The sequence below is a fragment of the Gottfriedia sp. NPDC057991 genome (assembly GCF_042886615.1).
Classification (GTDB): Bacteria; Bacillota; Bacilli; order Bacillales; family Bacillaceae_G; genus Gottfriedia.
In genome coordinates this window covers 461,372-519,042 of sequence record NZ_JBHVQN010000002.1, presented here as the reverse complement: position 1 = coordinate 519,042, position 57,671 = coordinate 461,372, and the positions used below count along the sequence as shown (strand labels likewise).

At 32.1% G+C, this 57,671-nt stretch carries 53 protein-coding genes and 1 pseudogene (1 of these 54 cut by a window edge); 21 read left to right on the top strand and 33 right to left on the bottom strand.

The features are described 5' to 3' along the window. Positions 1 to 247: 247 nt before the first annotated feature. The gene (gene mtnB, locus ACFVR2_RS09915; protein ID WP_387361247.1) at positions 248 to 883 is read right to left on the bottom strand and encodes a methylthioribulose 1-phosphate dehydratase; all 636 of its coding nucleotides are present in this window, start codon (positions 881 to 883) and stop codon (positions 248 to 250) included. A 553-nt stretch (positions 884 to 1,436) separates the two neighbouring features. Between mtnB and ACFVR2_RS09910 the strand changes: the two genes are divergently transcribed. Continuing rightward, on the top strand, positions 1,437 to 3,179 hold the full coding sequence (locus tag ACFVR2_RS09910) for a B12-binding domain-containing radical SAM protein (RefSeq protein ID WP_387361245.1): 1,743 nt from the start codon (positions 1,437 to 1,439) through the stop codon (positions 3,177 to 3,179). A 93-nt stretch (positions 3,180 to 3,272) separates the two neighbouring features. Then, positions 3,273 to 3,620, top strand: coding sequence for a DUF3905 domain-containing protein (locus ACFVR2_RS09905; protein ID WP_387361243.1), 348 nt, complete (start codon positions 3,273 to 3,275; stop codon positions 3,618 to 3,620). Positions 3,621 to 3,682: 62 nt separating this feature from the next. Here ACFVR2_RS09905 and ACFVR2_RS09900 read toward each other — a convergent pair whose 3' ends face one another. Beyond that, entirely contained in the window at positions 3,683 to 4,084 is a 402-nt protein-coding gene (locus ACFVR2_RS09900) for a DinB family protein (RefSeq protein WP_387361241.1), read from the bottom strand. A 239-nt stretch (positions 4,085 to 4,323) separates the two neighbouring features. Here ACFVR2_RS09900 and ACFVR2_RS09895 point away from each other — a divergent pair, with 239 nt between their 5' ends. After that, positions 4,324 to 4,803, top strand: coding sequence for a spore coat protein (locus ACFVR2_RS09895; protein WP_387361239.1), 480 nt, complete (start codon positions 4,324 to 4,326; stop codon positions 4,801 to 4,803). Positions 4,804 to 4,831: 28 nt separating this feature from the next. Here ACFVR2_RS09895 and ACFVR2_RS09890 read toward each other — a convergent pair whose 3' ends face one another. From ACFVR2_RS09890 to ACFVR2_RS09865, 6 genes are all read right to left on the bottom strand, one after another. After that, positions 4,832 to 5,338, bottom strand: coding sequence for a DUF3189 family protein (locus ACFVR2_RS09890; RefSeq protein ID WP_387361237.1), 507 nt, complete (start codon positions 5,336 to 5,338; stop codon positions 4,832 to 4,834). Positions 5,339 to 5,361: 23 nt separating this feature from the next. Next, positions 5,362 to 6,030: a DUF421 domain-containing protein gene (locus ACFVR2_RS09885; RefSeq protein WP_387361235.1), complete on the bottom strand. Its 669-nt coding sequence runs from the start codon at positions 6,028 to 6,030 to the stop codon at positions 5,362 to 5,364. A 98-nt stretch (positions 6,031 to 6,128) separates the two neighbouring features. Continuing rightward, the gene (locus tag ACFVR2_RS09880; RefSeq protein WP_387361233.1) at positions 6,129 to 7,349 is read right to left on the bottom strand and encodes an NAD(P)/FAD-dependent oxidoreductase; all 1,221 of its coding nucleotides are present in this window, start codon (positions 7,347 to 7,349) and stop codon (positions 6,129 to 6,131) included. A 140-nt stretch (positions 7,350 to 7,489) separates the two neighbouring features. Continuing rightward, positions 7,490 to 8,554: a class III poly(R)-hydroxyalkanoic acid synthase subunit PhaC gene (phaC, locus tag ACFVR2_RS09875; RefSeq protein ID WP_098429934.1), complete on the bottom strand. Its 1,065-nt coding sequence runs from the start codon at positions 8,552 to 8,554 to the stop codon at positions 7,490 to 7,492. Positions 8,555 to 8,617: 63 nt separating this feature from the next. Then, positions 8,618 to 9,361, bottom strand: a complete 744-nt coding sequence (locus ACFVR2_RS09870; protein WP_387361747.1) for a 3-oxoacyl-ACP reductase — start codon at positions 9,359 to 9,361, stop codon at positions 8,618 to 8,620. Positions 9,362 to 9,382: 21 nt separating this feature from the next. Further along, the gene (locus ACFVR2_RS09865) at positions 9,383 to 9,895 is read right to left on the bottom strand and encodes a polyhydroxyalkanoic acid synthase subunit PhaR (protein WP_387361231.1); all 513 of its coding nucleotides are present in this window, start codon (positions 9,893 to 9,895) and stop codon (positions 9,383 to 9,385) included. Positions 9,896 to 10,103: 208 nt separating this feature from the next. On the opposite strand from ACFVR2_RS09865, the gene phaQ reads away from it, so the two are divergent. The 7 genes from phaQ (at position 10,104) to ACFVR2_RS09830 (ending at position 16,973) form a co-directional block, all read left to right on the top strand. Continuing rightward, the gene (gene phaQ / locus ACFVR2_RS09860; RefSeq protein ID WP_387361229.1) at positions 10,104 to 10,523 is read left to right on the top strand and encodes a poly-beta-hydroxybutyrate-responsive repressor; all 420 of its coding nucleotides are present in this window, start codon (positions 10,104 to 10,106) and stop codon (positions 10,521 to 10,523) included. Positions 10,524 to 10,570: 47 nt separating this feature from the next. Continuing rightward, positions 10,571 to 11,080, top strand: coding sequence for a hypothetical protein (locus tag ACFVR2_RS09855; protein ID WP_387361227.1), 510 nt, complete (start codon positions 10,571 to 10,573; stop codon positions 11,078 to 11,080). Positions 11,081 to 11,144: 64 nt separating this feature from the next. Continuing rightward, a complete protein-coding gene (locus ACFVR2_RS09850) occupies positions 11,145 to 11,588 on the top strand; it encodes a MaoC family dehydratase (RefSeq protein ID WP_387361225.1) in 444 nt (147 codons plus the stop codon). A 90-nt stretch (positions 11,589 to 11,678) separates the two neighbouring features. Further along, complete coding sequence (locus ACFVR2_RS09845) at positions 11,679 to 11,867, top strand: alpha/beta-type small acid-soluble spore protein (RefSeq protein WP_056474082.1); 189 nt, start codon at positions 11,679 to 11,681, stop codon at positions 11,865 to 11,867. Positions 11,868 to 12,052: 185 nt separating this feature from the next. Next, positions 12,053 to 13,417 carry an N-acetylglucosamine-specific PTS transporter subunit IIBC gene (gene nagE, locus ACFVR2_RS09840; RefSeq protein ID WP_387361223.1) on the top strand — a complete coding sequence of 455 codons (1,365 nt, stop codon included), beginning with the start codon at positions 12,053 to 12,055 and terminating at the stop codon, positions 13,415 to 13,417. Positions 13,418 to 13,917: 500 nt separating this feature from the next. Continuing rightward, positions 13,918 to 15,015: an SDR family oxidoreductase gene (locus ACFVR2_RS09835; protein ID WP_387361221.1), complete on the top strand. Its 1,098-nt coding sequence runs from the start codon at positions 13,918 to 13,920 to the stop codon at positions 15,013 to 15,015. Between the two features lie 1,130 nt (positions 15,016 to 16,145). Further along, positions 16,146 to 16,973: a CAP domain-containing protein gene (locus tag ACFVR2_RS09830; RefSeq protein WP_387361219.1), complete on the top strand. Its 828-nt coding sequence runs from the start codon at positions 16,146 to 16,148 to the stop codon at positions 16,971 to 16,973. Positions 16,974 to 17,065: 92 nt separating this feature from the next. Here ACFVR2_RS09830 and ACFVR2_RS09825 read toward each other — a convergent pair whose 3' ends face one another. From ACFVR2_RS09825 to adhE, 3 genes are all read right to left on the bottom strand, one after another. Continuing rightward, a complete protein-coding gene (locus ACFVR2_RS09825) occupies positions 17,066 to 17,764 on the bottom strand; it encodes a copper homeostasis protein CutC (RefSeq protein WP_387361217.1) in 699 nt (232 codons plus the stop codon). A 10-nt stretch (positions 17,765 to 17,774) separates the two neighbouring features. Further along, a complete protein-coding gene (locus tag ACFVR2_RS09820) occupies positions 17,775 to 18,683 on the bottom strand; it encodes an RluA family pseudouridine synthase (protein ID WP_387361215.1) in 909 nt (302 codons plus the stop codon). A 97-nt stretch (positions 18,684 to 18,780) separates the two neighbouring features. Further along, positions 18,781 to 21,384, bottom strand: coding sequence for a bifunctional acetaldehyde-CoA/alcohol dehydrogenase (adhE, locus tag ACFVR2_RS09815; RefSeq protein WP_387361213.1), 2,604 nt, complete (start codon positions 21,382 to 21,384; stop codon positions 18,781 to 18,783). Between the two features lie 634 nt (positions 21,385 to 22,018). On the opposite strand from adhE, the gene ACFVR2_RS09810 reads away from it, so the two are divergent. Continuing rightward, on the top strand, positions 22,019 to 22,627 hold the full coding sequence (locus ACFVR2_RS09810; RefSeq protein WP_387361745.1) for a YitT family protein: 609 nt from the start codon (positions 22,019 to 22,021) through the stop codon (positions 22,625 to 22,627). A 250-nt stretch (positions 22,628 to 22,877) separates the two neighbouring features. Here ACFVR2_RS09810 and ACFVR2_RS09805 read toward each other — a convergent pair. After that, positions 22,878 to 23,076, bottom strand: a pseudogene (locus ACFVR2_RS09805) (histidinol dehydrogenase); the annotation flags it as partial. 202 nt (positions 23,077 to 23,278) lie between these two features. On the opposite strand from ACFVR2_RS09805, the gene ACFVR2_RS09800 reads away from it, so the two are divergent. Beyond that, entirely contained in the window at positions 23,279 to 23,704 is a 426-nt protein-coding gene (locus tag ACFVR2_RS09800) for a MarR family winged helix-turn-helix transcriptional regulator (RefSeq protein WP_387361211.1), read from the top strand. A gap of 77 nt (positions 23,705 to 23,781) precedes the next feature. On the opposite strand, the gene ACFVR2_RS09795 is transcribed toward ACFVR2_RS09800, so the two are convergent. The 5 genes from ACFVR2_RS09795 to ACFVR2_RS09775 all read right to left on the bottom strand — a co-directional run bounded on the left by ACFVR2_RS09795 (position 23,782) and on the right by ACFVR2_RS09775 (position 29,096). Then, on the bottom strand, positions 23,782 to 24,828 hold the full coding sequence (locus tag ACFVR2_RS09795) for a polyamine ABC transporter substrate-binding protein (protein WP_387361209.1): 1,047 nt from the start codon (positions 24,826 to 24,828) through the stop codon (positions 23,782 to 23,784). Positions 24,829 to 24,956: 128 nt separating this feature from the next. After that, complete coding sequence (locus ACFVR2_RS09790; RefSeq protein ID WP_387361207.1) at positions 24,957 to 25,763, bottom strand: ABC transporter permease; 807 nt, start codon at positions 25,761 to 25,763, stop codon at positions 24,957 to 24,959. Beyond that, positions 25,764 to 26,615: an ABC transporter permease gene (locus ACFVR2_RS09785; protein ID WP_387361205.1), complete on the bottom strand. Its 852-nt coding sequence runs from the start codon at positions 26,613 to 26,615 to the stop codon at positions 25,764 to 25,766. Next, the gene (locus ACFVR2_RS09780) at positions 26,612 to 27,586 is read right to left on the bottom strand and encodes an ABC transporter ATP-binding protein (RefSeq protein WP_387361203.1); all 975 of its coding nucleotides are present in this window, start codon (positions 27,584 to 27,586) and stop codon (positions 26,612 to 26,614) included. The genes ACFVR2_RS09785 and ACFVR2_RS09780 overlap by 4 nt, the downstream gene beginning before the upstream one ends. Before the next feature lie 115 nt (positions 27,587 to 27,701). Beyond that, positions 27,702 to 29,096, bottom strand: coding sequence for an aldehyde dehydrogenase (locus tag ACFVR2_RS09775; protein WP_387361201.1), 1,395 nt, complete (start codon positions 29,094 to 29,096; stop codon positions 27,702 to 27,704). Between the two features lie 323 nt (positions 29,097 to 29,419). Here ACFVR2_RS09775 and ACFVR2_RS09770 point away from each other — a divergent pair, with 323 nt between their 5' ends. Continuing rightward, positions 29,420 to 30,040, top strand: a complete 621-nt coding sequence (locus ACFVR2_RS09770) for a DUF47 domain-containing protein (protein WP_387361199.1) — start codon at positions 29,420 to 29,422, stop codon at positions 30,038 to 30,040. 11 nt (positions 30,041 to 30,051) lie between these two features. Beyond that, positions 30,052 to 31,062, top strand: coding sequence for an inorganic phosphate transporter (locus tag ACFVR2_RS09765; RefSeq protein WP_387361197.1), 1,011 nt, complete (start codon positions 30,052 to 30,054; stop codon positions 31,060 to 31,062). A gap of 44 nt (positions 31,063 to 31,106) precedes the next feature. Here ACFVR2_RS09765 and ACFVR2_RS09760 read toward each other — a convergent pair whose 3' ends face one another. Together ACFVR2_RS09760 and ACFVR2_RS09755 are read right to left on the bottom strand one after the other, a co-directional pair. After that, a complete protein-coding gene (locus ACFVR2_RS09760) occupies positions 31,107 to 32,312 on the bottom strand; it encodes a D-alanyl-D-alanine carboxypeptidase family protein (protein ID WP_387361195.1) in 1,206 nt (401 codons plus the stop codon). A gap of 221 nt (positions 32,313 to 32,533) precedes the next feature. Then, on the bottom strand, positions 32,534 to 33,202 hold the full coding sequence (locus ACFVR2_RS09755; RefSeq protein ID WP_387361193.1) for a DNA alkylation repair protein: 669 nt from the start codon (positions 33,200 to 33,202) through the stop codon (positions 32,534 to 32,536). A gap of 183 nt (positions 33,203 to 33,385) precedes the next feature. Between ACFVR2_RS09755 and ACFVR2_RS09750 the strand changes: the two genes are divergently transcribed. After that, positions 33,386 to 34,597, top strand: a complete 1,212-nt coding sequence (locus ACFVR2_RS09750) for an MFS transporter (protein WP_387361191.1) — start codon at positions 33,386 to 33,388, stop codon at positions 34,595 to 34,597. Positions 34,598 to 35,459: 862 nt separating this feature from the next. Here the strand turns inward: ACFVR2_RS09750 and katG are convergent. From katG to ACFVR2_RS09720, 6 genes are all read right to left on the bottom strand, one after another. Next, complete coding sequence (katG, locus tag ACFVR2_RS09745) at positions 35,460 to 37,643, bottom strand: catalase/peroxidase HPI (RefSeq protein ID WP_387361189.1); 2,184 nt, start codon at positions 37,641 to 37,643, stop codon at positions 35,460 to 35,462. 807 nt (positions 37,644 to 38,450) lie between these two features. After that, positions 38,451 to 38,732: a cytochrome aa3 quinol oxidase subunit IV gene (qoxD, locus tag ACFVR2_RS09740; protein WP_387361187.1), complete on the bottom strand. Its 282-nt coding sequence runs from the start codon at positions 38,730 to 38,732 to the stop codon at positions 38,451 to 38,453. After that, the gene (locus ACFVR2_RS09735; protein ID WP_056474257.1) at positions 38,729 to 39,328 is read right to left on the bottom strand and encodes a cytochrome c oxidase subunit 3; all 600 of its coding nucleotides are present in this window, start codon (positions 39,326 to 39,328) and stop codon (positions 38,729 to 38,731) included. Before ACFVR2_RS09735 ends, qoxD begins: the two co-directional genes overlap by 4 nt. Further along, positions 39,297 to 41,261 carry a cytochrome aa3 quinol oxidase subunit I gene (gene qoxB / locus ACFVR2_RS09730; RefSeq protein ID WP_387361185.1) on the bottom strand — a complete coding sequence of 655 codons (1,965 nt, stop codon included), beginning with the start codon at positions 41,259 to 41,261 and terminating at the stop codon, positions 39,297 to 39,299. The genes ACFVR2_RS09735 and qoxB overlap by 32 nt, the downstream gene beginning before the upstream one ends. Further along, positions 41,261 to 42,160, bottom strand: a complete 900-nt coding sequence (gene qoxA, locus ACFVR2_RS09725; protein WP_097975828.1) for a cytochrome aa3 quinol oxidase subunit II — start codon at positions 42,158 to 42,160, stop codon at positions 41,261 to 41,263. The genes qoxB and qoxA overlap by 1 nt, the downstream gene beginning before the upstream one ends. Positions 42,161 to 42,846: 686 nt before the next feature. Then, on the bottom strand, positions 42,847 to 43,536 hold the full coding sequence (locus tag ACFVR2_RS09720) for an alpha/beta fold hydrolase (RefSeq protein WP_387361183.1): 690 nt from the start codon (positions 43,534 to 43,536) through the stop codon (positions 42,847 to 42,849). Between the two features lie 158 nt (positions 43,537 to 43,694). Between ACFVR2_RS09720 and ACFVR2_RS09715 the strand changes: the two genes are divergently transcribed. From ACFVR2_RS09715 to ACFVR2_RS09705, 3 genes are all read left to right on the top strand, one after another. Next, on the top strand, positions 43,695 to 44,024 hold the full coding sequence (locus tag ACFVR2_RS09715) for a DUF1904 family protein (RefSeq protein ID WP_387361181.1): 330 nt from the start codon (positions 43,695 to 43,697) through the stop codon (positions 44,022 to 44,024). A gap of 248 nt (positions 44,025 to 44,272) precedes the next feature. Then, complete coding sequence (locus ACFVR2_RS09710; RefSeq protein WP_387361179.1) at positions 44,273 to 45,631, top strand: arsenic transporter; 1,359 nt, start codon at positions 44,273 to 44,275, stop codon at positions 45,629 to 45,631. A 31-nt stretch (positions 45,632 to 45,662) separates the two neighbouring features. Next, on the top strand, positions 45,663 to 46,328 hold the full coding sequence (locus tag ACFVR2_RS09705; RefSeq protein WP_387361177.1) for a DUF2642 domain-containing protein: 666 nt from the start codon (positions 45,663 to 45,665) through the stop codon (positions 46,326 to 46,328). 116 nt (positions 46,329 to 46,444) lie between these two features. On the opposite strand, the gene ACFVR2_RS09700 is transcribed toward ACFVR2_RS09705, so the two are convergent. From ACFVR2_RS09700 to ACFVR2_RS09680, 5 genes are all read right to left on the bottom strand, one after another. Next, on the bottom strand, positions 46,445 to 47,656 hold the full coding sequence (locus ACFVR2_RS09700) for a DUF4097 family beta strand repeat-containing protein (RefSeq protein WP_387361175.1): 1,212 nt from the start codon (positions 47,654 to 47,656) through the stop codon (positions 46,445 to 46,447). Beyond that, a complete protein-coding gene (locus ACFVR2_RS09695; RefSeq protein WP_387361173.1) occupies positions 47,653 to 48,108 on the bottom strand; it encodes a hypothetical protein in 456 nt (151 codons plus the stop codon). Before ACFVR2_RS09695 ends, ACFVR2_RS09700 begins: the two co-directional genes overlap by 4 nt. 14 nt (positions 48,109 to 48,122) lie before the next feature. Continuing rightward, positions 48,123 to 48,584 carry an anti-sigma factor gene (locus tag ACFVR2_RS09690; protein WP_387361171.1) on the bottom strand — a complete coding sequence of 154 codons (462 nt, stop codon included), beginning with the start codon at positions 48,582 to 48,584 and terminating at the stop codon, positions 48,123 to 48,125. Then, positions 48,581 to 49,171, bottom strand: coding sequence for an RNA polymerase sigma factor (locus ACFVR2_RS09685; RefSeq protein WP_387361169.1), 591 nt, complete (start codon positions 49,169 to 49,171; stop codon positions 48,581 to 48,583). Before ACFVR2_RS09685 ends, ACFVR2_RS09690 begins: the two co-directional genes overlap by 4 nt. Before the next feature lie 706 nt (positions 49,172 to 49,877). After that, positions 49,878 to 51,050, bottom strand: coding sequence for a CapA family protein (locus ACFVR2_RS09680; protein ID WP_387361167.1), 1,173 nt, complete (start codon positions 51,048 to 51,050; stop codon positions 49,878 to 49,880). A 398-nt stretch (positions 51,051 to 51,448) separates the two neighbouring features. Between ACFVR2_RS09680 and ACFVR2_RS09675 the strand changes: the two genes are divergently transcribed. From ACFVR2_RS09675 to ACFVR2_RS09665, 3 genes are read left to right on the top strand one after another with little or no spacing between them, the layout of a single operon-like run. After that, positions 51,449 to 52,399 (top strand): AAA family ATPase, encoded by a 951-nt coding sequence (locus tag ACFVR2_RS09675; RefSeq protein WP_387361165.1) that lies wholly within the window; start codon positions 51,449 to 51,451, stop codon positions 52,397 to 52,399. Next, entirely contained in the window at positions 52,400 to 53,599 is a 1,200-nt protein-coding gene (locus ACFVR2_RS09670) for a DUF58 domain-containing protein (RefSeq protein WP_387361163.1), read from the top strand. A 17-nt stretch (positions 53,600 to 53,616) separates the two neighbouring features. Beyond that, positions 53,617 to 54,804 carry a hypothetical protein gene (locus ACFVR2_RS09665; RefSeq protein WP_387361161.1) on the top strand — a complete coding sequence of 396 codons (1,188 nt, stop codon included), beginning with the start codon at positions 53,617 to 53,619 and terminating at the stop codon, positions 54,802 to 54,804. 713 nt (positions 54,805 to 55,517) lie between these two features. Here the strand turns inward: ACFVR2_RS09665 and menC are convergent. The 3 genes in view from menC to ACFVR2_RS09650 are tightly spaced (at most 25 nt apart) and all read right to left on the bottom strand, a layout consistent with a single transcriptional unit that may run on beyond the window. After that, the gene (gene menC / locus ACFVR2_RS09660) at positions 55,518 to 56,633 is read right to left on the bottom strand and encodes an o-succinylbenzoate synthase (protein ID WP_387361159.1); all 1,116 of its coding nucleotides are present in this window, start codon (positions 56,631 to 56,633) and stop codon (positions 55,518 to 55,520) included. 25 nt (positions 56,634 to 56,658) lie between these two features. Continuing rightward, positions 56,659 to 57,489 carry a GNAT family N-acetyltransferase gene (locus tag ACFVR2_RS09655; protein WP_387361157.1) on the bottom strand — a complete coding sequence of 277 codons (831 nt, stop codon included), beginning with the start codon at positions 57,487 to 57,489 and terminating at the stop codon, positions 56,659 to 56,661. Between the two features lie 13 nt (positions 57,490 to 57,502). Further along, a protein-coding gene (locus ACFVR2_RS09650) for an amidohydrolase (RefSeq protein ID WP_387361155.1) crosses the window boundary here: on the bottom strand, positions 57,503 to 57,671 show its end. 968 nt of this gene lie beyond the right edge of the window; the window shows 169 of its 1,137 coding nt (coding positions 969-1,137); its start codon lies off the right edge, out of view; the stop codon is at positions 57,503 to 57,505.

The window sequence follows — 57,671 nt, the reverse complement described above, 5'->3', positions numbered from 1 at the left end:
CTGCTTAAAATGATTAATTTTGATTTAAGTGAAATTCTATAGGCACTTTATCTAAAGTTTAGTAAATTGTAGCTATGAACAAATAGTATTGTTCAATACCCTTATATACAGTATACTCTAAAAAAATTTTATTTAGCATAAGCTACTAGAAAAGATCCCAATAATAGTATAATTTTATTATAAAATAAAAAAGCTGAAATGTAATGGAATTTATTTACCACTACTATTTCAGCTTTTTCGCTTCTATTTAGTTGCCTGCTTTTATTTTATGACCTTGAATCATCATTAGTTTTACTTTATAACTTATTAGAAATTCAATTCCTTCTAGCCACTTCTTCGTTTCTAGTGGGCTTCTTCCCCAAACAGTGATCCCGTGATTCCTAACAAGAACAGCCCCAAAATCCTTTGTTAAAAATGGAGTGTATGCATGATTAAAAGTTTCCATGTCTTGTGCATTCTCAATGATTGGAACTGTTATTTTATTTTCAAAATAAGAACTCGTTAATATATGAACCATTTCATTATTTTCAAGTTCAACCTGCCCCTCATCACCAAATAATTCAGAAATAACATTATTATCTACAGTATGTACATGGAGCACACAAGTAGCAGATGTTTTTTCGTAAATATTTGCATGAACCAATGTTTCAAGTGATGGCTTTAATACCGTATCAAATACTGGTTCACCAAGGTTATTAACTACAATAAATTCTTCATCACAGCGTGCTCTCTTATCCTTCTCATCCGCTGTTACAAGAAATAATAATGGATCGTCTGAAATTTTCATTGACAAGTTTCCACTAGTACCATAAAACCAATCTCTTTTTGCCAAATCACATTTAATATTCGCAAGCTTTTTCCATTGTTCTAAAAATAAACTCATATTTACACCTCCACTTATTTAGACTATCTATTTGGACACCGTTAAAAATTCAAACTATTCATACTATTTAATAAAATTATGTCATGTGTCGGTCTTCATTGTCAATAGTTCTAAGTAAATGAACAATCATCAATTTTCTACAACTTTTATCCATTTTTGATAGTAATTAATGATTTAATACTTTTTTTACATCCTGATTTGACAGCACTCCTATTTTATTACACAAATAAGTGAAAAATAAAACCTTCCTATTCATTTGGTTGTTCCTTTCTTTCCCTAAGGAAACTTTTTTGTATTTAGTAAATCATATGTCTTTTTTATAAAAAATGTGAAGAAAATCTACTATAAAATCGAACAAGATTCATCTTATTTATTAGGGTATTTTAGTCCGTATCTTCTCCAAAATACTTCTCCCTAATTTGATTTCGTCTAATAATTTGATACATGGATCGCTTCTTTTCTTCATTCATTTTCTATTTCGCTTTTGAAAATTTAGTAATCTCAATATTTTATGATAAAATAAACCGATAATAATTTAGAACGAGGTATATAAATGAACATTGTTTTAGCAACATTAAATGCAAAATATATCCATACTAATTTGGGTATTCGATACATTAAAGCGTATGCTCAGCCTGAATATGATATAGAGCTTGCAGAATATACAATTAAAGACCCAAGTCTTAATATCATCACAGACTTATATAAACGCAAGCCAAAAATTCTTGGCTTTAGCTGCTATATTTGGAATATCGAACAAACAATTGAAGTGATCCGTATGTATAAAAAAATTGATCCTTCCGTTATTATTTTTGTTGGTGGACCAGAAGTAAGCTATGATGTGAATTATTGGTTAGATCGCGTAAAGGAAATTGACATCATTACGATTGGTGAAGGTGAAATTACCGTTAAGAAATTAATTAAAGCTATTGAAGATGGGAATGATTTCACTTCCATAAATGGCATTGCTTATCGAGATGAAGTAAAAAATATCATTAAACCACAAACCGAAAAATTAGATTTAACAACTATTCCTTCCCCTTATCGCTTTAAAGAAGATTTACCATTTCTAAGTAAAAGAATTCAATATATCGAAACCAGCCGAGGTTGTCCATTTAATTGCCAGTTTTGTCTATCTTCTATTGAAGTTGGGGTTCGATATTTTAATCGAGAGGTTATCAAAGATGATATTCGTTACCTTATGGCAAACGGAGCGAAGGTATTTAAATTCGTAGACAGAACTTTTAACATAAGTCGTAGTTATGCAATGGATATGTTCCAATTTTTAATTGACGAACATGTGGAAGGAACAGTATTCCAGTTTGAAATTACTGGTGATATTATGCGACCAGAAGTCATCGAATTTTTAAATCAAAATGCACCTAAAGGCTTATTCCGATTTGAAATAGGAGTTCAATCTACAAATGATGCTACAAACGAACTAGTTATGAGAAGACAAAACTTTGAAAAGCTTTGCAGAACTGTCACACTTGTACGAGATGGCGAAAAAATAGATCAACATTTAGATTTAATTGCTGGTTTACCTGAAGAAGATTACAATTCATTTCGTCAAACATTCAATGACGTTTTTGCTTTAAGGCCGGAAGAGCTGCAACTTGGGTTCTTAAAAATGCTAAGAGGCACTGGAGTACGCTTAAGAGCGCTCGAACATGATTACGTATATATGGATTATGCTCCGTATGAAATATTAAGTAATAATGTGCTATCATTCGATGATATTGTAAAAATTAAGCAAGTTGAAGACGTACTCGAAAAATATTGGAATGACCATCGAACAAATAGTACGATTGAATATTTAATTAAAAATGAGTTTGAAAGTCCATTTGATTTCTTCCAATTATTTGGTTCATATTGGGAAGAAAGAGGTTGGTCAAGAATCGGCCACCAGCTTGAAGATTTATTTAAGCGTCTAAATGAGTTTTTAACTCAATATCAAATTAAAAATGATACGATCGTTAAAGATATTATGAAGATTGATTATTACTTAAATCATAAATATAAACCGCGTAAACCATGGTGGGACGAAGTAACAAACCATGATGTTGCGAAGGAAATTTATAAACGAATTATCGAAAATCCTGAATATTTAGGTTCAGAATTTATTTCACTTAATTTAAACGAAAAAGAAATCTATAAGCATACATTGATTGAATCCCTTTCATTTGATATCGAACATTTCTTATTAACTGGAGAATATCGAACTGGTAATTATGCGATGCTAGTTTATTTCTCACCTAAAACATTATCGCCTTCATTTTTTACAATTGAAGTATAAGTACAAGAGGACAATATTCATTTTGGATATTGTCCTTTTTGTATTGAATTCACTAAATAGCAAATAATAATTTGTAAGTAGAGGTGATATGTAATGAAGAGAAAAAATGACAAAACTGAAATCGATTCACCAGTATTTCATGATACTTTACCCCATATTTCAAATTTCCCATCTTTTAAAGGGACAGACATTAAAATGGAAGAACCTTTTGTAAATTCAAAAGGTGTAGTTATTGGGGATAGTAAGTATAGCTCTCCTAACTCTCCATTAAATAATTGGTCTGACGATGTTGATCCATCAGTTATGGCGGGCGACGAATGGATTCATCCAACAAATGATATTGGTTGGGCAAGTGCAGAAAACGCCGACCTATTAGAATCAAAAAAGCGAGAACAACCTGCAAAACAATTTATGCATCCACAGCACGAAACCAAAGACTGATTAAGTGCAAGTTTTAGGGGATCGGAAGAAATTATCACTTCTTCTATCCCCTATTTTTGTCTTTAAAATAGTGCGATATTAATATCACCTTTTTTTTGGACTAGTAGCATATGTAATTGCGCTCTGTGGTGTGTGAAGTGGACTAAAATCTCTAATAACCATTCGAATTTAGAATATTGAAGACCCCAATATGAAGTAGTTTTATCAACAAAATCATTTTCTTTCATACTAAAATAGAATTCCTTTAATTCATGAAAATTTTTTTGTAATAAACTTTTCATTTCAACTAATGATTTACATTCAACCAAGGTATAGTAATTAGCCATCATTTCTTGACTAGCACCGCTCATAATTTCCATATCTGCACCTATAAGCTCACACAGATGCTGCACTAGCTCCCCGATGGATTTCTTATCATCAACCGGTCGAAAATTTAAATCTTCCTCATTAATTAAATCAATCATTTCTAATACACTCTTTACACATATACTAAACTGATGAATCACATTTTCAATATACATAAGTTGGACGGGAAAAGAATGGCAGAATTTTTTTGAATCGGAATTTTTAAGTTCTCGATCAAACCCTCAATAATTTCTACCTTTCTACCTTTTCCTCCTTTCCTGCTTGGCCTCTACCTTATTTTATCCGTCATATAACCCTGTCCTACTGCATAGGCTTGTACAATAGAGGAGGGATAATAATGAGAACATTGGCTTGGCATGAAACTTTAGAATTACATGAAATTGTTGCTACAACTACTTACTATTTATATAAGCTTAAAACAAATATAAAAAATATAACAGATTCAGGATTAAAAGAATTATATAAAACTTCTATTACATTATTTGAAAATAACTTACGTGATTTACTTAAATTTATGAGCAATATTACGATTGGGGAAAGGGATGCAGCAAGCGATAAATTGGCAAGTGAAATGAGTGCTGAAGATTTATTATCAGCAACAAAAGTATTAACAAAAATGTATGCACATGCACTTACAGAAACCGCTACTCCTGACTTAAGTAATTTATTTATTAAGCAACTAGTATCGGTGAACAATTTGCATGTTCAAATTTTTAGCTATTTATCAAAACAAGGTCAATATTCAGTATTTAATATTAATAAGTTAATCGAAAACGATGCTAAAAAGGCTATGGATGTCTTAAAAATGCCATATTAAAAAATGGACGTTATAGATCGTCCATTTTTTAATCTTTGTTGAAGTTTTTATTAGATAAGTCTGTAACTTTCTCAGCAGCTATGTGATGATATCTTTGAGTATTTTCAACTAATTTTATCAAATTCAGATATGTTTGCTTTGCACCTAATACAAGTAACGGTACCCCAATAAAATCGATATGCAAAAATCTTGATGTAAATCCACCTAAAGTCATAGCTATTGGTACAGTTGGCGATGTACTTGATAAGATGATTTTATCTTCTTCATTTAATAAAACCTTTCCTAAACCTTCTATGGCAGTCGGCACATTTTTAGTATATCTTTTGGCTACTGTATATACTTGGTCTCCATTTTCGTCTTCACCGTGAAAAAATAGTTTTCCACCATCTTTTGGTTTTAGTTTATTAAATAAGTAGGTATTTTTTACTTCTTCAGTTGTCGGTTGGCGATCAAGTGGTAATTGTTTCAAATGATATGCTGCGGCTAAAGGTGAAGAATGTGTACCTCCAAAACAGTAATAAATATAATATTTCATTTATCTCATCCTCAAATTTTGTATTAATACGTATGTAAATGTAATTGCTTTGAATCCCATTCTGCAAAGCATACTTGTTTAAGTGATAAATTTGACTCAGAAAGTTTTTTATGTACCCACTTTTCGTCTTTTTTCAGCGAGTTAAGAGCTCTTTCAATTATTTTTCCGTCACTAATTACTACGACTGGTAAAAATTCTTTTTCCATTTGAATTTTTAAATCCTGTTTAGTAGGCGTATCGAAATTTGATTTCTTCAAGACACTGATCGTACCGTCATTTTCTAAAATAGCATACGCTACTTCACTGACTGCAAAAGTATCCTTAGCTCTTAGTAATTGCATCAATTGATCAGTATCCAAACGATTTCTTTTCAATTCTTTCCATTGAATTGCTCCGTGTTTAATAACAACTGAAGCATCACCTTCTAAGAACTTTCTAGCCCACATTGACTTTTGTGTAAATACCTCAGTAACAAAAATTAATGCACCCCAAACAAAAATACTAAAAAGAATTTTTGGTAGATTTGCTTCTTTATCATATATACCATCTCCTAGTATATTTCCTAACACTAGTGACGAAATCAAATCAAATGGGGTTATTTGCGTAATTTGTGTTTTCCCATTAATTTTAACGACAATAAAAAGAGCTATATATCCTAAAAACAACTCAGTAAACATTTCATGATAACTCATGTAATACACTCCTAAATTTTTATTACCTATTAAATTTTCTTACTACTTTACTCTTTTTATACATAAAATTGGTAATTGATCATTATTCTAATAATTTTTTAATTATTCATATAAATATATGCGTCTGGATGAGACCCCACGGTAACTAGATCTTTTAATATTTTAGCTAATATATAACTATAAACCGTTCCATTGCCTCCATAGGCCATTAAAAAAAGACAATTTGGATATTCATTGTATTGCCTAATCATCGGTAAGCCAGTATGTGTTCCGCCAAATGTTCCAGTCCAATAATATTCTGCATAAGCAGCTTTATAATTAGGAAATAACTCTATTAAATTTTTTATAAGCTGTTCTTTTTTATGAAATAACATAGATTCACGTTTTTCAGGTATTATTGTAGGTTCATCAAGTCCACCGACAATTATTCTCCCATCAACCGTTGTCCGAAGATATAAATAGGGCCTAGCTGTCTCCCAAATTAAACAATTCTCATACCATGCATTGTTTTTCTCAATTAGAGGTTGAGTTGCAATCGCAAATGTCGATGTTAAAACAGCATTTTTCTCACTTTTTACTTCTTGGGATTCATAGCCTCCAGCAAAAATTACTTTTTGGGCACGAATGGTATGTTTATTATTAGTGAATAATTGTACCCCTTGCTCTGTACCGATCATCCGAGTTACTTCTGTATCTGAATACACCTTCAATCCTCGTTTCAGAGCATATAAGAGTAAGCCGTGAGCGCATTTATATGGATTTACTTCAGCGTCATCACCTGTGTAAAGTGCAGCTTCTTTCGTAAAATTAAATTTTTCTACAATTTGCGATTTGGTAAATCGTTCAACATTAAAACCATTTTCTTTTAAGACTTTATATTCCAAATCAATCATTTCTTTTCCATCTAAATCACTAGCATAGTATAAACTTTTTCTTTTTTTAAAATCCGGATTAATATCGATTGTTTTTGACATTTCTTCAAGACCTTTAATTGCCTCTACACATAATTGATAATGACGAACAGCTTTTTCTTTTCCATATGAATTTATAAATGAATTTAAAGTTTTGTCATTTGAATACTGTAAGAGTCCCGTATTTGCACTAGTACTACCTTGTACAACTTGTTTTCGTTTATCTAGTAAAACGACCTTGGCACCCGTTTGGCTTAAGAAATATGCACATAAACTTCCAGATTCACCACCCCCAATGATTACAAAATCACAATCTAGATCTTCATCTAATGGCGTTATATTTTCTAGTTCGGGTTGTGTATTAATATAGGTCGTTGGCCAATACAAAACTCCGCTAATACTTTTCACTTTCTAAACTCCTTTCAACAGATCATATTTAAGGTAGTTTTTGTCAGTTGAATAAAAAAAATCCCACTTTTTTTAAAGTGAGATTTTTTAAGTAAAATATAATGCTATTTCTTTAAAAGTTTTCTAGAAATTTACTGAAATTATGATCTTTCAGCTAACCATTTACCAATTGTCGGATATGTCGTTTTTAATGAAACAGGTCCAAACATGATTGATACATGGCCCGATGGAATCGACACATACTGCTTATCTACACTTGAAATATGCTCATTTAATGCTTCAACTTGGCAAGGCATCGCAATATGGTCTTTCGTAGCAGAAATATTTAAAACATTAGCTTTAATGTTAGAAACATCTACTTTTCTTCCTCTAATTTCTAAGTCACCGCTTAATAATTTATTTTGTTGGTAAAACTCTCTGATCCATTGGCGATATGCTTCACCTGGGAATGGAATACCATCTGTAACCCATTTTTGCATTAACTGCCACGATTTAATAAATTTTGTATTATCAGAGCGATCCAATAATGTTACATAAGGTCCAACAAAATTAGTAACTGGTTTTAACATTTTGTTACCAAAATCGATCATTTCAGGAGGAATATTACCTAATGTATCAACAGCTTTATCAAGTGCAAAGTATTTTTCATTTAAAAATGCACCATATAATCCTGTATCTGAAAAATCGAATGGACTAGTTACAAAAATTAAGTTTTTAATTGGTGCATTTTCATAAAGTGATGCATAAATACTTGTTAAAGTACCACCCATACAATAGCCTAACATTGATAATTCTTTTGCACCTGAAAAACGAAGAACCTTATTTACTGCTTTTGCAATATAGTCGTGAATAATATCGTCAAATTTCAAATGACGATCTTCATGACCAAAAGTTCCCCAATCTAATAAATAAACATCAAATCCTTCATTAACAAGATACTCAACAAAAGAGTTCCCCTTTGTCAAATCAAGAATATACGGTTTATTAATTAGAGCATAGATAAGAAGGATTGGAGTCTTTTTTACTTTTTTTGTAGTTGGAATATAATGATATAATTTACTTTTATTTTTAGTCCAAATCACTTCTTTAGGAGATTGACCTACTAAAGGCTCTCCCTCTTTTATAAGAATATCTGCAGTTTTCTTCAATCTTTTGTAAGATTCTTTTAATCCGCTCGGAAGCGATTCCGTAGCTTCTTCTAACATTTGTGAATTAAACACACTTTTCCCCCCTTTTGATCTGAAAAAAAGGTCATCTATAAGTAAGACTTAAACGTAAAGTCCGCCATTTACATTAATCTGTTGACCAGTAATGTACTCTCCACCTTCACATAAGTAAACAACAGCTTTCGCAATCTCTTCTACAGTACCAAATCTTCTTTTTGGTATTCTTGATTTAATTTGCTCTTTTACATTTTCTGGAATTTCGTTTATCATGTCAGTTTCAATAAATCCAGGACATACAGAATTTACTGTTACGTTTGTTTTTGCTAATTCAAGTGCTAAAGATTTAGTAAATCCAATCATACCAGCTTTTGCAGCAGAATAGTTTGTTTGGCCGAATCCGCCTGCCTGACCAATAACTGATGAAATATTAACAATACGAGCGTTATCAGATTCAAGTAAGTATGGTAAAGCAGAATTACATGTGTTATAAACACTGCTTAAATTTACATCAATAACCTCATGCCAATCTTCTGCACTTAGTTTTTTGAAACTACGGTCTCTAGTAATACCAGCATTATTAACAATAATGTCTAATCGGCCAAAATGCTCAACCGTACGATCAATTAATGCTTTTGCTTGATCTAAATCAGCAACATTAGCTTGCACTGCTAACGCTTCATAACCATTTTCAAAAAGTTCATCTACAACTGCTTTTGCGTGTGCTTCACTATTATTATAATTGATTACAACTTTTGCGCCTTTTTCTGCTAAAGCAAATGCTATACCTTTTCCTATCCCTTTTGCTCCACCTGTTACGATCGCTACACGATTTACTAAATCCATTATCATTTCTCCTTTATTAACTAATTATTGTTTTGTTGGTTGTTTAGTAGTTAATTGTTGTAAAAGTTGTTCAATGTTAGCCATTGAAGACTTTAGTTGCTCAATGCTTTCCATTGAAGACTTTAAATCACTAACTTGTTGATGAATTGATTTGGTTTCAGCTTTCAATTTTGTAAGATCTCGTTTAACTGTCACAATGTCTAACTCTTTTTTCAATGCTGCTACATCTAACTCGGGTTGGGAATCTAAATATAATTGATCTTCTAATGTATCTACTTTCGATTCTAAATTAATCACTAAGCTAGCTACATTTGCGATATCTTCTTTAGAAGCAATATTTGAAGCCTCTAAGAAGGTCTTTGATTGATCATTCAACATCTTTTTACAAAATAGATTAAAATCTATTACAGAACCCATCCACTCGGAAAATTCTTCTTTCTGAACATATTCGTTCATCATTTTTCCAAAGTATTTTTCATTTACATCATACATTTGCTTCCACATTTTCAATGGATCTGAATAATTTTGCTCTGACATGTTAATCCCCCTCACTACTTTTAAGTATAGAAAACAAGCTAACGACAAAACAATCCAATGTTTTCGCGATATTTCTACATCTCATGTCGAAATTTGTATTTTAATATTCATTATATTTAAAATACATTGACAATAAATTTAACTAAGTGTAAATTACACCTAAGGGATGATGATTCCATTACTACGATATAGGGGGGAACATAACTTTATGACAACAAATGAAAAGGAAACAAGTAAAAAAAATAAACCCGAAACCTCTGAATCGATTACATTGCCTAAAAACTTCTTGGTTCCCTTTCTACTTCTTAGCCTTAAGCAATGGAATATGCATGGCTATAAATTAATGCAAGTATTATTTGATTTAGGTTTTACTACGCTTGATTCAAGTAATGTTTATCGGATTCTAAGACAACTTGAAAAAGAAAGTTATATTGAATCTAGTTGGGAATATGGAATTGAAGGTCCGGCTAAGCGAATTTACTCAATTACAGATGCCGGAGAGGAATATCTAAAAACTTGTCATAATTCATTTACTCAATATAATCAGATGCTCCAAACATTCTTTTCGATTTACACAAATTCATTCTTTCCATTTAGCAACTCTGATCAAAGTTTTAAAGATGATTGAAATTGCAGCAATGCATTCAATAATAAATTTTTTTGGAGGAAACACTAATGACTGAAAAAACAATCGAATTACAAACTGAACTTGCAACTGAGAATTTTCAAAAAATGCTTCAATATTTGTTAGACAATCAATTACAAATTCAACAATGGACAGAGTCTTTATTTCAAGAACAAGCAAAACAATGGAAAACTTTAAACGAGCAAGTGCAAGTACAACAACAAGAGTCTTACGAGCAGTTCCAGGAAATGATTAAGTTATTAAATGAAATTAAGCCTACAATTAACCAAGAGACTTATGAAAAAACTTGGAAAAAATTAGTTGATCAGTTTACTCCATTTCAATCTTTATGGACAAATATGAATCAAAACCCATATCAACCGTTTTTTCAAGTTATGAGTACATTTTCAAATCAACAACAACAATTTTTCCAACAATTTTTTAAGCAACCATTAAATAACACACCTTACACTGCTTGGACGAACATGTATCAACAGTTCCAAAAAACTCAAGAAGATTGGTTTAAAAACTTACAAGAATTCTCATTCACAAAACTATAATCAATATTTATTAAACAATTTGCTTGATTAGCTAGACATTTCATCTAGGAGAGGATGAAACAAAATGAATGTTTTCGAAAGTGCAAGAAATGTACAGGAAGTTCATTTTGACTCCATTTCAGTTGGTGACGAAGCTACTCTTGAAGTTAAAATTACTGCAGAGTTAATTGAACAATTTGCTGCAATTTCAACAGATGTAAATCCAATTCACTTATTAGATGATTTTGCAAAAGAAAGCATCTTTAAAGAAAGAATTGCACATGGTATGTTGATTTGCAGCTTTATTTCCTCAGTACTAGGTACAAAACTACCCGGCAAAAACACCATCTACTTATCTCAAGAAGTATTTTTCAAAGCACCTGTAAAAATTAATGACACAATTAAAGTGATCGTAAGTGTTATACGTAAAAGAGATGATAAAAAATTATTAACGCTTCAAACGAATGTATATAATCAAGAAGATGTACTTGTCGTTGAAGGAACAGCATTGGTTAAAAAGTTAACATAACCCTAATATGACTGTATTTACCAAGCATGAGAAATCCCTAAATGTAAAAAATAGAATTGTAAGCTATTACTTACAGAAAGGGAGATAATTATGACAAGAACAAATAAATTATTAGTTCCAGGTGTAGAACAAGCACTTGATCAATTTAAATATGAAATCGCTAACGAATTCGGTGTAACTTTAGGATCCGATACAACTGCACGTTCAAACGGATCCGTTGGTGGCGAAATCACTAAACGTTTAATTGCTCAAGCGCAAAGTCATTTAAAGGGTCAATAATTAAAGAAAAACAAACTATATAAAATGGCTTAATATAGGGGAAGAATTGATTCTTCCCTTTTTATTTTTAATTTTCTTGGAAGAAAATAGCAATTTTTATCTTAACTAGTTGTATAGACAAGTTGAAGCTTTTAAGTTAATATTGAAAGCGTAATCATTATAATAATTTTCGGAGGGAAAATAATATGCTTAGTTTCTTACAACGCATTGGTAAAGCATTAATGCTTCCAATCGCTGTCCTTCCAGCTGCAGGACTTTTACTGCGCTTTGGACAACCTGATCTACTAGACATTCCGTTTATGGCGGCTGCTGGTAATGCAATTTTCTCTAATCTTCCGTTAATCTTTGCGATCGGTGTTGCAATCGGTATTTCAAAGGATGGAAATGGAGCCGCTGGTCTCGCAGGTGCAATCGGTTACTTCGTACTAACTGCGGGAACAACTACAATAAATAAAGATATTAATATGGCTGCCCTTGGTGGTATTATAACTGGGGTTGTAGCTGGTCTTCTTTACAACCGATTCAGTGGTATTAAATTACCTGAATGGTTAGGTTTCTTTAGTGGACGACGCTTCGTTCCAATTATAACGTCTGCTGCTATGCTTTTATTAGCAGGAATATTTGGTTATGTATGGCCAACAATTCAAGATGCAATTAACTCAGTTGGTAACTGGATTATTGATATCGGTCCAATCGGAGCTGCAGTATTCGGTTTCTTAAACCGTATCTTAATCCCATTAGGATTACATCACGTTTTAAATACAATTTTCTGGTTCAACTTAGGTGACTTTACTGATGCTGCTGGTAAATTAGTTCACGGTGACTTAAACAGATTCTTCGCTGGTGACAAATCTGCTGGTGCATTCATGACTGGTTTCTTCCCAATTATGATGTTTGGTCTTCCAGCTGCTGCATTCGCAATGATCGCTGCTGCAAAACCAGAAAGACGTAAAACTGTTGCAGGTATGTTTATTGGTCTAGCTTTAACATCTTTCTTAACAGGTATTACAGAACCAATCGAATTTGCATTCATGTTCATTGCTCCAGTACTATATACATTCCATGCAATCTTAACTGGTTTATCAATGGGTATCGTAAATGCTTTAGGAATTAAAGATGGCTTTACATTCTCAGCTGGTTTCATGGACTACATTCTGAACTATAATATTGCAACAAAACCTATTCTGTTAATCCTAATCGGTTTAATCTTTGGTGTAATTTACTTTGTAGTGTTCTACTTCGCAATTAAGAAATTTAACATTAAAACACCAGGTCGTGAAGACGAAGAAGTTGAAACTGATGAAGTAACAACTGAAATTGGTGATTCATTATACCTACAAGCTTTAGGTGGAAAAGAAAACTTAACAAATATTGATAACTGTACAACTCGTTTACGCTTACAAGTAAAAGATGCTTCAAAAGTAAATGAAGCACTTCTTAAAAAAGCAGGTGCTCGTGGAGTTATTAAATTAGACGATAAAAACGTACAAGTAGTTGTAGGTACAAACGTAGAGTTTGTTGCTGAAGACTTGAAGAAAGAAGTTAAATAATTGAAATTAAAAGCTTGTCCTTATGGGCAAGCTTTTTTCTTGCTTTACTTTGCTCATTAAAGGATTTATGAGTCGGTGAAAAAGCTAAAAACTGAAGGATACATACCCATAAGAGGGTCATGAGGAACTTTATATGCTTAAACATGAATTTTAGTTCCTCATAATGGGTTCATGAGGACCTAAATTAGCTATATCATGAACTAAACTTACTCATAAACGGTTCATGAAGATCTAAATTAGCTAAATCATAAATTATACTTACTCATAAGCGGTTCATGAGGAACTAAATTAGCTAAATCATGAATTATACTTACTCATAAGTAGTTCATGAGTTACTAAATAAGCTATTACCTGAATCTTCCCCCTAATAAAAAGTTCAAGCGTAGTGAAAAAAAAAGATCCAAATACCTTTATAATATTGAAGTAAATATTACATTAAATGAATTTTTCTTTAATAAAATAAACAAAGAGATTTAATTTACATAAAGTAGGGGGTTAGAATGGAAAGAACATATTTTATTACTGGATTTCCTGGATTTATTTCAAAGGAATTACTCATCAAAATTCTTGATAATGAAATGTCTTTTCAAAAAATTTATTTACTCATTCTTCCTAATACTGAAAAACAATGCCGAGACTTTTTAATTACATTAGATCAAAAATATCCAGATTACACTCTTTTAAAAATAGAACTTTTAAGTGGTGATATCACCCAGAAAAACTTTGGACTCAGCCTAAAAAATCTTAATGTACTTATTAATAAGGTAACGGACTTATTTCATTTGGCTGCAATTTACGACCTTGCAGTTCCTAAAAAAGTTGCATATGAAGTAAATGTGAAAGGAACAATAAACGTAAATGAATTTGCGCTTAAACTGAAATCTTTGAAGCGTTACACCTATTTTAGTACTAGCTATGTCTCTGGAACTCGTGAAGGAAGAATTTATGAACATGAGTTAGAAATGGGACAAACATTTAAAAACTTTTATGAAGAAACGAAGTATTATGCTGAAATAGAAGTTGAGAAACTAAAAACCCAACTGCCAATCACCATCATAAGACCTGGAATTGTAGTTGGTCATTCAGAAACTGGTGAGACAAGTAAATTTGATGGACCATATTTCATTTTAAATTTCTTCACAAAACTTCGCTATTTACCTATACCACGAATTGGTAAAGACAATGCTTATTGCAATTTCATTCCCATCGACTACCTAATTAATGCTGTTTACTATTTGAGTCATGCAGAAATCGGTGTTAACAAAACTTATCAAATTACAGATCCCTCTCCTTACCCTGTACAGGATGTTTATAAAGACTTTCTTTCCTATTATTTAAACAAAACTACAATAGGAATTATTCCAATTAAATTTATTAGTCCTCTCCTTTCCATTCCATTCATCAGACGATTACTTAAAGTTGAAAAAGAAGTTTTATCTTATTTTAATTGTAAATCCGAATATGATTGTATTAATACTTTAACTGATCTACAAAACACAAATATTAAATGTCCGGACTTCAAAGAAATCCTCCCTGTTATTACAAATTATTATAAAGTGCATAAGTCTGTAATAGAGAAGCATGTATTAATTAAGTAACACTGTTATGTAATTTCGTTCCTATATATATGAAGGAAAAGTTTAAAGGACACTAACCTAATTTAGTTTAGTGTCCTCATGCTGTTGAATAATAATCTTGTCAATTTAGTATCAAATTTTCGTAAAGGAGTAGAGTGATGTTGATTTCCACTACGGGATGCTCGCTTTCCATGGGGCGAGATTCTTTAGCCTCCTCGGCGAGCCTGCGGGGTCTTTAGCCTTCCCGCTTATCCCATAGGAGTCGAGCCCCCTTCCATTCCAATCAACTTATTCATAAAAAAAGTATGAAATAAAATCCTAATCAAATAGCCTTTACTTTGAGTATCCTAACAGTTGTTATTAATCAGTTTGTAGGTCAATTAATATCGAACATTAATTAATAAACTACTCATATTAATAGATAGATTATCTAAAAAATGATAATTTCATCATTAATAAATGTTCATTTAATGTCCGTTTTCTCTATTGATCATTTTATATTTCAACACTCGAAAGGACACTAATCTAATAGTGTCCTTTTAATAATAGCTCTATGTAATTTTAGTTTTCTTTTCTTCTATTATTAATGATTTTTTTCATTTACCATTTTAAAAACGCCAAGTATGTGCAAGAAACCTCTTTATATGGTCTAATCCATTTTCTTTCCAATATCGGGTAGCTTAGCTTATATTCCAAGGATATTTGTTGAAATTGTTGATGTTTTACATTCTTTTATTCCTTCCTCAAAGGATCTTGCCTATAAAAACCGTATGGAGCTTGCCTAGTATCATCAATAAATAATTTCAAATTATTCACCCTCAATACGTTCATTACAGAATGATTACAATCGTAACTGGATAACAACAAAACTGGATTTTTCTTCCTGTAATATAACGGAGAAATATGACGTTTTCTTAACTTCAAACTTTTTTAATGGAAATTTTAAGCAAAAATTTACGTTACTTATTTAATATTATTCTAGTAAAATAGTTGTAATAACAACGATTTTTTTATTTCTGTACTAAAACAGTACTACCAAAAAAATCCTCAAATTTTGCTCCCCATTATTTCCCATAATTATGTCATGCGTTTTCATGCTAAAGTATTACTTGTACAGCGAGACAATAACCAAACAAATGGAGGAATAAGACATGAAAAAAGTAATCTCATTATCAACATTGGCTGCTACTCTACTAGTGGGTGCTCCTGTAACTGCAGTTCACGCGGATACAATTAATAAGGATACAAAAGCATATACTCAAAAAGTTGATTTAAATAATGTATTATTTAGCTACTTTAATCTACCAAGCTTAAACACTACTAACGGTAAAATAGATTTATCTAAATTTGGTATTGATATGACTAAGCTTCAAGATTCAATTAAACAACAATTAGAAGCTCAACTAAAACAAGGTAATAGTTCAAATACAACTACAAAACCAACAGTACCAACGACGCCAGCTACACCGGCTAAACCATCAACACCTTCAACACCAACAACAAAACCGACGGTACCAACTACACCATCTAAACCAACAACGCCGACAACACCAACTAAACCATCAACACCGTCAACAGAAACACCATCAAATTCAGCATCATTATCAGCTTATGAATCAAAAGTAGTTGATTTAACAAATGCTGAACGTACAAAAGCTGGTTTAAAACCATTTACTGTTAATGCAACATTATCTAAAACAGCACGTTTAAAATCACAAGATATGACTGACAAAAATTACTTTGATCACACTTCACCGACTTATGGATCACCATTTGATATGATGAAACAATTCGGAATCACTTATAGCTATGCAGCAGAAAACATTGCTAAAGGTCAAAAAACACCTGAAGAAGTAGTTACTGCTTGGATGAACAGTGCTGGTCACCGTGCAAATATCTTAAATCCTAACTTAACTCAAATTGGTGTTGGTTATGACTCAAGATCAAATGCTTGGACTCAACAATTTATCGGTAAATAATAAATAAAATTGTATAAAGCTGTATGATAAGTAGTCCGTTTTTGCGGACTACTTTTTTTATTATGTGAAAATAACTTTGATGTATTCAAACATTATTTGACTGATCCTCGTACTAACCTTCTTCGCAAACTTTCCATTAAAGAAGAATCAATTACTTCTATTGCAGAGTTATTTTTTCGAACACCAGAACCAAAATGTATTTCTTCTACTTTCGAAAATTCAATGAAGTCTGCTACATTTTCAATGGATAATCCGCTTCCTGCTAAAATTTTTATATTCGAATTATTTGTCAATTCGATCATATTTTTTATTGTTTCTTTTCCATCAATAGCACTAGCAACACCGCCAGATGTTAATACATGCGTAATCTCAGGGTACTGTTTTAATGTATTAATAGCTGTTAGAAGATTATTTGATTCATCTATTGCTCTATGAAACGTAAAGTTCATATCTTTTACTCGAGCCGTTACTTTTTTTAAAAGATCTTCATCAATTGTATTCTCTGTAGTCAATGCACCAAAAACGATACCTGCTGCTCCGAGCTCTTTACAAACATCAATATCACTTAAGATTACTTCTTGGTCATATTGATCATATAAAAAAGAACGACTATGTGGACGAATCATTACATGTACTGGAATTGAAACACTTTGAACAACATGTTTAATTGTCGCGTAACTTGGTGTCAAGCCACCCTCTTTTATTCCAGTTACTAATTCGATTCGATTTGCCCCAAACCTTTCTGCATCTAATGCATCTTTTACATTTGTGGCAATGACTTCTAATAACATTTCATTCATCTCACTTTTCGTTAAGTATTTGTTTTATGTCCGACGGGAATGGGATATGAATCGAAACATTTTCTTTCGTAAAAGGATGCGTAAATTGTACATTACTGGCGTGTAATCCTTGACGATTCAATAATTTTTGTTTCCCACCATATAATAAATCTCCAATTAATGGATGACCTAAAAAACTTAAATGAACTCGAATTTGATGTGTACGACCAGTATCTAACTGACATTCTAATAATGTTACATTCAAGTTTGATATGTATCTTATTTTTTTATAATGTGTAATTGCATGATCGCCTTTTGGTGAAACCCTTCTTCTTGTAGGATGATGTCGATCTCTTCCAATCGCTTCATTTATTGTACCTTTTGATGAATTCACATTCCCTTCAACTATAGCTGTATAAGTACGTTTTATTTTACGTTGACTTAACATCGAATCCAGAATTGCACTACTTAATGCATGTTTAGCAAATACGACTCCACCAGTAGTGTCTTTATCGAGGCGATGTATATGGCGTACTTTTGTTTTTAATCCATTTTCTTGAAAATGAAATGCTACCCCATTTGCTAATGTATTTAACTGTCCTTTTTCATTCGGATGTGTGTCAACTCCAAACGGTTTATTAGCAATTAATAAATGTTCATCTTCGTAACAGATTTCTATAGATTGTTCTTGTGGAATTACACCATAATCTTCCTCTATGAACAATAGCATTTCAACTTGATCGCCACTTAAAAGTATCGTATTCCAAGGTTTAGCTTCTCCGTTTATCTTAAACCCTTTTGCCGTCCTTAATTCATGTAGCAATTTCTTAGGAAACTGCCATATATTTTTTAAATACGATTCTACTGTTTGATTTTTATGTTCTTCACCTATTTTTACCTTGAACCATGGACTTTGTTGCTTTAATTCCATTTTTAATCACCACTTTCAATATGACTATTATATCAAAATAATTAGCCAAAAAAGAAGCACCTGTTTAGGTGCTCCTTCTTTAATCTATTTTAATTCATTAACATCCTTTGAATGCATTCAGATAAACTTCTTCTAATTCTTTTACTAGAGGTAGTTTTGGATTAGCAGTAGTACATTGATCTTCAAAAGCACGATCAGCTAAATATGAAACTTTTTCTATAAATTCTTTTTCAGTAACTCCTTGTGCTTCGATACTCATATTTATATTTAATTCCTTAGCTAACTTAATAACTGCTGCAATTAAACTTTCAACACCCTCCTCAGTTGTTGAGGCAGGTAGGCCTAGGAAACGAGCAATTTCAGCATATCGTTCATCTGCAATGAAATGCTTATATTTAGGGAAAGCTGTAAATTTAGTTGGTTTTTTAGCATTATATCTTATTACATGTGGCATTAAAATCGCATTTGCTCTGCCATGAGGGATATGGAATTCCGCTCCAATTTTATGCGCTAAGCTATGGTTAATTCCTAAGAACGCATTTGCAAATGCCATACCTGCGATTGCCGATGCATTATGCATTTTTTCACGTGCCTCAAAATCGTTCCCATTTTCATAAGCTTTAGGCAAATATTTAAATACTAATTTAATAGCTTGTAATGCTAATCCATCTGTATAATCATTTGCTAATACACTGACATAAGCCTCAATTGCATGTGTTAATACATCCATTCCTGTATCTGCTGTAATGCTTTTAGGAACAGTTGATACGAATTGAGCGTCAATAATTGCTACATCTGGCGTTAATTCATAATCAGCTAATGGATATTTAATGTTATTAGCTTTATCAGTAATTACAGCAAATGGTGTGACCTCTGAACCAGTACCTGAAGTCGTTGGAATTGCTACAAACTGAGCTTTACGACCTAATTTAGGGTATTTATAAGCTCTTTTTCGAATATCTAGGAATTTTTGTTTAGGTCCATCCAGAGTAGTTTCTGGGTATTCAAAAAACATCCACATACCCTTGGCTGCATCCATAGCAGATCCACCACCGAAAGCAATAATTGTATCCGGTTCAAATGATAACATTCTATCTGCACCCTTCATTACAGTAACATCTGAAGGATCTGGTTCTACATCTGAAAAGATTTCAATCTGAATATTCTCTTGTCTTTTCTCTAAATAATATTTTATCACGTCAACATAACCTAATTTAACCATTGCTTCGTCTGTTACAATAAATGCTCTTTTAATATTAGGCATTTTTTCTAAATATTGAGTTGAATATTTTTCAAAATAAATTTTTGGTGGTAGTTTGACCCATTGCATATTCATATTTCTTCTTCCCAATTTTTTAATATTTAATAAATGAACAGTTGTTACGTTAGTCGATACAGAATTCTTACCGTGCGATCCACAGCCTAATGTTAAAGAAGGAATAAATGCGTTATATAAATCCCCAATTCCACCATGAGCTGAAGGAGCATTTGCAATTACTCGACATGCTTTCATTCTTAGTCCAAACTCTTTTTGAATTTCTTCATTATTACTATGAATAACTGCAGAATGTCCTAATCCTCCAAGCTCTAACATTTCTTCACAACGTTTAAATCCTTCTTCTTTACCATTTACTTTAATTGCAGCTAAAACTGGACTTAGTTTTTCTCTTGTTAAAGGTTCATTCGCACCCACGCTATCACATTCAACGATAAGAATTTTTGTATCTACTGGTACATTTACTCCAGCTAATGCTGCTATTTCATATGCAGATTTACCAACAATGTCACCATTTACAGCACATGTAGCTTCATTTATGACAAGCTTTTCTAATTTCTTTTTATCTGCTTTTGTAGCAAAATAACAATTATTTGATATTAACTCTGCTTTCACTTCGTCATAAACTTCTTTATCTACAATAACTGCTTGTTCAGATGCACAAATCATTCCATTATCAAATGTTTTTGAAAGAATAAGATCATTTACCGCACACTTTATTTCAGCAGATTTCTCGATATAGCATGGTACATTACCAGGTCCAACACCTAAAGCAGGTTTTCCTGTACTATAAGCCGATTTAACCATTCCAGCACCACCTGTTGCTAAAACAAGTGCTACTCCTTCATGATTCATTAAACACTTTGTTGCTTCAATAGATGGGACTTCAATCCATTGTACACAGTTTTCAGGTGCTCCAGCTTTTATTGCCGCATCACGAACGATTCTTGCTGCTTCTCTACTACATTTTTGTGCGGAAGGATGAAAAGCGAAAATAATTGGGTTTCTTGTTTTAATCGCAATGATTGCTTTAAATAATGTTGTTGACGTTGGATTAGTTGTTGGAGTTACACCTGCAATTACCCCAACAGGTTCGGCAATTTCTGTTATTCCTGTTTGTTGATCTTCACTTATGATTCCAACCGTTTTATTATCTTTTATTGAATTCCATATATATTCTGTAGCAAATATATTTTTAATAATTTTATCCTCATAGATTCCACGCCCTGTTTCCTCAACTGCCATTTTTGCAAGTGGCATATGTTGATCTAAACCAGCTAGAACCATCGAATGTACAATTTCATTGATTTGATCTTGATTGTATCTTTCAAATTCCTTTAATGCTTTTTGTCCTTTTAAAACTAATTCATTTACCATTTCAGAAGCGATAGATATTTCATTTACAGTTTTCTCTTGAACAGCCATTTGGCTCTCCTCCTCTGATGTTGGATTTAATCATCCTATTTAAGGTTCATTAAGTCCCATTTATCATTTATATTTGTGAAATGTTTCACAATTTCGTTTACAAATATACTATATATCGTTTTTATTGAAAATGCTATGTCTATTTTGTGAAATGTTTCACATTTTTTTCAACAAAACATGTTTACTAACAACTTATTCCTTCCTTACTTCTAACATTTTGTAGATTTTTGTTAATTCTTTTCTTTTTTCAAATATTTTTGCATATGATAAAATTAAGAATAAGTTCTCAAGGAACTTATTTTTCACCTGTTAGATTTTTCTAACTAAACTGGAACAAAGGACGTGTAACCATGATTGCTCGAAGGAGCATTTGGCAACGTAAAGACTTATCCTACACTTAGCGGTTTTTATTTAGAGAACCAAAAGAACTCTAAAATAAAACTGAAGGTAGGCGAAACTATGGTTGACAGGCGATTATGTTATTTCTTCAATGATATATAGCTTTGTAGTTAGAAAGATAAAAAACTAACTACGAGCTCTATATGTACGTAGTTAGTTTATAGCTGTACTTTTTAACTACTAACTACGAAAAGAGGAAATAACGATGAGTAACAATCGTTTGGGTGAGACCTTAATGATTTTAATTGGTTCATTTATTTTAGCCACTACACTGTATCATTTTCATTATCAAAATAATTTAGCTGAAGGTGGATTTATTGGTATTGCTTTATTAGTAAAAAACGCATTAAATATATCACCTTCAATTACAACTTTGCTACTCGATATTCCAATTATCTTGATTGCTGGATTGTATTTAGGTAGAAAGTTATTAATCAATACTACCATCGGAGCCATTTCATTTTCTGCTTTTTATTCTATAATTGAAAAAACATCCGATATTACATTTAACTTTGGAAATCATCTTTGGATACCCGCTATTTTAGGTGGAATTTTCGCTGGACTTGGTTTAGGGTTAATTCTAAGAAGTGGCGGTGCAACTGGTGGAGATGATTTAATAACAATTATAATGAGCAAAAAATCTAAAATATCGATCGGTAAAGTATACTTTATTTTTGACTCTGTGATTCTTCTTTGTTCACTAACCTATCTATCATGGAATGAAGTAGGATATACAATTCTTTCAGTCGCAATCTGCGCGAAAGTAACTGAATTTGTCTATGAAAGTAAATTTCAAAAAAAATCTGTTACAATTAAATCTAATGAAAAAAGATTACATGCTTAATGCATGTAATCTTTTTTGGATTCCGAAAAATCCGTGAGCTCATTTAGAACATTTTCGGCAGCTAAATCATATAAACAATCTTTAAAAAGTATTGCTAGTCTTCGATAATCATTATATTTATCTAATAGCTCGTCCACGGATGAAGCTTCACCCATGTTTGTTATCTTTACTTCTTCTTGCTTTTTAGCAAACTTAATTGTAAATGTACCTAGTTTTTCAAACATTGAACCGTAGAATTCATCAAAGTTTGATACGCTTACTAATTCTTCTTCTTCAGCGTCAACTTGAAGACCGTCAAATTCTCGTAAGAGTTCGTAAATAATGCTGCTGTACTCATCATTTAAATAAATACTTTTTTCGATCCTGTACCCGATCACTCGATAGAAATGACCATCGTTCTTCACAAATTGAACAGTATCATTTATTTTAAACTTAAAATACTTAAACATTGAACTTCACCCCTACCAATGTCTCTTTTATCATACTATTTACAAAACACTATAGATACTATACAGCCAAAACTTGACAAATTTAAAAATATTGCTTAAATTCCCTTCATTCTTGTAAATGATTTAGAATATTGGTAACCTATACGTACAATACCCACTTTATATACAACATTAATTCATAATTTAGGAGGCGGATTCTGCCTTGTTAACCGAAAACGACAAACTTCTTCTAGATGATTTAACAAGTTTAATGATTCGAGTTCGAAAAAACTGGCAAAAAACTGATGAGGAAGTAAAAAACTCCTTAACTCCACCAAAATATTTGCTTTTATATTTAATATATAAAAATCAAAAAATTACTGCTTCTGAACTTGGAAGACAAATTGGATTATCTTCAGGTTCGATTACAACCGCTGTCAATAAATTGGTTAATAATCATTTAATTTCTCGAAAAAGGGATAGCCGTGATCGAAGAGTTACATGGCTTGAATTAACAGATGAAGGAAAACGTTTGATTGAAGAAATCTTCAATTTCCGTCAAGAATTGTGGCTAACTTTATTCGAAAACCTATCCTATAGTGAAAGAGACCAATTTCGATTTTTATTAAACAAATTAATCTCAAACTAAAAAGGTTATCTCGTAGGAGATAACCTTAGTGTGTAGACAAAGTACAAAAAATTTGAGTTTCAGACTGTCTGAAATGATTACTTGCCAGTTTTCAATTCTGTCCAATACTTATCATATAGTTCTGTTTGGTCCCCAACGTCCTTAATCCAGTTGGTTGCATCAGTTTGTTCTTTTGTTACATTAATATACGGATTTTGTTTATACTCCGCCGAATGATATGGCCCTGATTTACTATTTGGATCAGCATAGCCAATCGCCTCATAATTTTGTGCACTTACTTTTGGATCATATATATAGTTTATAAACTTTTCAGCAAGATCTTTTTGTTTTGCATCTTTTGGTATTGCCAAAGTATCTGCCCATCTTGAAGATCCTTCTTTTGGTACAACCCATTTAACATCTTTAAGTTCTTTTTGAATATAAGCAGCATCTCCGGACCATACTTGACCAATCCAAGCATCTTCGGTAATAAACTTTTGTTTTACCGTATCTGTATCGAATGCTAATAAGTTAGGTGTTAATGTTTTTAAATTGTTATAAGCTTTTAGCAATTCGTCTTCATTTGTTGAACTATTTGAATAGCCATTTTTAATTAATCCCATTCCAAATACTTCTCTATTGTCATCAAGTAAAGTAACATGGCCTTTGTATTTTGGATTCCATAGATCATTCCAGCTATCTATATTCTCTTTTACATATTTTGGATTATAGGCAATCCCTGTTAATCCCCCAGTATAAACAACTGAGTAGTCACCTTTTGGATCAAACTCTTGATTTGTATATTGAGGTGAAATATTATTTAAATTTGGCATCTTACTTCTATCTAATTTAGCCAACATATTTTGATGAATCATTAGTTTAACCATATAATCTGAAGGCTGGATTACATCATAATTCGAGCCACCAGCTTTTAGTTTTGCATACAACTCTTCATTACTTGCAAAAACTTGATAATTAATTTTAACATCATATTTCTTTTCAAATGATTCTAAAACTTTCTCGTCAAAATTATCTGCCCAGCTATAAATATTTAATTCTTTTTTTCCAACTGAACAGGCAGATAAAAGTAAACTTACTAAGCCTAAAGAAACCATTATTGCAGCAGTTTTTCTAAATATACTCATAATGCCTACTGACTACCTCCTTAAATTTTGGCACATAAATCCAATATGCCTTGGTTGATTTCTAATCCAGAAGCCCCGTTTTTTAGTGAAACTAGACCTAAAAAAGGTCACTAGAAAACACTTTTACTTTAGACGATATAGGATTTTTTCTCTGATTCTTCTTGATTGTTAATACCTTTTGTACGATAAACCTCAGAAATTACCATTAAGAATATAATTGTAACAATTAAAATCGTCGAAATTGCATTTATTTCAGGAGTTACACCTTTTTTAACCATTCCATAAATATAAATTGGCAATGTTGTTGAACTCGGTCCTGAAACAAAAAAGCTTATTACAAAATCATCAATACTTAATGTAAAACATAAAAGTGCTGAAGCAATAATTCCAGGCATTAGCGCTGGTAAAGTTACAAATCTAAACGTCTGCCATGGTGTAGCACCTAGATCACTTGCAGCATCTTCTAAATCAGTTGACATTCCTGAAAGTCTAGCTGCTAAAAGAATAATTACATATGATATACAAAAAGTGACATGGGCAATAATAATTGTGATACTACCTAATTCAATATGAAAATTAGTAAATAGTATTAGTAATGAAAGTCCCATTAGTATATCTGGAACGACAATTGGTAAGTAAACTAGCCCACTAATAAGATTTGAAAATTTATATTTATGCTTATGTAAGGCAAGTGCACAAATAGTACCAAGAATTGTTGAAAGGATTGTTGTTACAATTGCAATATATAAACTATTCATAAAGGCATCAATAACTTGCGGGTTATGAAATAAATTTAAGTACCAGTCAAACGTAAACCCAGTCCACTGTGCATTAATCTTTGATTTATTAAATGAAAAAAGGATTAAAATCAAGATTGGTAAATATAAGCAAATCAAGATAATTGTTGAAAATCCAATAAGTATAGGTTTTTTCATTTATTTTTCACCTCTACTTTTATCAGCACCAATATTTTTTGTAGCTAAATAGTAAAGTCCTATTAAACCGATTGAAGTAAGGACTAAGAATATTGAAAGTGCGGAACCAAATGGCCAGTTCCTTGCTGCTAAGAATTGATTTTGAATGACATTTCCGATTAAAGCAACTTTTGATCCACCCATTACATCCGAAACGACAAACATTCCAAATGAAGCAACAAAAACTAAAATACTACCTGCAAAAATCCCCTTCATCGTCAATGGAAGAGTTACATATATAAAGGTTTGAAATGGAGTAGCTCCTAAATCGTTAGCGGCATCCAATTTTCTGTTATCCAATTGTTCAATGGCAACAAAGATCGGTAACACCATAAATGGTAATAATGTATAGACCATTCCCATTATGACTGATGGCGTATTATACAGTAGTTGCAACGGTTCTTTTATAATCCCAAGTTGGATTAATAATGTGTTAATAATCCCTTTTGAACGAAGGATAACAATTAAAGCATAAGATCTTACTAAGAAATTTATCCAAAAAGGGATTGTGATTAATAAAAGTAAGATCCTCTGCCATTTTTCATTTACAACTGTAGCTGTATATGCATAAGGATATCCAATCAAAAGAGTAATTATTGTAGTTACTAAAGCAATCCAAAAAGTTGTCCATAAAACTTTTAAATAAAGTGGGTCAACAACTTTTACAATATTTTCTAGTGTAAATGTTTTTTCTATTTCACCGTACATTCCATTTTTCATAAATGCAAAACCAAAAATTAATAATAAAGGTACTAGAAAAAAAACTAATAACCAGATAATCGTAGGTGCAATTATGTATTTTTCATTTCTCAATACATAATCACCTCATCTTCCGACTTCCAACTAATCTCAACTTTATCATTTCTATTAAAACTTGTTTGGTCTGGCATTTGATAGACAATGATCGTTTGTTCATGTTTATGTAAATCAATAAAGATTTTATTTAGAGTACCAACAAATTCTACATCTCTTATTATGCCTGAATAAGTATTTTTTTCATTTGTAGCATGAGAAACTTTAATATTTTCTGGTCTAACAGCAATTTCTTTTACACCTTTATCAAATAAATTATTTTCACCAATAAATGTAGCAACAAATTTGCTTGCTGGATTTTGATAAATTTCTTTCGGTGTTCCGATTTGTTCGATTTTCCCATTATTCATAACGACAATTCGATCACTCATACTCATCGCTTCTTCTTGATCATGGGTTACATAGATAAAAGTAATACCTAATTCGCGTTGAAGATTTTTTAGTTCTCTTTGTAAATCTTTACGAAGCTTAAAATCAAGTGCTCCTAATGGTTCATCTAATAATAAGACTTTTGGATTGTTCACTATTGCACGAGCAATTGCAACCCTTTGCTGTTGTCCACCGGATAACTGACTAGGTTTACGATTTCTAAATTCAGTTAATTGAGTTAATCTCATCGCTTCGTCAGCACGGATCTTTTGCTCTTCTAACGAAATACCTTTCATTTTTAATCCAAATTGAATATTTCTTTCAACATTCATATGAGGAAATAATGCATAGTGTTGGAACACTAAGTTCATATCCCTTTTATATGGAGGTAAACTATTAATCGCTTCTCCATTTAGTTTGATCACACCTGATGATGGTTCTTCAAAACCAGCAATCATTCTTAAAAGTGTCGTTTTCCCACAACCACTTGGTCCTAAAATTGTTAAGAATTCTCCAGAATAAATTTCTAATGAAAGTGGAGAAATCACATTATTTTCACTAAATTTTTTCTCGATTTGTTCAATTTCAATTATATTTTTCATTTTCGCGTCCCATCTATATTATTATTTTATTATTATGTAAAAATGAATAAATTATTTTTAACATATAAAAAGCCCCTTTTGTCAAGGAGCTAAGAAACTAAGTTACAATTAACCTTTATTTTAACAATTTACGAATAAACCGTAAAGCGTTTTTTGTTGTATGATATCTGATTTTCAAGTCAATTTTAGTTGTTTGTAAAAGGACACTTTTTTCATGTGTAAAAGCAGCAAAACTGTACTCCCCATGATAATTTCCTGAACCACTTTCTCCTACCCCACCGAAAGGTAAATTAGGATTCGCCATATGATAAAGAGTATCGTTTACACATCCACCACCAAATGGAACTCTCTCAATTACTTCATTAGCTATCTGTTTACTTTCTGTAAAGACATATAGTGCTAATGGCTTAGGGTGTTGATTAATTTCATTTATTACCTCATCTATATTTTCATAGGTAAGGATTGGTAAAATTGGACCGAATATTTCTTCAGACATTATTGGTGAATCCCAAGATAGTCCAGAAATTAAAGTCGGTTCGATTTTATGAGATAATTGATCAAATTCCCCACCATGTAGGATTTCACCATTATTCAAAAAGCCAACCAAACGATTAAAATGGCGATCACTAATGATCTTTGTATAATCATTATTTAACAAAGGTTTATTACTATAAAACTGAACAATTTCATTCTTTAATGCATCAATAAAATCCATTTTTACTGATTTGTGGACATAAATATAATCTGGCGCAATACAAGTTTGTCCTGCATTCGTAAATTTCCCCCAAACAATTCTTTTCGCAGCTAGTTGGATATTCGAATCGACATGTACAATTGTGGGGCTTTTCCCACCTAATTCAAGTATTAATGGCGTTAAATTTTTACTTGCTGCTTCCATCACAATTTTTCCAACTTGAACACTGCCAGTAAAAAAGATGAAATCAAACTTTTGTTGTAATAGTATCTTGCTCTCTTCAATTCCACCATTAATTACCGCGATATATTCTTTATCAAAATTCTCATTAATTATTTTATTAATAATGATTGATGTATTTGGCGTTAATTCCGATGGTTTAATAATAGCAGTATTTCCACCAATTATTGCACCAATTAATGGAGCCATCGTTAATTGAAATGGGTAATTCCAAGGTGAGATAATTAATGTTACTCCATACGGTTCTCTGTAAATATATCCTTTTGTACCAATATGCGTAAGCGGAGTTTTAACTTTTTTAGGCTTCATCCATTTTTTAATCTGTTTAATTGCTTCCGAAATTTCTTTTAAAGTAAATCCTATTTCAGTCATATAGGCTTCAAAATCTGACTTATTTAAATCCTTTTTTAAGGCTATTTTTATTTCATCCTCGTTCTCTACGATTGATTTATATAATTTTCTTAATTGTTCAATTCGAAAATTTGAAGTTTTAGTTGAACCAGTCTGAAAAAATGCTTTTTGCTTAGTTACTAATTGTGTAATTTCAGATGCTTTATATGTACTTTCCAAAATCATCACATCCTTTTTTAGTCCAATAGTTTAAACGTATAATCTAATGCTAAATTAAAATCTCACATAAAGTCAATAATTCTGTGAATACTATTATTAATATTAACTAATGTAGGAATCGAAATATTAACTTTGTTAAGGAATTGTAAAGATATTGTAAATTTGTAAATTAATTAAACGTTTTTAATTGATTAATTTCAAAAACCAATTATTATTATTAACGTGGCCTTTACTTTTTTCGACATTTTTACATAGTTTCTGACATTTTAAAATTAACTGACAAATGTGAAGGTGATAATAAATTATATGTTTTAGTTGGAGGAATCATAATGTTTTTTGGACAAAAAAAGGATGTATTCTTTGAAAAGCTTTTAGGTATAGCTGAGAACTTGCACGTATCATCGAATTATTACGTTGATTTTAAAATAAAAAATGCAAGCGACTTAAAGAAGTTTCAAGAAGAAATGAAAGAATATGAAACAAAAGGTGATAAGTTTATTCACTCTTTAATCGTAGAATTAAACAAAACCTTTATTACTCCAATTGAGCGAGAAGATATTTTACAACTTGCAATGAAAATGGATGATGTATTAGATGGATTTGAACATTGTTCAGCTCGATTTGAAATGTATTCAATCACATCTGCTGATGAATACATGGTAAAATTCGTTGATATTCTTCAAAAAGCTGTTGAAGAAATTTTACTTGCAGTTAAATTACTTTCCAATAAAAAATTATTAGAAATCCGCGTTCATGCAATCAAAATTAAGGATTACGAATCTCAATGTGATGAATTATTACGTACTTCAATTAAGCAATTATTTATGAATGAAAAAGATCCTATTAAAATTATTCAGTATAAAGAAATCTACGAAGGTTTAGAATCTGTAGCTGATAGTGCACAGGATGTAGCAAACACTCTTGAGCAAATTATCATGCGAAATGCGTAAGGAGTCATAAAATGGAGCATTTATTTTTACTTACGATATTAATCGTGATTTTTGCATTTTTGTTTGATTTTATTAATGGATTTCATGATACTGCTAATGCAATTGCAACGTCCGTTTCAACAAAGGCTTTGAAACCACGTACAGCTATTTTAATAGCAGCTGTAATGAATTTCATTGGTGCAATCACATTTACAGGAGTTGCCAAAACGATTACAACTGGTATCGTTGATCCGATTACAATTGAAGGTTCAAGCGGACTAGTTGTCGTGATTGCTGCTTTATTAGGTGGTATCTTTTGGAACTTATTAACTTGGTATTTCGGTATTCCAAGTAGTTCTTCTCATGCAATCATTGGTGCAATTGCTGGTGCCGCTGTCTCAGCAAAAGGATTTGACGTTTTAGAGGCGGACGGTTTTATTAAAATTATCGAAGCTTTATTAATTTCCCCTGTCATTGCAATTACGCTTGGTTTTATCGTTATGACAATTTTAGGAACTATTTTTAGACGTTCTAACCTAGCTAAAACTAATAAAGGCTTTAGACTAGTTCAAATTTTCACTGCTTCTTTACAGTCATTTACTCACGGTACAAATGATGCACAAAAAGCAATGGGAATTATCATGATCGCTTTAATTGCCGCTAAAATTGAACCAGCAGGTGCAGACGTTCCTTTATGGGTACGTATCGGTTGTGCTATGGCAATGGCTATTGGTACTTCAGTTGGTGGATGGAAAATTATTAAAACTGTTGGTGGTAAAATCATGAAAATTCGCCCGATTAATGGTGCAGCAGCTGACTTATCTTCAGCAGCTATTATTTTCACATTTACTGCTTTACATTTACCAGTAAGTACAACTCACGTAATTTCATCTTCTATTATGGGGGTAGGTTCTGCTCAACGTGTTAAAGATGTAAACTGGGGTACTGCTCAACGTATGGTAATTACTTGGATTATTACAATCCCAATTTCAGCAACAGTAGCTGCAATTTTCTATCAAATTCTAAAATTAATCTTACTTTAATGATAAAAAGGCGAAACGTAAAAAATACGATTCGCCTTTTTTATTTACATATATTCTCTTTTCCTTTTTGGTTTTGTAATAAAAAATATTAACAGCAAAAGTAAAATTACCGATCCTGCAATGATAAAGGAATTCATAGAAAGGATTGTCGGACGGTCATACGATTTAGAAGCTAATAACTCAGAACTGAAAAGTTTTTCATTATTGGCCCATACTTCAACTGTCCCAATTTTTTGATTTTTAGAAATCCCATTTTTCTTGTATGATTTATCAATTGCAGTTAAGGGTTTTAATTTAATATCGTAATTTGTATTCGCACCTAATGCAGTCAAAAAAGATAAATCGTTCGGTATTTTTGTTTGAATTAAATCATCTCTTATTTTTAATTCCCTCTGCCAATCACTTTGTTTTATCAGCGTTTTTTTATGGATTCTTGAAAATGAATAGGAATCTAATAACTTAATATCTTGTAGATATTGCGGTTTTGATGAACGTAATAAAATATTTATAATCATTTGGCCGTCTTTTTTATCTATTTCAATTAAAGTATTCCTAGCAGAATCAGTATATCCAGTTTTCCCTGCATAAAAGTAAGGATTTTTGAACATTTTTCCACGATTAAAAATATATACATTCTTTTGCTTAGATGTATTAATATGAGCATCTTTTGTACCCATTGCTTTAATGATTAATGGGTATTTTAAAGCTTCCTTTGTAATTAAAGCTAAATCATGTGCAGTTGTATAATGATTTACATTGTGAAGACCATTTGGATTCATGAAATTTGTGTGATTTGCACCAATCTTTTTAGCTTTTTCATTCATCATTTTTACGAAGTTGTCCATGTTTCCGCCAACTCTTTCACCAATTGCATATGCTAAATCATTGGCACTTAAAATCATCATTGTTTTTAATGCTGTATTTCGCTCTAAAACTTCTCCTTCAGAAAAAAGGATTTGAGAATTACTTTTTTCTTCTTGGATACTTCTTTTTGTCATTTGAATTTTATCATTCTCTTTTAAATGATCCATCATAACCATTGCGGTCATTATTTTAGTTGTGCTAGCTGGGAAATCAACTTTATTTGCGTTCTTACTATAAATTACTTCCCCACTATCAGCCAATATTGAAATTGCTTTATCACTAAATAGCTTTATTTCTTCTGCGTGTACAGTTTTTTGAATAAAGAAGCTACTTATTAAGCTAATACATAGACATAATTTTATAATATAATTAAAAGTAGATTTCATGAACACTAAATCTCCTTTGAACTTTTTTCATTTAGTTATTTCGTACAGGTTACATAACTCAAATTTAAATAACGCTACTCTACAAAAGAGGAGTGGTTTGAAAAAACAATAATGCACCTATTATAACCTTTTCATACTAATGTCTCAACTTACTTAATTTAACAGTAGTTTTCACTTAAAATAAAATATATCGGTTATTTCCCGGAAAATCGACAGATCTATTACTTTAATTTATCAATATATTTTAATCCCTCCCTTTTGCTTAAAGATGATAAATTAGTTTGTTTGATAAATAATTCAACCTCTTTAGGATTGAGATAGGAATATTCTCTTAACGCCCAACCTATTGCTTTTTGAATAAAAAATTCTTTGCTTTCTTTGAGTAGACGGCAATAATGAAATAAACGCTCTTGATCAGTTTTCTCCTTAAACTTCATTTGAAATAATAACGCTGCTCTATTCAGCCACATATTATCCGAGCATATCCACCTATTAGCATACTCATCAATCAATTCTGGATAAATTAAAAAATGATAACTAATCAATCGTCCAGCAATTGTATCAACTGTATCCCACCAAGACTTTTCGACTACTAGTTGTTCATATAATTTAATCCTTTCGAGCTCTGCTTTTTTATATTGGCGGTCTAAACATGCTAATGCAATATATTGAAATTCTCTTTCCTCTAAGCTCCATATATCGATTATTGTTTCTAAATTTGGTGGTTCACCATTACTCATTCGAAACTGTCTCAACAGTGCATTTCGTTCTGGTGCTTTAATCCCTAAAAATGTAAATCTATTTTTCATATACGCTTCCATTGTGGGCCGATTTATATCATTTTTATGTTCTTTAAAAAATCTCATTAACTCTGTTGAATAGCTGTCCATTCTACACTCCCTATCAATTACAATCATGATCTTCTTTATTATTAAATTCACTTGGCATAGCTACTTATTATTTCTTCTATTATAAATGAGCATAAAGATTAATGAAAAGTGTATAAGGCAAAATTGTGTAAATTTTCCGAAGATTAGTTTATGATAGATAGGTCAATAAGAAAGGAGGATATTATGCAACCAGCAGTTAATACAAAGGTTATTAATCAGTCAACTATGTATCAAATTTTATTTGCAATCAGTTTAGGCCATTTATTAAATGATTCTATGCAAGCAGTTGTACCAGCCATATTTCCAATTTTAGAAAAGACAATGAATTTAACTTATACAGAAATTGGATTCATAGCCTTTGCGCTAAATATGACTTCCTCTGTAATGCAACCCGTATTTGGGATTTTTTCCGATCGAAAGCCGTCACCATTTCTCCTACCTATTGGGATGGCATCCAGTTTATTAGGAATGCTTTGCTTAGCATTTGCTCCTAATTTATTTATTGTATTATTATCAGTTCTATTAATTGGTATAGGTTCTGCCATCTTTCATCCAGAGGGCTCTAAAGTAGCCTTTTTAGCATCTGGTTCAAAAAGAGGACTCTCGCAAGCTATCTACCAGGTAGGCGGAAATACAGGGAACTCACTGGCTCCAATCTTTACAGCACTAATTTTCGTACCGCTAGGACAAAAAGGTGCTGCATGGTTTACGATTCTAGCTGCCATTGGAATTTGTGTATTAATTTACGTATCCACATGGTATCGAAAAAAACTGAAAGAAAACCCGTTTAAATTAAAAGGTAAAGGCCAGTCTTCGGGTGAAAATATCAAAATTACATCAGCTGTAAAATTTGCTATTATCCTGCTAGTATTTATTACATTTGCACGTTCGTGGTACTCAGCAGGTATAGGAAATTATTATCAGTTTTACTTAATTAAAAGTTATGGTTTATCGATTAAAAGTACACAATTATATTTATTTATCTTTATGATTGCAGGCGTTATAGGTACTTTCATAGGTGGAACACTAGCTGATCGCTTCGGAAAACGGAATATGATCTTATTTTCATTAGTTGGTACATTTCCATTAGCATTATTATTACCTCATATCTCATTACTGGCAGTTATTCCGATATTATTTTTAATTGGGATCATTAGTTCCAGTTCTTTTAGTGTAATTGTTGTTTACGCTCAAGAACTCGTTCCTGGAAAAGTTGGTTTAGTAAGTGGATTAATAGTTGGCTTAGCATTTGGAATGGGTGCTTTAGGAGCAGTATTATTAGGTGTAATTGCCGATGCAACTAGCCTAAAATTCGTAATGAATTTATGTAGCTTCTTACCACTATTAGGTTTAGTAGCTTTTATGCTGCCAAATGATCGTAAAAAATCAACTTAAGTATGATAGTATTTTCGTAAAAGTTCTTTTAAATCTTAATTTACAACCTAAAATGGCTGTTAAAAAAAGAATTTGTAATTTAATTGTTGGATTAATCATTGATAAGTAAGTTGTATCATATTGATTTCCACTACAGTGTGCTCGCTTTCCATGGGGCGAGACCTGAGCCTCCTCGGCGGTGCCTGCGGGGTCTCAGCCTTCCCGCTTCTCCCATAGGAGTCGAGCACCCTTTCGTTCCAATCAACTCTTAATAAAAAAGAATAATCATAGAAACAATAGAACAATCAATAGTACGATTGAATTACACTTTATTAATCAAATTGTAACTTATGAGGACGACTTACACATCTTTACAAATATTGAACGTCAAAAAAAGATATATTATTTATTATGAAAATAAATATATTGAATTATTTCAGGTTAGTTAAAACATTTATCTATCAACCAATATCACTTGTTTAACAATAAGATGACAGAGACAACAATAATAAATAAATACTTTTTTCATAGAAATTCATAATGTTTGTATTTTCCAATAATGACTTCAATATATTTCAACACTCTGAAAAAGGATGTTTATAAGGCAGCCTTTTGTATGTAGACAAACAAAGCTTTAATTTTCAGACTGAATGCCAGCAACAATCCATCCTTTAGTTATTCAGCATTTATATTTTCATTTCATTATTTAAATTCCAAGTCACCACTAATACCCTGGCTCTTACGTTACATACTTCTCTGCTAAGTCTCTTGGGATTTGCTCCCTATATTCTGCTGGTACAAATGAAAAATCCTCCCTGATAGTTCAGGAAGGATTTTTCTTTAAATTATATTTAAGTTTAGTTTTTTCATAATCTATGTTTTCTCATGCAAGATCGAAGCGATCTGCATTCATGACTTTAACCCATGCAGCGATAAAGTCACGCACAAACTTCTCTTTGTTATCGTCTTGAGCATACACTTCTACTATCGCGCGTAGCACTGAATTTGAACCGAACACTAAATCAACACTAGTTGCAGTACGTACTTTCTCACCTGACTTACGATCACGTCCTTCAAATACGTCTCCGTCTACAGGTGTCCATGCAATTCCCATGTCTAGCAAGTTTACAAAGAAGTCATTAGTAAGTGTGCCAACTCGATCAGTAAACACTCCGTGCTGTGTGCCATTATAGTTTGTACCTAGTACGCGCATGCCGCCTATAAGTGCAGTCATTTCTGGTGCAGTAAGGCCTAATAGTTGTGCCTTATCTACTAATAGCTCTGCTGAATTTACACTATACTGTTTCTTTTGATAGTTTCGGAAACCATCAGCGATAGGCTCTAGCACTGCAAAGCTTTCTATATCTGTTTGCTTTTGTATAGCATCTCCACGTCCTGGAGTAAAAGGAACTTTCACATCAAAACCAGCATCTTGTGCAGCTTTTTCTACTGCGGCACTACCACCAAGTACAATCAAGTCGGCCATGCTGACTTTCTTATGTAGATGGTTTTGAATACTCTCTAGTACATTCAGTACTTTTGCAAGTTGGTCAGGTTGATTTACTTCCCAATTCTTCTGTGGAGTTAGGCGGATTCGAGCTCCATTAGCACCGCCACGCATATCTGAGCCACGGAAAGTACTTGCTGAAGCCCAAGCAGTATTTACTAACTCGCTAATAGTAAGTCCTGTGTCAAGGATCATTAATTTGATCTTTTCAACCTCTGCATCAGTTATTTCATATTCACAAGCAAGTATAGGATCTTGCCATATTAGAACTTCTTCTGGGACTTCTGGACCTAGATATCTTGAACGGGGACCCATATCTCTGTGCGTTAGTTTAAACCATGCACGAGCAAATGCATCAGCAAAATCTTCTGGATTTTCATGGAAACGACGAGATATCATTTCATAATCTGGATCAAAACGCAATGCCATATCAGCAGTAGTCATCATGGTAGGAACACGAACGGTCGGATCTTCTGCATCTGGAGCAAGATCCTTCTCCTCAGGATTTACAGCGAGCCATTGAAAGGCACCTGCTGGACTCTTAGTAAGCCACCATTGATATTTAAACAATAAGTCAAAGTAACCATTATCCCATTTTGTTGGGTTTGCAGTCCAGGCACCTTCAATACCACTAGTAATAGTGTCACTACCTTTACCAGAGCCATGAGTGCTTAGCCAGCCTAAGCCTTGAGAATGAATTGGCGCTGCTTCTGGTTCTGGACCAACGTGAGCAGCATCTCCTGCGCCATGTGCTTTACCAAAAGTATGTCCTCCGGCGATTAGTGCCACTGTTTCTTCATCATTCATTCCCATACGAGCAAAGGTTTCGCGTATGTCACGGCCACTTGCAATAGGATCTGGGTTACCGTTTGGTCCCTCTGGGTTAACATAGATAAGCCCCATTTGAACAGCAGCCAGTGGATTCACAAGGTCACGATCACCCGTGTAACGCTTATCCCCTAACCATTCCGTTTCATTACCCCAGTAGACGTCTTCTTCTGGATGCCAAACGTCTTCGCGACCTCCTCCAAAACCAAATGTTTTACCGCCCATTGATTCAATAGCAACATTACCTGTTAGTATAAATAAATCAGCCCAAGAAATCTTGTTACCATACTTTTGCTTTATTGGCCAAAGCAGTCGACGGGCTTTATCGAGATTTCCGTTATCAGGCCAACTATTTAGTGGAGCAAAACGCTGTGTACCTGTTCCTCCTCCACCACGGCCATCACCTGTACGATATGTACCTGCTGAGTGCCAAGCCATACGTATAAAGAATGGACCATAATGTCCATAATCAGCTGGCCACCAATCTTGACTGTCTGTCATAAGGGTGTGAAGATCCTGCTTAAGTGCTTGATAGTCTAACTTGTTAAATGCTTCTGCATAATTAAATTCTTCATCCATAGGGTTAGATTTTCTGTCATTCTGGTGTAGAATGTTCAAATTTAACTGGTTTGGCCACCAGTCTTTATTTACTGTACCACCTGATTTAGGAGTAGTAGTGCTACCGTGATTAAACGGGCACTTTGCAATGTTAGAATTGTCATTCGTTTCCATATTTGTTTTCCTCCTTAAAAGTAAATAAATACCCAAATAATTATGTATCTTGTATTACATTTCAAACAAGATATGATTAATTATTATGCAATCATTATATTAAACTATTACATATAATAATAGAAATAACGATCACAAATAAGATATTATTCATAACATTGTGAACAATTGATGACATTATCTTAGAAGGAGGAATACTTTGTCCAACTTTAATTCAATTAGAGACATCAACCAATTGTTAATACAGTCTCATTTCAAACCTTATCCCTCGTGTTTTTATGTAATCGTTCATAAGTATAACCTCGAATATTAATTACTTACTTCTACATTTAATACAAATCGACCTGCTATCTAATTGATTTACCCCTTTTTTATTTTACTTAATTAAACGATCTTACATTAAGTTGTGTAAGAAAATCAAAATACTACCTATAAAAAAGTGAAAAAAGCTCTTCGAATTTAGAAGAGCTTTTCAGAGTTGATGTCAAATTTTAATTGACTTACAAACTGTTTAATATTCTGTTAGATTTCACTAAGTAAAGGATATTAAATTAGGTTTTTATCGTAAACTTGTTTTGATGAATTAGTTGATTGGAATGGAGGGATGCTCGACTCCTATGGGATATGCGGGAAGGCTGAGACCCCGCAGGCTTGCCGAGAAGGCTCAGCTCTCGCCCCATGGAAAGCGAGCATCCTGTAATGGAAATCAACATCACTCTACTCCTTTACGAAAATTTGATAATTAATTGACAAGATTGTTTTTCAACATATTAAAAAGCTCTTCGAATATCGAAGAGCTTTTTTATATTACATACCCCAAACTAATGTCCAAAGAGTACCGAAGACAATTGCTACTGCAATAAATACTGCGTAACCTAAATTGATATATAATACTCGCTTATTTTCATTTTCATTCATATGCATGAAAACAATTAACTGAAGACCGCCTTGTAATAATGCAGTTACAATTAAAATAATAAGTGATACATTAAATGGTAAATTTAAATAGTAAACACTTAAAGCTATGATTGTTAGAACAAGTGATTGGATGAAGCCAACCACTTGATGCTTAGGGAATAATGCGCTCATCCAATCAGTCCTTTCACGTAAACAAAACTAAAGATAAAGATCCATACTACGTCTAAGAAGTGCCAGTATAATGAATAAATAAATGTTTTGTTTGCTGTAGTTTCTGTAATTCCCTCACGAGAAACTTGAATTAAGATTGCAATACCCCATAACATACCGAATGATACGTGGGCACCGTGAGTACCTAATAATACGAATAATGCTGATAATGCTCCACTACTTTGGATTGTTGCTCCTTCATGAACATAAGTAAAGAATTCTGTAATCTCTACTCCTAAGAAGACTGCTCCTAAAGCTAGTGTTAAAACAAGGAAGCTTATAAAAGCTTTTTTGTGATTTAATTTTATTGCGTTCACGACTAGACCAATCGTAAAACTACTTGTTAATAGGGCAAATGTTTCTATCATTACACCTTTCATCTCAAATAATTCTTTTTGAGTAGGTGCTGAACCAGTGTTATTTGCTAAAGTGAAGTAAACTGCGAACAATGTTCCGAATAAGGCAATTTCAGCTCCTAAAAATATCCAGAAGCCAAGAATCTTATTAGAACTTTCTTCACCTAGACTATACAGAGGCCTGCTGCTCATAATGATCACCTCGTAATTTTTTCTCTGTTTCAATAATTTCTTCTTTATGAATATGATAGCCATGATCGCGTTGGAAAGAACGTGCAATCAAGCAAAGTGCGACAGGAACTGCAAATACAATCATTGGTACCCACCATTCAAATATTAAGAAGAAACCAAATGCCATAAATGCTGAACCTAAAATGAAAGGTATACCACTATTACTTGGCATATGAATATCTGTAATCTCGCCTTCAAGTAAAGACTTACCTTCTTTTTTAGCTTTCCAGAATGGATCTAAAGAATCAACTTTCGGAATAACTGCGAAATTATAAGGAGCAATTGGACTGCTTGTAGCCCACTCTAATGTTCTTGCATTCCATGGATCACCAGTTGTTTCTCTTGGTGCGTATCGTACACTGTAATAAATATTGTAAACAAGTAAACAGAATCCGATTGCTAACCCAACAGCTCCGATTGTAGCAATCAAGTTTAAAGGTCCGAAACCTGACTCAGCACTATAAGTATAAGTACGACGAGTCATACCTTTTAATCCTAATAAGAATAATGGGAAGAATGTTACGTTAAAGCTAACGATAATTGTCCAGAACGTAATCTTACCAATTTTTTCATCTAATTTGAAACCAAATACTTTAGGGAACCAATAGTAGAACCCTGCGATTACCGCAAAAACAGTACCTGGAATTAATACATAATGGAAGTGAGCAACTAAGAACATCGTATTATGATATTGGTAGTCAGCACTTGCCATAGCTAGCATTACACCTGTAACCCCACCGATTGTAAAGATCGGAATAAATGCTAGTGAGTACAGCATTGGAACAGTAAATTCGATTTTACCTTTTCTTAATGTAAACAACCAGTTAAAGATTTTAACACCGGTCGGTATACTATTGGCCATTGTTGTAATACTAAAGAAGCCATTTACAACAGAGCCTTGACCCATCGTATAGAAATGGTGAACCCATACAAGGAAACTTAAAGCAGAAATGGCGATCATACTGACAACCATGCTCTTATATCCGTATAAATTCTTTCTTGAGAAAGTAGCTATAATTTCACTATATATACCGAATGCTGGAAGAATAACGATGTAAACTTCAGGATGTCCCCAAATCCAGAATAAGTTCGCCCAAAGCATATCATTACCATGTGCCATCGTAAAGAATTGAGTACCAAACTCACGATCAAACATCATTAATGCTAAAGCTACTGTTAATACTGGGAATGCAAATACGATAATAACGTTTGTAATTAAGATACTCCATGTAAACATTGGCAATTTCATTAATTTTAAGCCTGGAGCACGCATTTTTAAAATTGTAACGATAAAGTTAATACCAGTCATTAATGTACCTAGACCAGCAATTTGAAGCGAAATTGCGTAATAGTTATTCCCAACTCCTGGGCTGAATTGCTTACTAGCTAGAGGGAAGTAAGCTGTCCAACCAGCATCAGGTGATCCACCGATAACAAAGCTTAAGTTTAAAAGCATTGCACCTGCAAAGAATAACCAGAAACTAACTGCATTTAAGTAAGGGAATGCTACGTCACGAGCTCCGATTTGTAAAGGAATAACGATGTTCATTAATCCAATAATGAAAGGCATCGCCATGAACAGAATCATAATTAAGCCGTGAGTTGTAAAAATTTCATTATAATGTTGTGCATCTAATATTTTTAAATCTGGTCCTGCTAGCTGTGCTCTCATTAATAACGCATCTACTCCACCACGGAATAGCATTAATAATGCACACAGAATATACATTACACCGATACGTTTATGGTCAACAGTTGTTAACCATTCTTTCCATAAATAACCCCATTTTTTAAATTTGGTTAAACCAATTACAATAGCAATAGATACAACAACGATACTCACCATTGCGCCATAGATCATTGGTTCACCTGTTACAAAAAAGTGATCCCATTTAAAACCCATTATTTCATCCCCTCCATATTATCCATGTCATGGTGATCAGATGAATCCTTCATAGAACCATGTTGATGTCCTGCATTTTTTCCTTCTGGAGCTGGTCTAAATCCTAAATGAGTCGAAGTATATGTCTTTCTACCTAAATGCTCAATTTTTAGTAATTTATTAAACTCTGTTTCTGTTAAAGCAGGAGCTGTTTCTTTAACGTCTTTCACCCATCCGTTAAAATCCTTATTATTCATTGCTAGTACTTCAAATTCCATTCCAGCAAAGCCTTTACCATTGAAGTTACTGTTCTTACCAATGTAAGAACCTTCATTTGAAGCAACAAAATTCAATTTCGTTACCATGTCACTCATTGCATATTTTTGTCCACCTAATTGAGGAATCCAAAAACTTGTAATTGGACCGAATGAATAAAGTCTGAATTCTACATTTCTATTCGTTGGAATATTTACATAGTTAACAGTTTCAATTCCTTGTTCTGGATAAGAGAAATGCCATTTCCAGTTTGAAGAACTTGCATAAATAACAAGTGGTTTATCATTTTCATGACCTTTTGGTACACTTTCAACTGCATTTGTTGTTTTAACAGTTACTACTGATAAAACTGCAACAATAATGATTGGGATTACTGTCCAAATAATTTCAAGTGTTTTACTTCCCTCTTCATGAGGTGGTTCATAATCTTTTGGTAGTTTACTAGCACGATATTTATATAGAATTACAATATAAAGAATGTAAACTACTAGTAAAACTCCTAACATCATCAACATTGAGAAGATAATCGTATCCGCTTGCGTTTTAGCAACTGGACCCTTTGGATTAAGAACTGCAATCTTATCACAAGCACCCATTACTAATGCAACCAGCATGATCATCATGCCCATTAGAAATTTTTTCATTTCGCTCTTCCTTCCTATAACGTAAGTAAAAAGTTCAAAATAGTTTTTTTTGAATTATTTCTTAGATAAGTATTTTTATAAATTGTCACTAAAATGACAAACAATGTCCACAGTTATAGTAAGATACTTTAATTAAAAAAACAAACAATTAATTTCCATTTTGGAAGGAAAAAAAGAGTGTTCACATTTTAGACATATTTGAAAATATGTATTTTTCCAAAAAACCTTTATATATCAGTAGTTACACACGATTGCTCACTTATTCACAACGTTCACATTTTAGACAAATATTAGATTTTGATTAACTTTTTGTTCACACTTTTGAAACTAACATATTAGTAAATTAGTATAATAATTTTTATATAATTTCACAAAATAATCTGTATTTTCACACAAAAAAAATAACGCAGAATGATCTGCGTCAAAATACAGGGTTATTAATTTGGTGAAGAGAAAAACTACTGTCCTAGCACGTTCTTCTCTTCTTTAGGGTATTGGGGGGTTCTAGGGTCGCATTCCACATTTTACTTTTTACTTTTTAATGTGCATACAAACGAAGAACTAAGAAAAACAATGGCTTATTTCTTAAACTTCTTTTATTAATCTTAGATTACCACAGTTGAAAATGATTATCAATACCAATTATTGGTTTTTTTATCATCCACAGAAATATTCTAAATACCAAATCAAGATAATATGTTCAATAAGAACTGTGCAATCAATGTTGGATTTTCAATATTAGGAATATGTCCTGCTTTCAAATTATGAATTGTCATCCCTCTTTCCTTTGCACGTTCTACTGATCGAAAAATTCCATAGTAAAATGGATTTTTTTCTTTTTCTGTACAGTTTATATAGGAAGTCTTAATATTGTTTAACTCTTTATTTTTAAGGTTCAGCGGAGTTTTAAAACATTTGTGAGGATGATCAGTTAGACGATGATCGTATCTTTCTTCTTCTACAACAGGAACTTTCCACCCATCACCTTTTGTATCAATCAATCCTTGAAGAAAATTTACTATTTCATCTGGAAACAAATTAACAACTGCTTCACCATCATTTAATAACATTGCATCTAAATAGATAACTTCATCGATTAATTCTGGAATTCGATCAACTACACCTGATGCTACTGCACCACCATAACTATGACCAATCAGAACAATATTATGTAAATTTTCATAATTAATCACATTAACAATATCATTTATTGCAGTGTTTAAATCTACTTCTTTATTCGCTAAATGAAACCTTTCCCCGCAACCGGTCATTGTAGGTGTATATACTGTATGCCCCTCTTTTTCTAATAATCTTTTTACCTCTTTCCATGCCCAGCCCCCTGAACTCATTCCGTGACAGATAACGATTGTTTTCATCTATTTCACCTTTTCACATTTTTTTGATCTTTGTTTTTTTACAAAGCCAAATAAATATATTCCATGTAAACAAAGTAAAACCCTACATAGAAAAATTAAACTCATTTAATTATCAAAGTAAATTAAGTTATAATTGTAGAAAAAAAGGTGGGACATTTATGCCTCAATTATTAATTAAAGGGATTTCAACTGATGATATTTGCAAAATTAGTAAGCCATTAATCGAAGAACTCGCAGTCGTTTGTGAATGTGGAACTGATAATTTTACGATTGATTGTATTCATTCAACTTCAATTTTTAATGGTGAAATTGTAGAAAGCTTTCCATTTATTGAAGTAAAGTGGTTTGAACGTGGCGATGAAACTAGAGATCGTTTCGCAGCTACAATTGAAAAACAGATTAACACTTTACATATTCCAGAATTTGAAATTGCATTTATTACATATCAAGAAGATTGTTATTACATAAATGGAAAGAGATTTTCGTAATTGATATTTCAAAATAACTTCGGTCAGCATAACAGCTGGCCCTTTTTTTTTTGAAAATTGAATTTCCTGAGGCAACTGTACCTATAGGACGATGTCATTTCAGGACATTTCAACTATGTGGACAAATATACAAACTATAAAAAATGGTCTACTAACTAAGTACATGATTAGTAAAATTGAATATTAGTATATTAATCGGACAAGTAGGACGCAAAAAAATGCTACCGATTAGAGAAAGGTGAATAAAAATGAATTTTGAAATCGCAATGACAGCATTTGTATTCATTATGACAATGGCTGTCATATTCTGGAGACCAAAAGGAATTCATGAAGCATGGCCTGCTTCAATTGGAGCAATAATCATTCTAGTAACTGGAATTGTTAGTCGCCACGATTTATATGACATAATAACGAAAATCGGTGGAGCTTCAATTACAATTATAGCAACAATTGTTATGGCTGTTATTTTAGAAAGCTTCGGTTTCTTTCATTGGTCAGCAGCTCGACTAGTTACTTTGGCAAAAGGTTCGGGTTATCGGTTATATTGGTATATCCAACTATTATGCTTTTTGATGACTTTACTCTTTAACAATGATGGCAGTATTCTAATTACAACTCCAATCTTAATCCTTCTATTAAAAAATCTTCGTCTAAAACCACACCAACAAATTCCATATTTATTATCTGGAGCGCTTATTGCGACAGCATCTAGTGCGCCAATCGGAGTAAGTAATATTGTAAACTTAATCGCGTTAAAGATTGTGCATATGACGCTTTATATGCATACAGCAATGATGTTCGTCCCTGCAACATTAGGTTTATTGTTTATGTCGGTGCTCATGTATGTTGTTTTAAAGAATAAATTACCTGAGACTTTACCAATTTCAACGGATGATATTGAAGAATCGTTCTTTATAAAAAACTTCCATCCACTAAAAACAAAAATTTCAGTAGAAACGAAAAAGAAACGTACAAAATTTATGTTAAAAGTTCTTGCTTTCGTATTCTTAATGAGATGTTTGTTATTCGTTGCATCTTACTTTTCAATCCCAATTGAATTAGTTGCAGTACTTGGCTCCTTAGTCTTATTAATTTGGAGATGGTACCACTTAAGAACAGCACCTACAGATATCTTAAAAAAGACACCTTGGCAAATATTAATTTTTGCATTTTCAATGTACGTAATCATCTATGGGCTTCATAATGCTGGTTTAACGGAGTTTTTAGTAAAAGAATGTGAACCAATCGTTAATCAAGGATTATTCCAAGCGAGTTTTATTATGGGCGGTTTAGTAACTGTTTTATCAAATCTATTTAATAATCACCCTGCGCTTATGATTGGGACAATTACACTAACTGAAATGGGTCTTGACCCAATCACTTTAAAAACGATTTATCTTGCTAATATCATCGGAAGTGACATGGGTTCATTATTATTACCAATTGGTACTCTTGCTTCATTAATTTGGATGCACATATTAAAACAAAATAAAATTAAAGTAAAATGGAAAGATTATTTAGGCGTCACAATAATTGTTATCCCATTAACAACGGTTGTTACATTGCTTCTATTATACTACTGGGTACAATTAGTATTCGCACACTAATCAATACTTTTACCTCTAGGAGGAGATCTACGTGAGTGATGTTTCTACATTACTTGGAGAACAAGTCTCAGTAAGATTATCTGGAGATGTCATATTCGAAGGAATTCTTACTGATTTAGGACAAGATATTTTAGTCCTTTTTAACGGCATAAAATATTATTATATCCCTTGGATGCACATCCATATGGTATATCAAAATAATAATTTAAAAGAAAAAATAAATACCCCTAATGAACCATCCATTACGCAGGAAATGGAGTCAATTTCTTATCGTAAAATTTTACTAAATGCTAAAGGAATATTTTCAGAAATCTATGTAACTGGTAATATAACTTTTCATGGTTATATTATGAACGTATTAAATGATTATCTTGTATTTTACTCACCAGTATTTCATACAATGTATATTTCTTTATCACATTTAAAATGGATCACACCATATAACCATAGAGTGGTGCCATATAATTTAACAAATGAGACGCTAGCGGTTCATCCATCTACTACACCAATACACAGATCTTTAGAAATTCAGCTTAAAAAAGAAATTGGCAAGCTTGTTATTTTTGATGGTGGAACAGATCCAATGAAAATTGGGCTTTTAAATAAAGTAGATAATAATCAAATAGAACTTTCCGTTGCGAGTGGACAAAATGTTTATCTAAAACTGGGACATATCAAATCTGTACACTTACCTTAACTGGATACAACCTTTGATACAAAATGTATTTAAAGGTTTTTTTTTGATTAAAAAGCAAATTCTAATCCGTCTTAAGAAAAAAAGAGCCCCATGCAATGCCTGGGGCTCTTAATCTACTAATCTTTATTTACGTAAATTGATCCATTCCTCGTTTTTAAATAAAGTTGATGTTCGCCACTTCCAACCATCGCCTTATTCGTATGATTTTCATCTTTATTTTTCATTTCCCATCCAATATTACCACTGAAGCCACCATCATTTGTTTCCGCATTGATCGTTAGATTATTATCCTTTAGTAGGTCGATTTGAATTTCACCATCATCAGAAGAAATTTTACTATTACCATTTAATAATGCATCTTCAACATTAATTGCACCATTATTTGTTTTTGCGTTAATTTTTCCTTTATAGTCACTTAAGTTAATTTCTCCATCATAAGTCGTTATTTCGCTTGTTCCTTCAATATTTGCATGTTCAATCGAAATGCTACCATCTCTTGTAGTGGAATTTAAATAACCAGAAATATTTTTGATTGTGATTTCACCATCATTCGTTGCAATTTCACTATCACTTTTTAAATTTGCATTCGTTAAGCTGATCGAACCATTTCTAGTTTTTGCAACTAAGTTTCCAGTTACATTTTCAATACTAATTTGACCGTCATTTGAATGGATTACTGTTTTATTGTTTTTATTTGTTAAATTTACAGAGCCATTTTTTACGTTTATATTCGTTAAAATGCTTTTAGGCAAATCAATATTTAGTTGTGAACTGTCATTATCAAAGTGAAAAATCTGATTGTCATCATTACGAATCTCGATAATCATTTTATGACCAAGTGTTTTTACTGAATAATAATCTGATATTTTTTCATCGTCTTTTTTATTCCGATCTGGAACTCTTATATTACCATTTACGTTTACAGCACTAGAATCAGTTCCATTTACACTAATGTCACTATTATTAGCTTTAATAATAACTTCATTAATTGATGAAGTGATCGTTTTCGAATCATTTATTTCAATATTTTTAGTTTTGAATGTATAACCAATTTCTTTGACAAACAAATGACCAATACTAAATAGGATTGAAACAACCATCATTAATATAAGTAAAAAAATACTAAATCCATGAAAACGAAGTGAGTCTTCTTTTCTTACTAAATGGAATAGTAATATTTCAATTCCTAATAAAATACAAGCAACTGGCCATGCACTAATTAGAAGCTTCGAATAAGGAATTGAAATAAAATTTTGTAGAAACCATAGTAAACCAATTGCGATTAATATAATTCCCGCTGTTATAGTGCCAACCTTCCAATTCCTCATACTTCTTTTTTCGACTTTCCAGTTAATAATTTAATACCAAGTCCGACAAAAACAATACTGATTAGTAAATTTTGTATTAAATTATAGTCAATAAAGATATTATAATGTCTAGAAATATAATCTGAAGCGTTCTCTAATAAAGATAAGCAACCAAAACCGATTAATACCCAACCAATTAAAAACTTATTAAATTTAAATTGATAATTTACGATTGGCTCATCTACCAATTCAATGTCCTCACGATATTTACTATGATATTGAAGTGCATCAAAGTAACTATAAAATACGATGACTGGTATAAAAAATCCAAAGCTTGAAATTAAATGTGTTAAAAATACTGTACCGAAAAATAACAGCATAAACTGCAATCCTCGACTCATTAATCCTAAATAAAAATGGCCAAGACCAGGTAAGATCGATAATAAATAAACTAATTTTTTACGTTTTTTCAAAGTTTGTACCTCCATTATTTTTTATTTCCTTTCAAAATTTTTGGAATTGGAATTGATAGTTTAATTTTTTCACTTTTTTCAATTAATGAAGACGTCTGATCAATCGTTTGTACAACGTGACGATTTGAATTTGTAATCCGTTCAGTTAATTGAAATTGGAAAAATAAAAATGTTGCTGCAGCAGCCAATACTAAATGGATAAAGCGAACTTTTTTTGAATTTGTTTTAGATTTCTTTTCATTCGCTTTTTCCGTAATCTGTATTGATTCAGTTTGTTTCATTATTTCGTTCACTAGCTCATCTGAAAAATGTAAATCAGGTGGATTCATCCATTCCTTGTCTAATTCTTTAAGAAGTTCGAGTTCCGCCTGGCATGAGATACATTCATTTAAGTGCTGTTCAAGCAAAAGAGATTCTTTATTTGAAAGCTTCTTTTGTTGATACGATAATAGTTGGTCAGAAGTTAAATGTTTCAAATGATCCCTCCTTTATGCTTGTCTTTTATTAAACGTTTGGCTCGATATAAACGTGATTCTACAGTTTTAACGGCTACATTTAATTTCAAAGCTATTTCCCCATAGGTAAGTTCTTCAAAATAATATAATTTCAATACATCGCTATATGCCTGTGGCAATTCAATTAAATATGAATGAATAAGTTCTTTATCAATCGTTTTTATTAAAGCTTCTTCAGGTGATAATAAATTCTCTTCTGGTAAAGTAGTAAGTAATTCACTAGTTTCATTTTCCTGTTGTTTTATTTGTTTTCTTTTAAAATCAATTGCTTTATTCATTGTAATTCGATAAATCCATGTGGCTAAACTTGATTCTCCGTTAAAGTTTTCCAGAGAACGATACAATTGGAGAAAGACTTCTTGTGAAATATCTTCAGCATCCTTTTGGTTATTTGAAACTTTCAGTGCTACTGCAAATACCTTAGATTGGTATCTTACTATTAATTCTTTAAATAGTTGATGATTCCCCTTTACTATATTCCTTACTAATTGTTCATCCGACTCCATTGCATCACCTCTTTCCTCTTCCATAACTTTAGACGAAGACAAATTTAAAAACCCTGCAAAAAAAATAAATTTTTTATAAAAAAATTTTTTAACAATCTTTTTTACTCAAATAAAAGAAGAATAGTTGATTTCCACTACAGTTAGAAAATAGTTTGTGAGTAATACTCTTATTTAATTAATAAACGACAAAAAAAGCTTGTAAAAACAAGCTTTCCAATTAATTACCAAATTTTCGTAAAAGGAGTTTAGTGAGGTTGATTTCCACTACGGGGTGCTCGCTTTCCATGGGGCGAGATTCTTTAGCCTCCTCAGCAAGCCTGCGGGGTCTCAGCCTTCCCCCTTATCCCATAGGAGTCGAGACCCCCTTTCGTTCCAATCAACTTATTCATCAAAAAATGATTACTCTAAAAACCTAATTTAATATCCTTTACTTTGAGTAGCATAACAGCTTGTTAATCATTTTAGTAGATCAATTAAGTCCACCATCAACTTAGTATAATGATCATTTGAACATGTTTTTCTAAAAATTAGTTCTTAAATATTTTTAACTTCTTAAAAATAAACAATTACTAAAGTTAATGGTATTATAAAAACTGCTCAAACATATTAACATTTAAAATCATTATTAGATCATCAAAAAATGATAAATATTATCAATAAAATTCTCTTAATATATGTTTATTTCAACATCTAGAGAGCTTGTACAAACAATCTTCAATGTTTAAGTATATAGCCAACATTTTCGATTCTATTGAATCTCAGGAATACTCTTTAAATCCTTAATATTTGTTCGCATATGGTTCATTATTTCGTTGTATCTCATTTTGCCATTTTTCAGATTGACATCATCAATATTTTCCAAAGACATAATTTTAAAATTACGATTATCACGATAGTAATTATAAGTTGGAAAAAAACCTGGATTTGCCAATTCAATTTTTACATTTTGATCAGTTCTAGTTTTAACCACATCAATTGTACCCATTCCACCAATTAACTCATAAATTTCATCTTGAGCTGATAAGTAATTTCCTAATGAGTAAAAAACGATTGTTTTATTCCCCATTTTTCCAGTGATCCATGCCGGCGGTTGCAGGACGTGAGGATGATTTCCAATAATAATTTGAACTCCCATATCAGCCAATTGTTTTGCAAGATTCTTTTGGGTATTGTTCGGCATTCTTTCATATTCAACACCCCAATGCATAGCTACTACTACTACATCTGATACTTTCTTTGCCCTTGCAACATCACTACGTATTTTGGCAAGGTCGATCAAATTTACTAAATAATCTTTTCCTTTAGGTACGGGAATCCCATTTGTACCAAATGTGTAAGCAAGAAATGAAAATCGAATATTATTTTTATTTATCACTCTAATTTGGTCATGATCTGCTTGTGATATAAAAGCACCTGTATATGGCATATGAATAGCGTCCCAATGGGAAATCGCACTTCGTATAATTTTTTCACCTCGATCAAGCGAATGATTATTGGCCAGTGTGACAAAATCCACCCCAGCACCTTTGAGTGCATCTCCAATTTCATATGGACTATTAAACGCTGGATACGTAGATAATCCGAATTGCTTTCCACCAATCATCGTTTCTTGATTCGCTACTAAAATATCTGGCTTTTCCATCGTTTTTCTAACTTCATCAAACATTTTATTAAAGTTATATACACCATTTGGAAGCATAGCATCTTCATAAACTTCATTATGAATTAAGAGGTCACCAACGGCACCAACGGTCACCTTTGAAACAATCTGATTTGTTTTTTTTATCGGTTCTTTCTGCTCTTTAACCTGTTCTGTATTTCGTTTATTCTCTTTTACAGTGTGATCCTCTTGATTATTTTTTGTACACCCGCAAAGTAACGCAAAAAAACAGGTTAATAATATTACAATTATTTTTTTCATCTTTTTCTCTCCTGTTAAAGGGAGGTTCATTGGAATGCATAGAATAGGGAATGACAAAACAATCCGAACCTTTATCTATTAATATTTTAATCCTTATCATCATTTAATACACTTTAAGACCTTAAAAACTTTCGTCTATCACCGACGTTCCCAACTGTACTCCTTTTAAGTTATTTCCATTTTTTAACAAACAAACTATATATTCTACAGTGTTTATTAAAAAATATCAACTAATATTAATCGTTTACTTTAATAGATTTTAAAAATTGAGAATTATTGGACTTTACTAATGTTGAACTATTAAAATAATAGCATGATCAACATTTTTTGATTTTTAAACAGATCACAAATTCATATTTAATAATTCTTAAAACGTTTTCAAAGATAAGGAGAGAACAATGTATAGATCAGAAAAGTTATTACAATTAAAGAAAGAGATTAGTCACGTGATAATTGGTAAAGAGGATGTCGTTGAAATGATTTTCATCGCTCTCATTAATAATGGGCATATTCTATTAGAAAGTGTCCCTGGTACTGGAAAGACACAATTAGCTAAAAGCTTCGCCAAAACGATAAATGGCTCGTTTAAAAGAATACAATTTACTCCGGATTTATTACCTAGTGATGTAACAGGTATTCAATTTTTTCATCCAAAAGAACAAGACTTTCAACTTCGAATCGGTCCTGTTATGACGAATATTTTATTAGCAGATGAGATTAATCGTGCTACACCTAGAACCCAAGCTAGTTTATTAGAAGTAATGGAAGAACGCCAAGTATCAATCGATGGAGAAACTATTCCTCTTCCAAATCCATTTATTGTTATCGCAACCCAAAATCCAATTGAATCACAACAAGGTACGTTTCCATTACCTGAAGCACAAATGGATCGATTTTTTATGCAAATTAGTTTGGAATACCCTACATTTGAAGAAGAAAAAAGCATTATGAAGTCATATCGTTCAAATACTCCATTTTCGAATTTAAAAAATGTACTAACTTTAGAAGAAATTGATGAAATGAAAGAACAGGTGAAGACTGTTACAATTTCGGAAGAAGTAGAGGATTATATTTTAAATATAATTCATTCAACGAGAAATCATGAAGATATACAACTTGGCATTAGTCCACGAGGTACATTGGCACTAATGAGAGCTTCACAAGGTAAAGCATATATAAACAATAGATCATTTGTCACCCCACAAGATGTGAAGGATGTTGCGATTTATCTCCTTTCACACAGATTAGTCTTGACTCTTGAAGCATCCTTAAAGAAAAACGCTATTCAAGTTATTAAATCAGTTTTAAATGATGTTGAAGTTCCTGTTGAAGCTGGGGCTGGTCAATAAATGACTTGGCATAAAGAAATACATGGTAAAAATTCACTTGATATACTAATTATTTTTGGAGTCATATTTTTAATCATTAATTTCTTTCAACCTTCCTATTTAGTAATGTTTTTAGGAGGATTTTTAATCATCATTAGTTTGATGAGTCGATACTATTTAAAACATATTTCTGATCGCCTGATCATCGAAAACGACAAGGAACCCATTCGAGTTACAGTCGGGGAACAATTTAATTTACCTATAAAGATAACACAGAATCATTGGTTACCAATTATTAACGCAACAGTTCGAATAAAATTAGAAACAATAGTAGATAGTATAAATTTTAAAACTGTTAGTAGCGATTCAAATTTAGAACTAATGATTCCTATTCAACTTAAAGGTAACGAAACGATCCAAATTAATTTACCACTTTCAGCTACTAAACGTGGTGTTACTAGAATTAAATCAATAGAATTAAAAATTTCAAATTTTTTCAGTTTAGGTTATATATATATAACCTATAAACCATTTTTACACAAAGAAATTATTATTTATCCTACTTTAATTCCTGTACCTCAAATAGACCAAATAATTTCAACTAACTCATATGGCAGTTTTGTAACAAATTCTAGTATGTTTGAAGATTTTCTAGCTCCGATTGGAACAAGAGACTATGTATATTCAGACTCATTTCATCGAATCCATTGGAAAGCTAGTGCTAAAACTCAAGTACTTCAAACGAAAATTTATGAACGAACTGCCGATTATTCAATTACATTTATTATAAATTTACGTAAACCTCATCATGATAATTTTAGATTAAGTATAATTGATAACATCGAATCAATTGCTAGTAATATTGCCTATATAGTTCAATATGCTGCAATAAAAAATATAAATTATGAAATATTTCTAAATTTGAACATGGAAAGCGGAGTTCCTGTTTATCATTTACCTATTGGTGGAGGTAAATCTCAATTAAGTAAAACTTATGAAATTCTTGCTCGAATTAATGGCGCAATGATGACACAGCCGATTGATAAATTACTGCATTACGTAGAAAAGCAACAACGAAAATCTCCTGTTGTTATTTTATGTGGCCCGTTCGGTAAGCAAGGAGATCGGTATTTCGCTCAAATGCGAAAACGTGGCCAAAGCATCTATTATCTACAAGATGATCTAGAAAGTCCAACGCTTGTTCCATTTGGACAACATTAAGTCGAAAGGATAATGAAATGATTTTACGTTTACTTTCTACATACTTTTTTTCATTAGAATATCTATTACTCTATTTAATCGTATTATTTTTATATGAATCAAAAAATCAACTGCCACCTACTTTGGCGTTCATTTGTATTTTTATAATTGGAAATCTATTTTTACTTTACTCATTACGAAAGTCTCGAGTATCACGAGTAATTCCGTTTCTAGCAGCCATTATTTCTGGAGGAATCAGTTACACTCTTGGCTTACATTCGGTTGCATCTATTTTATGTGCTAGCTTTATCTATTTTCGAATTGAGGCTTTTCTTAAAGACACTTCGTTATGGATCGAAGAACGAAATAGATTACAAATTATTTTTTATTTAACAAGTTTGTTAGTCCTCTTTTCTGGCTGGACTTCACATTATTCTTATATGAACTTGATATTATGGATCATCATCATTTTTACAATTCTATTTAGTTTAGGTAGATACTTTCAACAAGCAGTCACTACAAAAACCATTAAAAACTATCGAGGAATTATAGGATCTATTAGTATAGCTGTTCTGATTACTGGTATCATATCGTTAATCTTACCGATCTTAAAGTGGGGGATTTTTAAATTATTAGACGGTTTATTTAGAGCAGTTGGTATTTTAGGAACTCCTTTGTTTAACTATGTAGATCACATCACTATTAAAGAGAAAAAAAATAAGCTAAGTCAAAATTCAAGTGCTGAAGATAAACTTCCGCAAAATATCCGTAATCACCATTATATTTTAGAGTCGACTCCTACTTGGGTATGGTTATTATTACTGATTATCGCTTTAATCGTAATTTGGCTAATCATAAGAAAGCTTTCTTATATACGCAATAAAAAACATACTGTCCAACATGAAATCAGTATTGAATCTAATCCAATACCAGAACATAAGAGGAAAAAAAGACGATTTTTCAAACACTCTGCCCCAACAGAGCAAATCAGAAAACTAATCTTCCAACTTCAAAAATATGCATCTAAATACAATATGAGTCGACACCAAAATGAAACATTAAAAGAGTGGTTGGAGCGAATTCAAATGCCGTATGAAGATGAACTAATCAATGCATATAACTCAGTGCGCTATGGTAAAGGTGAAATAAAGGATATTGAGAAATACGAAGAACAAGTGAGAAGAATCAAGGATCGGATTAAAAACAAGAATAAAGAAGAAGATTAAGAACATAAAGAACCCAAACCTTGTACTTAGGTTTGGGTTTTCACGTTGTTCAAAAGTTGAGACTTCTAATAAATCTGCGTAGGTGCAATTAGTTTTGCTTAAGTGCAATAAAATTTGCCATTACTGCAATTAAATTTGGCAAATCTGCAATTAAAATAACCAAATCTACAATTAAAACTATGAAAACTGCAAATAAAGCTTGGCATCATGATGAAATAGATAATCAGATTCAAAAAAATAGAAGAAATAACAATAAATCGAGTGAGAATCGTTCAAAACTAAACATTAACCAGTAAAAAAAGCAAAATGGTGTTTTCTACTTACTCATAAAGGCATCATGAGTAACTTAATAAGCGATTTGTTCTTCCATACTTACTCATAAAGGCGGCATGAGTTACTTAATAAGCGATTTGTCCTTCCATAGTTACTCATAAAGGTGTCATGAGTAACTAAATAAGCGATTTGTTCTTCCATACTTACTCATAAAGGCGGCATGAGTAACTTAATAAGCGATTTGTTGTTCCATTCTTACTCATAAAGGCGGCATGAGTTACTATTTAAGCGATTTGCTGTTCCATACTTACTCATAATGGCGGCATGAGTTACTAAATAATCATAATGATGAAATTTACTTACTCATTAAATGTTCATAAGTCCAAAAAAAAAACACAATCCATACATTTAACTAGGTTTGTGTTTTCTCCTCTTTGTATTTAATTCTTATTGTAAACTTTCGTACTGATTGTATATTTTTCAATATTTTTCATATGTGGGTCGTACCCGATGCCTGGTTCGGTAGGTACGGTGATCATTCCATTTTCTACGGTTACTTCTGGCTCGATAATATCTTCAGCCCAGTATAATGCAGATGCTGCTGTGTCTCCAGGTAGAATGAAGTTAGGTAATGATGTGATTGCAATATTATGGGCTCTTCCGATTCCTGATTCTAGCATTCCACCACACCATAATGGAATTCCATTTTCCTGGCATAGATCATGTATTTTTCTTGATTGAGTTAGTCCGCCAACTCGACCAATTTTAATATTAATAATTTTACAGCTTCCTAGTTTTAGTGCTTTTCTAGCATCTTCTAGTGAGTGAATACTCTCGTCTAGACAGATTGGAGTTTTCATTCTTTCTTGTAAATCTGCGTGATCGATTATATCGTTGTATGCAAGTGGTTGTTCGATCATCATTAAATTATAGTCATCTAATGCAATTAATTGATCCATATCAGATAATGTGTATGCTGAGTTAGCATCCGCCATTAAAGGAATAGTTGGATAGACTTTTCTTACTTTATCGATCAGTTCAATATCCCAGCCTGGTTTAATTTTTAATTTAAATCTTTTATAGCCTTCTTCAAGTCGGTTGTCGATGATTTTAATTGTTGAATCGATTGAATCTTGAATCCCAATGCTTACTCCTACTTCGATTTCCTTTTTCGTTCCACCTAACGCAGTTGAAAGTGAAATATTTTCTTGTTTAGCATAAAGATCCCAAATAGCGCCTTCTATGGCAGCTTTGGCCATATAGTTCCCACGAATATGTGAGAAATACTTTTCGGAAAGTTCGTCTGGGTGGTTAATATCATTATTTAAAACGATTGGAATTAGATAATCTTCTAGAATATGCCAGTTTGTTTTTAAAGTTTCTTCATTATATAGTGGATCAAGCATCGCAACAGATTCAGCCCAACCTGATATACCGTCTTCGCTTATCGCTTCTAATAGAATGAACTCACGGTCATATTCAGTTCCAAAACTTGTTGTAAATGGATGCAATAAATCCAGCTTCATATGGCGTAATATTACTTTATTAATTTTCATTTCCGAACTCTCCTTTATTACTTTTCTATTTGTTCAGTACATAAAAATGAACTGGCATTTCCGTTTCTGAATTCTTAAAAAATCCAGTAACTTTCCATCCGCTTTGAAATAATTTTTTAAAGGACTCTCTAGTAAGCATTCGCCACTGGCTTGCAACTTTTATATTCGTTTCTCTAATTGTTCGGAAATCTTTTGGTACCGCAACAAAGGCTAAATCGTTATTTTCATCGATATCGTTTTGAATTGGTATTGGTATTCCGTCATTGTTTTCTTCCCATTTAATAAGAGAATTTTTAACAACTTCATCTAATTCAAATGGTCTCAAATTCTCTTTATCCTCTTCCCCTTTTGCAATATACCATTCAACTAGAAAACGGTCAGATGGAATTCCACTATTTAATAAGTCTTCCATTTCTCCATAACAGTTTTCAATATACGTATTACAAACTCCACCTAGCTTAGAAATATTTAAATAGCCATTTGCGGTTTCTAATGGATCATAAGTCCAAGTAATCAATTTATAGCCTAGTTTAATAGCTTCTTCTCGCTGGGCATTTTTAAGCAATTTTCCAATCCCTTTATTACGAAACTCTTGGTCAATTCCCAGCATATGTGAACAAAGATATACATTTTGTCCATCATATCCAGGAAAACTATATTGAAATCCAACCATTTTCTCTTCAAAATATGCACCTAATACTAAGCCACCATTTTTTGCTGCTGTAATTGTTTGATGAGTAGGAATCGAATCCTCAAATCCCCAAATTTTAGACTCTAATTTTCGCACCTGCTCCATTTCTTCTATTGAATGAAGGGAACGGATCTTAATTCCAGAATTAACTTCAGATTGATTCATTTCATTCACCTCTTCATTGTTCTTGTTCTGATGCTAATAAAACTGTTTGAGTTAAAATTTTTGCTCCATAATGAAGTGCTTCTAAATTAAAACTCATATGAGGATGATGCAACCCCGGAGTTAATCCACATCCTAAACCGACCATTGTCGCAGCAATTTGAGGATATTTATTTGTATAAAAA

Coding starts and splice junctions, on each gene's coding strand:
- ACFVR2_RS09775 (WP_387361201.1), bottom strand. CDS start 29,096: ATGATTTTGGAAAGTACATATAAAGCATCTGAAATTACACAATTAGTA.
- ACFVR2_RS09700 (WP_387361175.1), bottom strand. CDS start 47,656: ATGAGGAATTGGAAGGTTGGCACTATAACAGCGGGAATTATATTAATC.
- ACFVR2_RS09670 (WP_387361163.1), top strand. CDS start 52,400: ATGACTTGGCATAAAGAAATACATGGTAAAAATTCACTTGATATACTA.
- ACFVR2_RS09770 (WP_387361199.1), top strand. CDS start 29,420: ATGTTTTTTGGACAAAAAAAGGATGTATTCTTTGAAAAGCTTTTAGGT.
- ACFVR2_RS09715 (WP_387361181.1), top strand. CDS start 43,695: ATGCCTCAATTATTAATTAAAGGGATTTCAACTGATGATATTTGCAAA.
- ACFVR2_RS09845 (WP_056474082.1), top strand. CDS start 11,679: ATGACAAGAACAAATAAATTATTAGTTCCAGGTGTAGAACAAGCACTT.
- qoxD (WP_387361187.1), bottom strand. CDS start 38,732: ATGAGCGCATTATTCCCTAAGCATCAAGTGGTTGGCTTCATCCAATCA.
- menC (WP_387361159.1), bottom strand. CDS start 56,633: ATGAAAATTAATAAAGTAATATTACGCCATATGAAGCTGGATTTATTG.
- katG (WP_387361189.1), bottom strand. CDS start 37,643: ATGGAAACGAATGACAATTCTAACATTGCAAAGTGCCCGTTTAATCAC.
- qoxB (WP_387361185.1), bottom strand. CDS start 41,261: ATGGGTTTTAAATGGGATCACTTTTTTGTAACAGGTGAACCAATGATC.
- ACFVR2_RS09780 (WP_387361203.1), bottom strand. CDS start 27,586: ATGAAAAATATAATTGAAATTGAACAAATCGAGAAAAAATTTAGTGAA.
- ACFVR2_RS09760 (WP_387361195.1), bottom strand. CDS start 32,312: ATGAAATCTACTTTTAATTATATTATAAAATTATGTCTATGTATTAGC.
- ACFVR2_RS09810 (WP_387361745.1), top strand. CDS start 22,019: ATGATTTTAATTGGTTCATTTATTTTAGCCACTACACTGTATCATTTT.
- ACFVR2_RS09665 (WP_387361161.1), top strand. CDS start 53,617: ATGATTTTACGTTTACTTTCTACATACTTTTTTTCATTAGAATATCTA.
- ACFVR2_RS09750 (WP_387361191.1), top strand. CDS start 33,386: ATGCAACCAGCAGTTAATACAAAGGTTATTAATCAGTCAACTATGTAT.
- ACFVR2_RS09895 (WP_387361239.1), top strand. CDS start 4,324: ATGAGAACATTGGCTTGGCATGAAACTTTAGAATTACATGAAATTGTT.
- ACFVR2_RS09855 (WP_387361227.1), top strand. CDS start 10,571: ATGACTGAAAAAACAATCGAATTACAAACTGAACTTGCAACTGAGAAT.
- qoxA (WP_097975828.1), bottom strand. CDS start 42,160: ATGAAAAAATTTCTAATGGGCATGATGATCATGCTGGTTGCATTAGTA.
- mtnB (WP_387361247.1), bottom strand. CDS start 883: ATGAGTTTATTTTTAGAACAATGGAAAAAGCTTGCGAATATTAAATGT.
- ACFVR2_RS09900 (WP_387361241.1), bottom strand. CDS start 4,084: ATGATTGATTTAATTAATGAGGAAGATTTAAATTTTCGACCGGTTGAT.
- ACFVR2_RS09890 (WP_387361237.1), bottom strand. CDS start 5,338: ATGAAATATTATATTTATTACTGTTTTGGAGGTACACATTCTTCACCT.
- adhE (WP_387361213.1), bottom strand. CDS start 21,384: ATGGCTGTTCAAGAGAAAACTGTAAATGAAATATCTATCGCTTCTGAA.
- ACFVR2_RS09835 (WP_387361221.1), top strand. CDS start 13,918: ATGGAAAGAACATATTTTATTACTGGATTTCCTGGATTTATTTCAAAG.
- ACFVR2_RS09865 (WP_387361231.1), bottom strand. CDS start 9,895: ATGTCAGAGCAAAATTATTCAGATCCATTGAAAATGTGGAAGCAAATG.
- ACFVR2_RS09720 (WP_387361183.1), bottom strand. CDS start 43,536: ATGAAAACAATCGTTATCTGTCACGGAATGAGTTCAGGGGGCTGGGCA.
- ACFVR2_RS09830 (WP_387361219.1), top strand. CDS start 16,146: ATGAAAAAAGTAATCTCATTATCAACATTGGCTGCTACTCTACTAGTG.
- ACFVR2_RS09885 (WP_387361235.1), bottom strand. CDS start 6,030: ATGAGTTATCATGAAATGTTTACTGAGTTGTTTTTAGGATATATAGCT.
- ACFVR2_RS09755 (WP_387361193.1), bottom strand. CDS start 33,202: ATGGACAGCTATTCAACAGAGTTAATGAGATTTTTTAAAGAACATAAA.
- ACFVR2_RS09850 (WP_387361225.1), top strand. CDS start 11,145: ATGAATGTTTTCGAAAGTGCAAGAAATGTACAGGAAGTTCATTTTGAC.
- ACFVR2_RS09655 (WP_387361157.1), bottom strand. CDS start 57,489: ATGAATCAATCTGAAGTTAATTCTGGAATTAAGATCCGTTCCCTTCAT.
- ACFVR2_RS09825 (WP_387361217.1), bottom strand. CDS start 17,764: ATGTTATTAGAAGTCATTGCCACAAATGTAAAAGATGCATTAGATGCA.
- ACFVR2_RS09790 (WP_387361207.1), bottom strand. CDS start 25,763: ATGAAAAAACCTATACTTATTGGATTTTCAACAATTATCTTGATTTGC.
- phaC (WP_098429934.1), bottom strand. CDS start 8,554: ATGTTAGAAGAAGCTACGGAATCGCTTCCGAGCGGATTAAAAGAATCT.
- ACFVR2_RS09910 (WP_387361245.1), top strand. CDS start 1,437: ATGAACATTGTTTTAGCAACATTAAATGCAAAATATATCCATACTAAT.
- ACFVR2_RS09680 (WP_387361167.1), bottom strand. CDS start 51,050: ATGAAAAAAATAATTGTAATATTATTAACCTGTTTTTTTGCGTTACTT.
- ACFVR2_RS09675 (WP_387361165.1), top strand. CDS start 51,449: ATGTATAGATCAGAAAAGTTATTACAATTAAAGAAAGAGATTAGTCAC.
- ACFVR2_RS09710 (WP_387361179.1), top strand. CDS start 44,273: ATGAATTTTGAAATCGCAATGACAGCATTTGTATTCATTATGACAATG.
- ACFVR2_RS09795 (WP_387361209.1), bottom strand. CDS start 24,828: ATGAGTATATTTAGAAAAACTGCTGCAATAATGGTTTCTTTAGGCTTA.
- phaQ (WP_387361229.1), top strand. CDS start 10,104: ATGACAACAAATGAAAAGGAAACAAGTAAAAAAAATAAACCCGAAACC.
- nagE (WP_387361223.1), top strand. CDS start 12,053: ATGCTTAGTTTCTTACAACGCATTGGTAAAGCATTAATGCTTCCAATC.
- ACFVR2_RS09765 (WP_387361197.1), top strand. CDS start 30,052: ATGGAGCATTTATTTTTACTTACGATATTAATCGTGATTTTTGCATTT.
- ACFVR2_RS09905 (WP_387361243.1), top strand. CDS start 3,273: ATGAAGAGAAAAAATGACAAAACTGAAATCGATTCACCAGTATTTCAT.
- ACFVR2_RS09820 (WP_387361215.1), bottom strand. CDS start 18,683: ATGGAATTAAAGCAACAAAGTCCATGGTTCAAGGTAAAAATAGGTGAA.